41 protein-coding genes, 2 pseudogenes and 1 riboswitch are annotated in these 49017 nt (G+C 43.5%); of the genes and pseudogenes, 29 read left to right on the top strand and 14 right to left on the bottom strand.

The features are described from left to right. From H532_RS18375 to prpB, 6 genes are all read left to right on the top strand, one after another. Positions 1 to 228 (top strand): transposase (locus H532_RS18375; RefSeq protein ID WP_038111978.1); only part of this gene is annotated, 228 nt, incomplete at its 5' end. Between the two features lie 311 nt (positions 229 to 539). Continuing rightward, on the top strand, positions 540 to 1502 hold the full coding sequence (locus tag H532_RS0108955; protein ID WP_051263238.1) for a tripartite tricarboxylate transporter substrate binding protein: 963 nt from the start codon (positions 540 to 542) through the stop codon (positions 1500 to 1502). Positions 1503 to 1561: 59 nt separating this feature from the next. Beyond that, positions 1562 to 2023: a tripartite tricarboxylate transporter TctB family protein gene (locus H532_RS0108950; protein WP_027725203.1), complete on the top strand. Its 462-nt coding sequence runs from the start codon at positions 1562 to 1564 to the stop codon at positions 2021 to 2023. 70 nt (positions 2024 to 2093) lie between these two features. Next, complete coding sequence (locus tag H532_RS0108945) at positions 2094 to 3605, top strand: tripartite tricarboxylate transporter permease (protein ID WP_027725202.1); 1512 nt, start codon at positions 2094 to 2096, stop codon at positions 3603 to 3605. A 16-nt stretch (positions 3606 to 3621) separates the two neighbouring features. Continuing rightward, positions 3622 to 5058, top strand: coding sequence for a bifunctional 2-methylcitrate dehydratase/aconitate hydratase (locus H532_RS0108940; protein WP_027725201.1), 1437 nt, complete (start codon positions 3622 to 3624; stop codon positions 5056 to 5058). Positions 5059 to 5078: 20 nt separating this feature from the next. Then, positions 5079 to 5993 carry a methylisocitrate lyase gene (gene prpB / locus H532_RS0108935; protein WP_027725200.1) on the top strand — a complete coding sequence of 305 codons (915 nt, stop codon included), beginning with the start codon at positions 5079 to 5081 and terminating at the stop codon, positions 5991 to 5993. Positions 5994 to 6040: 47 nt separating this feature from the next. Here prpB and H532_RS0108930 read toward each other — a convergent pair whose 3' ends face one another. The 3 genes from H532_RS0108930 to H532_RS0108920 form a co-directional block, all read right to left on the bottom strand. Continuing rightward, the gene (locus H532_RS0108930; RefSeq protein ID WP_027725199.1) at positions 6041 to 6220 is read right to left on the bottom strand and encodes an SE1832 family protein; all 180 of its coding nucleotides are present in this window, start codon (positions 6218 to 6220) and stop codon (positions 6041 to 6043) included. A gap of 93 nt (positions 6221 to 6313) precedes the next feature. After that, complete coding sequence (locus H532_RS0108925; protein ID WP_027725198.1) at positions 6314 to 7324, bottom strand: LLM class flavin-dependent oxidoreductase; 1011 nt, start codon at positions 7322 to 7324, stop codon at positions 6314 to 6316. A 193-nt stretch (positions 7325 to 7517) separates the two neighbouring features. Then, on the bottom strand, positions 7518 to 7793 hold the full coding sequence (locus H532_RS0108920; protein WP_027725197.1) for a YqhV family protein: 276 nt from the start codon (positions 7791 to 7793) through the stop codon (positions 7518 to 7520). Positions 7794 to 7994: 201 nt separating this feature from the next. Between H532_RS0108920 and H532_RS0108915 the strand changes: the two genes are divergently transcribed. After that, entirely contained in the window at positions 7995 to 9251 is a 1257-nt protein-coding gene (locus tag H532_RS0108915) for an MFS transporter (protein WP_027725196.1), read from the top strand. 107 nt (positions 9252 to 9358) lie between these two features. On the opposite strand, the gene H532_RS0108910 is transcribed toward H532_RS0108915, so the two are convergent. The 4 genes from H532_RS0108910 to H532_RS0108895 form a co-directional block, all read right to left on the bottom strand. Next, entirely contained in the window at positions 9359 to 9955 is a 597-nt protein-coding gene (locus H532_RS0108910) for a YitT family protein (RefSeq protein WP_027725195.1), read from the bottom strand. A gap of 400 nt (positions 9956 to 10355) precedes the next feature. Continuing rightward, positions 10356 to 11117, bottom strand: a complete 762-nt coding sequence (locus H532_RS0108905) for an ABC transporter ATP-binding protein (RefSeq protein ID WP_211231961.1) — start codon at positions 11115 to 11117, stop codon at positions 10356 to 10358. Then, on the bottom strand, positions 11117 to 11917 hold the full coding sequence (gene ssuC / locus H532_RS0108900) for an aliphatic sulfonate ABC transporter permease SsuC (protein WP_281169037.1): 801 nt from the start codon (positions 11915 to 11917) through the stop codon (positions 11117 to 11119). Before ssuC ends, H532_RS0108905 begins: the two co-directional genes overlap by 1 nt. A 24-nt stretch (positions 11918 to 11941) precedes the next feature. After that, on the bottom strand, positions 11942 to 12925 hold the full coding sequence (locus H532_RS0108895) for a sulfonate ABC transporter substrate-binding protein (RefSeq protein WP_038111926.1): 984 nt from the start codon (positions 12923 to 12925) through the stop codon (positions 11942 to 11944). Between the two features lie 695 nt (positions 12926 to 13620). Between H532_RS0108895 and H532_RS0108890 the strand changes: the two genes are divergently transcribed. The 5 genes and pseudogenes from H532_RS0108890 to H532_RS0108870 all read left to right on the top strand — a co-directional run bounded on the left by H532_RS0108890 (position 13621) and on the right by H532_RS0108870 (position 19273). Next, positions 13621 to 14532: an alkaline phosphatase family protein gene (locus tag H532_RS0108890; RefSeq protein WP_155995021.1), complete on the top strand. Its 912-nt coding sequence runs from the start codon at positions 13621 to 13623 to the stop codon at positions 14530 to 14532. A gap of 365 nt (positions 14533 to 14897) precedes the next feature. Next, positions 14898 to 15147, top strand: a pseudogene (locus tag H532_RS20830) (AAA family ATPase); the annotation flags it as partial. Between the two features lie 231 nt (positions 15148 to 15378). Next, positions 15379 to 16185: an ABC-2 transporter permease gene (locus H532_RS0108880; protein WP_027725190.1), complete on the top strand. Its 807-nt coding sequence runs from the start codon at positions 15379 to 15381 to the stop codon at positions 16183 to 16185. 85 nt (positions 16186 to 16270) lie between these two features. Next, positions 16271 to 17920, top strand: coding sequence for a M20/M25/M40 family metallo-hydrolase (locus H532_RS0108875; protein ID WP_027725189.1), 1650 nt, complete (start codon positions 16271 to 16273; stop codon positions 17918 to 17920). 369 nt (positions 17921 to 18289) lie between these two features. Next, on the top strand, positions 18290 to 19273 hold the full coding sequence (locus tag H532_RS0108870; protein WP_027725188.1) for a helix-turn-helix transcriptional regulator: 984 nt from the start codon (positions 18290 to 18292) through the stop codon (positions 19271 to 19273). Positions 19274 to 20202: 929 nt separating this feature from the next. Here H532_RS0108870 and H532_RS0108855 read toward each other — a convergent pair. Further along, positions 20203 to 21087, bottom strand: a complete 885-nt coding sequence (locus H532_RS0108855) for a DMT family transporter (RefSeq protein ID WP_051263233.1) — start codon at positions 21085 to 21087, stop codon at positions 20203 to 20205. A 121-nt stretch (positions 21088 to 21208) separates the two neighbouring features. Between H532_RS0108855 and H532_RS18365 the strand changes: the two genes are divergently transcribed. The 9 genes from H532_RS18365 (at position 21209) to H532_RS0108810 (ending at position 31612) form a co-directional block, all read left to right on the top strand. Then, complete coding sequence (locus tag H532_RS18365) at positions 21209 to 21709, top strand: hypothetical protein (RefSeq protein WP_051263232.1); 501 nt, start codon at positions 21209 to 21211, stop codon at positions 21707 to 21709. Positions 21710 to 22181: 472 nt separating this feature from the next. Continuing rightward, complete coding sequence (locus H532_RS0108845; protein ID WP_027725186.1) at positions 22182 to 22856, top strand: GntR family transcriptional regulator; 675 nt, start codon at positions 22182 to 22184, stop codon at positions 22854 to 22856. Positions 22857 to 22895: 39 nt separating this feature from the next. After that, positions 22896 to 24101 (top strand): CaiB/BaiF CoA transferase family protein, encoded by a 1206-nt coding sequence (locus H532_RS0108840; RefSeq protein ID WP_027725185.1) that lies wholly within the window; start codon positions 22896 to 22898, stop codon positions 24099 to 24101. 1 nt (position 24102) lies between these two features. After that, positions 24103 to 25392: a CaiB/BaiF CoA transferase family protein gene (locus H532_RS18360; RefSeq protein WP_281169036.1), complete on the top strand. Its 1290-nt coding sequence runs from the start codon at positions 24103 to 24105 to the stop codon at positions 25390 to 25392. Between the two features lie 2 nt (positions 25393 to 25394). Then, positions 25395 to 26342, top strand: coding sequence for a hydroxymethylglutaryl-CoA lyase (locus H532_RS0108830; protein WP_027725184.1), 948 nt, complete (start codon positions 25395 to 25397; stop codon positions 26340 to 26342). 12 nt (positions 26343 to 26354) lie between these two features. Beyond that, on the top strand, positions 26355 to 27386 hold the full coding sequence (locus H532_RS18355) for a tripartite tricarboxylate transporter substrate binding protein (protein WP_051263231.1): 1032 nt from the start codon (positions 26355 to 26357) through the stop codon (positions 27384 to 27386). A 34-nt stretch (positions 27387 to 27420) separates the two neighbouring features. After that, entirely contained in the window at positions 27421 to 27909 is a 489-nt protein-coding gene (locus tag H532_RS0108820; RefSeq protein ID WP_027725183.1) for a tripartite tricarboxylate transporter TctB family protein, read from the top strand. Positions 27910 to 28021: 112 nt separating this feature from the next. Next, positions 28022 to 29548, top strand: a complete 1527-nt coding sequence (locus H532_RS0108815) for a tripartite tricarboxylate transporter permease (protein WP_027725182.1) — start codon at positions 28022 to 28024, stop codon at positions 29546 to 29548. A 678-nt stretch (positions 29549 to 30226) separates the two neighbouring features. Further along, positions 30227 to 31612: an FAD-binding oxidoreductase gene (locus H532_RS0108810; protein ID WP_038111959.1), complete on the top strand. Its 1386-nt coding sequence runs from the start codon at positions 30227 to 30229 to the stop codon at positions 31610 to 31612. Positions 31613 to 32146: 534 nt separating this feature from the next. Here the strand turns inward: H532_RS0108810 and H532_RS0108805 are convergent. Beyond that, the gene (locus H532_RS0108805) at positions 32147 to 32815 is read right to left on the bottom strand and encodes a hypothetical protein (protein WP_027725180.1); all 669 of its coding nucleotides are present in this window, start codon (positions 32813 to 32815) and stop codon (positions 32147 to 32149) included. A gap of 725 nt (positions 32816 to 33540) precedes the next feature. Between H532_RS0108805 and H532_RS18350 the strand changes: the two genes are divergently transcribed. The 8 genes from H532_RS18350 to H532_RS18335 all read left to right on the top strand — a co-directional run bounded on the left by H532_RS18350 (position 33541) and on the right by H532_RS18335 (position 44759). Next, positions 33541 to 34257: a C39 family peptidase gene (locus tag H532_RS18350; protein WP_081412399.1), complete on the top strand. Its 717-nt coding sequence runs from the start codon at positions 33541 to 33543 to the stop codon at positions 34255 to 34257. A 289-nt stretch (positions 34258 to 34546) separates the two neighbouring features. After that, the gene (locus H532_RS0108790) at positions 34547 to 35890 is read left to right on the top strand and encodes a hypothetical protein (protein WP_027725178.1); all 1344 of its coding nucleotides are present in this window, start codon (positions 34547 to 34549) and stop codon (positions 35888 to 35890) included. Beyond that, entirely contained in the window at positions 35868 to 37865 is a 1998-nt protein-coding gene (locus tag H532_RS19570) for an McrB family protein (protein ID WP_027725177.1), read from the top strand. Before H532_RS0108790 ends, H532_RS19570 begins: the two co-directional genes overlap by 23 nt. Then, on the top strand, positions 37849 to 39705 hold the full coding sequence (locus H532_RS0108780) for a nuclease domain-containing protein (protein WP_027725176.1): 1857 nt from the start codon (positions 37849 to 37851) through the stop codon (positions 39703 to 39705). Before H532_RS19570 ends, H532_RS0108780 begins: the two co-directional genes overlap by 17 nt. A 35-nt stretch (positions 39706 to 39740) precedes the next feature. Beyond that, a riboswitch (SAM riboswitch) is annotated at positions 39741 to 39848 on the top strand. Positions 39849 to 40117: 269 nt separating this feature from the next. Next, positions 40118 to 40462, top strand: a complete 345-nt coding sequence (locus H532_RS0108770; protein WP_155995020.1) for a hypothetical protein — start codon at positions 40118 to 40120, stop codon at positions 40460 to 40462. 338 nt (positions 40463 to 40800) lie between these two features. After that, positions 40801 to 42750, top strand: coding sequence for a lamin tail domain-containing protein (locus H532_RS18340; RefSeq protein WP_051263229.1), 1950 nt, complete (start codon positions 40801 to 40803; stop codon positions 42748 to 42750). A gap of 217 nt (positions 42751 to 42967) precedes the next feature. Next, the gene (locus H532_RS0108755) at positions 42968 to 43765 is read left to right on the top strand and encodes an HAD-IIA family hydrolase (protein WP_027725173.1); all 798 of its coding nucleotides are present in this window, start codon (positions 42968 to 42970) and stop codon (positions 43763 to 43765) included. 19 nt (positions 43766 to 43784) lie between these two features. Then, entirely contained in the window at positions 43785 to 44759 is a 975-nt protein-coding gene (locus H532_RS18335) for a sodium:solute symporter family protein (protein ID WP_051263228.1), read from the top strand. A gap of 260 nt (positions 44760 to 45019) precedes the next feature. Here the strand turns inward: H532_RS18335 and H532_RS20315 are convergent. From H532_RS20315 to H532_RS20825, 5 genes and pseudogenes are all read right to left on the bottom strand, one after another. Continuing rightward, positions 45020 to 45370: pseudogene (locus H532_RS20315) on the bottom strand (transposase); the annotation flags it as partial. A 355-nt stretch (positions 45371 to 45725) separates the two neighbouring features. After that, positions 45726 to 45965: a DUF5348 domain-containing protein gene (locus tag H532_RS0108740; protein ID WP_027725172.1), complete on the bottom strand. Its 240-nt coding sequence runs from the start codon at positions 45963 to 45965 to the stop codon at positions 45726 to 45728. Next, a complete protein-coding gene (locus H532_RS0108735) occupies positions 45962 to 46762 on the bottom strand; it encodes an ExeA family protein (protein WP_027725171.1) in 801 nt (266 codons plus the stop codon). The genes H532_RS0108740 and H532_RS0108735 overlap by 4 nt, the downstream gene beginning before the upstream one ends. Next, positions 46755 to 48107, bottom strand: a complete 1353-nt coding sequence (locus tag H532_RS0108730; RefSeq protein WP_027725170.1) for a DDE-type integrase/transposase/recombinase — start codon at positions 48105 to 48107, stop codon at positions 46755 to 46757. Before H532_RS0108730 ends, H532_RS0108735 begins: the two co-directional genes overlap by 8 nt. Positions 48108 to 48147: 40 nt before the next feature. Further along, entirely contained in the window at positions 48148 to 48639 is a 492-nt protein-coding gene (locus H532_RS20825; protein WP_281169038.1) for a DUF6431 domain-containing protein, read from the bottom strand. Between the last annotated feature and the right edge of the window lie 378 nt (positions 48640 to 49017).

Raw genomic sequence — 49017 nt, 5'->3', positions numbered from 1 at the left:
CAAAAATGGGAAGAACATAAAGAATTCATTAGGCAGAAGCTTTCGGAAAAAGAAACTGGTGAAATCTACGGCAAACGTAAAATTGATGTGGAACCAGTTTTTGGATTTCTGAAGGCTAATTTGCGTTTCACTCGTTTGTCAGTGAGAGGCAAAGAAAAGGTGATAAATGAATTGGGATTTGCATTCATGGCGGTGAACTTGAGAAAGATCACCGCCATGAAAAGTTAATCCACCTAAATATAAGGGAAAATAACACCTGAAAAAGGTTCCGACCATCAAAAAGCGATAATCGGAACCTTTTTTACGTTATTTTGGGCTAGTTATGTCCCGGCCCCTTTTGTTTATCCATATCATTCCAAATATGAACAAAATGCACTCAATTTTCGAAATAAAATTTAATGATCTTAATTTTGAAAACGGTTACATAAAGTGTAAGAATGTTTAAAATGGTAGTAACTCAGGTTCAGTAGTTTACTCATATGTTATAGGGGGAGATTTTATTGAAGAAATTAGTAGGTATATTATTGTTAGGTCTTATCATGATTTTTGCAACAGCTTGTTCCAACAGTTCTACAGGAAATAAGGAAAATGGAGGTAAATTTGAGCCTAAAAAAGCTATCGAAATTACTGCACCTGCTGGAGCTGGAGGTGGTTGGGATACAACGGCTAGAATGGCAGCAAAAATCTTTAATGATGAAAAAATTATCAACCAGAATATTGGTGTTGTTAACAAACCTGGTGGCGGTGGTGCCGTAGGATGGGCATATATACATTCCCAAAAGGATCCTTACCATTTATTCGTGGCTTCACCACCGCTTTTACTTGTACCTTTAAATGGACAATCGAAATATGATTATAAAGATTTTACTCCGATTGCAAACTTAATTGCCGATTATGGCGCTTTTGTTGTTCGTGCAGATGCTAAATGGAACAATTTAAACGATCTTTTTGAAGATATGAAAAAAGACCCATCAAGTATAACCGTTGTCGGTGCTTCTTCGCCGGGGAGTATGGATCACATCCAATTTGTAAAAGTTGCTAAAGCAGCAGGTGTAGACATTAAGAAAATAAAATATGTATCCGATCAAGATGGTGGAGCCTTAACAGATTTGTTAAATGGTAGTGCTGACGTTTATTCCACAGGTATTGCGGAATCTGTAGAACAAGTTAAGGCTGGAAAAGTGAAAGTATTGGGTATTACAGCGGATAAAAGGCTTGAAGGAGATGTTATTTCCGACTTCCCAACCGCTAAAGAACAAGGTATTGACGCTACATTTGTGAACTGGAGAGGCTTTTTTGGCCCACCAAATATGGATCCAGCTGCACTTAAGTATTATGAACAAAAGTTTAAAGAATTAAACGATTCAAAGGCCTGGGCTGATATTAGAATGAAAAATGGCTGGAACGAATATTTCATGGGTCATGATGAATATATAAAATTCTTGGATCAAGAAAACAAAAGCATGAAAGCATTACTTGATGAACTAGGTTTAGCAAAATAACGGGAAACGGGCCAGTGTTATCTCTGCATTGGCCCTAACTATTAAAAGAGGTGAGTGATGTGTTTAAATTTAAGAATCAGAAGATCGCTCTTGTTTTATTTTTATTTTCTCTCTTTTATTTGATTATGAGTTTCAATTTACCGCGATATCCTTATGTTCCTGTAGATTCTAACTTTGTTCCTATTGGTTTGGGTTTCATTCTAATGGGGTTATCAGTTGGACTATATTTTGTTAAAGATAAACCAATGAATGTTAAAGATAAGATGAATAACAAGATTCCTAAACAAGATCTTTTTGTTTTATTAACAGTCACTTTTATGGTGATTGTTTATATTTCATTGATAGAAGTGCTGGGATTCATTCTTTCAACAGCAATTTTTGTTTTTATATGCTCGTGGTTTCTAGGTTACAAGAAACATGTTCTCAATCTTCTAGTTTCCTTTATATTTCCGGTAGCGGTTTATTATCTATTTACGGTGGGACTCCAAGTCCAATTACCAAAAGGAATATTACCTTTTTAATGATTTCCACCAATTCTGATTTACAGTGGGTATAAAATTTCAAAAGTATGCATTTTATTGGGGGATAGTTATGGATGCCATACACGGATTACTGACGGGATTTCAGGTAGCATTAAGTATACAAGGTCTATTATTTGTGTTTATTGGTGTTGCCGTCGGAACAATAATCGGTATGATTCCGGGGCTAGGACCTATTACGGCTATTGCTGTTATGATTCCTATTACGTACGGCATGTCCCCGGCCATCGCTTTGCTTTTAATGGCTGGTGTTTACTATGGAGCGGCTTATGGTGGATCTGCATCCTCTATTTTACTAAATGCGCCGGGTGTATCAGAATCGGTTGCCACAACTTTTGACGGTTATCCACTTGCCAAACAAGGTAAAGCGGGTAAAGCGCTGGCGGTTGCTGCAATCGGCTCTTTCATCGGTGGTACCATAAGTATCATTTTATTAACCTTCTTGGCACCATTTCTTTCTAAAATCGCAATATCTTTCGGTCCACCGGAATATTTTGCACTCATGTTATTAGGGTTAACGGCTTTGGCAAGTTTAAGTGATGGATCAACAATTAAATCACTCATTTCTGCTACAATCGGATTTATGTTTGCCACCGTTGGTATTGATGCACAAACCGGGACGCCGCGTTTTACTTTTGGCAACATTCATCTTTTACAAGGCATTGATTTTCTCATCATAGCCCTTGGCCTTTTTGCCTTAGCTGAAGTGGCTTCTCTCATTCTAAACAGAAACGAAAAGGCTATTGATCAAAGCAAGATAGGTAGTCTTAAATTAACGAAGAAGGAATACAAAGAGGTAGCAGGAACAATAGGACGGCAATCGCTTTTAGGGTTTTTAATCGGTGTGTTACCGGGAGCCGGGGGTACCATCGCATCGTTTTTGGCTTATTTATCGGAAAAAAGATTATCAAAACACCCCGAGGAATTTGGAAAAGGGTCATTGCGCGGTGTTGCCGCTCCTGAGACGGCAAATAATGCGGCATCTAGCGGTGCGTTCGTGCCCCTCTTGAGTTTAGGTATTCCAGGTTCTGGATCTACAGCGGTCATGTTGGGGGCATTAATTGTGTTGGGTGTACAGCCAGGTCCACTTTTAGTCAATGAACATCCCGATATTTTTTGGGGCGTTATTGCCAGTATGTATATCGGAAATATTATCTTGTTGATTTTAAACTTACCGCTTATCCCCTATATTTCAAAGGTATTGAAGATTTCGAAACCGTTGTTAATTTCTTTGATTATCGTTTTCTGTATTATCGGGGTTTATGGAGTAAGTTTCAATGTTTTTGATCTTTATTTACTAATTGGCTTTGGAATTTTGGGCTTTGTTATGCGATTAATTGATTTTCCCGCCGCTCCCTTTATTTTGGCTTTTATTCTTGGTGGTATGATGGAACAGTCGTTGCGCCAATCGTTGACCATTTCCAACGGAAGCATAAGTATCTTCTTCACAAGCCCTGTTGCATTAGTGTTTATCATACTCTCATTCCTGTCGTTTTTAATCCCGGTTATCCAAATTATAAGAAGAAACAACAGAGCGAATTCAGCGATCAGTAAAGGTGCATAGAAAGGGGAGTGTTAGTATGGTGGAAACAACTTTAAACTATAAAACAGACGAAGTGATTGAAGCAATAGCCGACTATGTCATTAACAAAAAGATTACAAGTCAAGAGGCGTTGGATACGGCACGACTCGTTTTAATTGATGCGCTCGGCTGTGGTATTCTAGCTCAACGGTACCCGGAGTGTGCGAAACATTTGGGTCCGATTGTTCCGGGGACAGTTGTTCCGAACGGTGCAAGAGTACCAGGCACTCAATTTGAACTCGATCCTGTGCAAGCCGCATTTAATATTGGTTGCATGATTCGCTGGTTGGATTACAATGACACATGGCTGGCGGCTGAATGGGGGCATCCTTCAGATAATATTGGGGGAATATTGGCTTGTGCAGATTATTTGAGCCGGAAACGCATTTCTGAAGGACAGAAGCCCTTGTCAATGGATGTTGTGTTACAAGGTATTGTCAAAGCACACGAAATCCAAGGCGTTCTTGCTTTAGAAAACAGCCTTAATCGCGTTGGGCTCGATCATGTCTTATTTGTAAAAGTGGCATCAACCGCTGTTGTAACTGCTATACTTGGCGGCACTAAGGAAGAGGTCGTCAATGCGGTATCCAATGCTTGGATAGATAACTCAAGTTTAAGAACTTATCGTCATGCTCCGAACACTGGATCGCGTAAATCATGGGCGGCTGGTGATGCCACAAGTCGAGCGGTCCGCTTGGCGTTAATGGCATTAAAAGGGGAAATGGGTTATGCGACGGCTTTGACTGCTCCGGTTTGGGGGTTTCAAGATGTCCTTTTTAAAGGACAATCTATAAAACTTGCACGGCCACTGGACAGTTATGTAATCGAAAATGTTTTATTTAAAGTATCCTATCCTGCGGAGTTTCACGCTCAAACCGCTGCGGAGTGTGCTATAAAACTGCACCCTGAAGTTGCTGACCGCTTGGATGAAATCGATAAGATCATTATTACAACACAAGAATCTGCAAAACGTATCATAGACAAGATAGGGCCGCTCAATAATCCAGCTGATCGTGATCATTGCATTCAGTACATTACGGCTGTGGGCCTCATTTTTGGCAATATTACCGCCGATCATTATGAAGATGAAGCCGCAAAAGATCCGCGAATTGACCTTTTACGAGACAAGATGGAAGTAATAGAAGATGAGCGGTACAGCAAGGATTATTTGGACCCTGATAAACGTTCTATAGCTAACGCCGTGCAAGTCTTTTTTAAAGATGGCAATAAAACGGAAAAAGTGGAAGTGGAGTATCCGATCGGTCACAAACGCCGTCGAGAAGAAGCAGTTCCCCTTTTATATAAAAAGTTTTTAGAAAACTTAAAGACTCGTTTTACGTGCGGTCAGAGTGAAAATATTTTTAATCTTTGTTGCAACACAGCAGAATTAGCTGAAATACCAGTAACCACATTTATGGAGGCTTTTGTTATCTAGTTAAATGGGGGAAAATGAAAATGACATGGATCCTTGAGAAGGACGCAACTCAAGTTGAACTTGCGGAGCGTTTTCATTCACTGATTAAAAGATCAGAAATTCTAAAAATTCCCGGAGCCCATGACCCTATGGCGGGTCTTATTGCTAAACAGGTTGGTTTTGAAGCACTTTACCTTTCGGGTGCAGCGTATACGGCGAGTCGGGGACTTCCGGACCTAGGTATGATTCACTCGGAAGAAGTGGCTGAGAGGGCCCGAGATATTATTAGGGCGACAAATCTTCCTCTTTTGGTGGATATTGATACTGGATTCGGCGGTGTGCTTAATGTTGTTCGCACAGCGAAGGAAATGGTCGAAGCACGGGTGGCTGCTGTTCAGATTGAAGACCAGCAATTACCAAAAAAATGCGGTCACTTAAATGGAAAACAATTAATTTCTCCAGCTGAAATGGTCCAAAAAATTCAAGCGATCCGAGAAGTAGCACCGACATTGATCATCGTAGCCCGAACCGATGCCAGATCGGTCGAAGGGCTGGACCAAGCGATTGAAAGAATAACAAGTTATGTTAAAGCTGGGGCGGATGTCATTTTCCCGGAAGCCCTAATCAACGAAACGGAATTTAAAGCTGTAAAAAGAGCCGTCAACGTGCCACTGTTAGCGAACATGACAGAGTTTGGTAAAACTCCGTATTATTCGGCGGAAGAATTTCAAGCGATGGGGTATAAAATGGTCATTTACCCAGTCACGTCCTTAAGGGTTGCAGCAAAAGCTTATGAGCGCGTTTTTCAAGAAATTATGACTAAAGGCACACAAAAAGACTATTTGAATCACATGCAGTCCAGGGAAGAACTTTATCATACTATCGGATATTATTCTTATGAAGCGTTGGATAATAAAATTGCAAAAACAGTTTTACCGGTAATCGGTAAAGACTGATACAAAAGGTTAAGCCCTGTCCAGAATGAACAGGGCTTCTCCATATACTATTTTAACTCCGCCAACTGTTTGCGAAGGGTTCGGAGTTCCTCTTCAATCGCGGCGAGCTGCCTTTCGGTTGGGGCAACGTTCTTGCCGAGCGATTCAATTTTTTCTAAGTCTCCCTGGAGCCTGATGTAATCCGCTTTTAATTCCGCAATTCTTTCTTCAATTTGTTTCTTATCCATTATGGCACCTCTTTACCATTATCTTTTTATTTTTTATTCAATCCATATCTATCGTAGCGTCATGATCATGATCGCCAATCACGACCTTAATCCTTATTCGCTTTTCAAACCAAACGCCTCAGCAATCAAGCGATAAGAGGTTAATTTCGCCTCGAAATCATATGTAATCGTGACGATCATGCATTCATCCGCATCGTAGGCGCGGCACATCGTTTCAATTTGTTCTTTAACCTTCTGAGGGCTGCCGACAATCATCCGTTTGCGATTCTCATAGATACGAAAACGGTCGTAGTCCGTGTACGGATATTGTAAAGCCTGTTCAACAGACGGCGTGCCTTTTGCTGGGCTTCCTTTTTCAAGAAGCAAGAGAGAAAGGTCCAGACTCGACGCTAAACGTTCCGCTTCTTCATCGGTCTCCGCGCAAACGACAAACACAGCGACAATGATATGCGGTGCTGAACCAGCGATTGTTGACCGAAAGCGACTTTTATATAGGCGGGTAGCTTCTTCACCGCCGTTTCCATTAATAAAATGAGCAAAGGCATAACCTGCACCATGATAAGCAGCGAGCATGGCGCTAGCCCCGCTAGAACCGAGCAGCCATAATTCCGGGGCGGTCTCAATGATCGGAGTAGCCCGCAGGCCGGGAAAACGATGTTGATCATCGGCGAGGTCGTACAAATATGTTACAAGATCTTCAATCTGCGTGGGAAAAGGATCTCCTTCATGAAAATGTCCCTCTTGCAGTGCCCGAGTGGACAGCGGCATGCCGCCAGGCGCTCGGCCAATGCCTAAGTCAATCCGATTGGGATAAAGGGCTTCGAGAACGCGAAAATTTTCTGCCACTTTGTAGGCACTATAATGCGGTAGCATGACGCCGCCGCTGCCGATGCGAATCGTTGATGTTCTCGCTGCCAAATGACTGATTAATACTTCAGGGCTTGCCCCCGCCAAGTTTTCGGAAAAATGGTGTTCTGCTACCCAAAAACGGTGGTAGCCGAGTTTTTCCGTCTCCTCAGCAAGCCGACCGGTAAAAGCGAGGGCCTCCACCGCTGTTTTTCCTTCGGGAATAGGGGACTGGTCCAACACACTTAAGCGCAACATGGAATCACCTCTATTCCATTTTATCTCAAAATCAGTTTTTCTAAATGTTTATGCTCATAATGAGGCTCCACACCAACTTAAAGACATCAAAGCATTAAAACATGAAAAGAGAAGAGTTCCCCCATTTAATACGTACAATATAACCATTCATCAACGGCTAAGGAGAAATGGCTGTTTTAGGTAAAAAAGACCGTCATCTCCCTTTAACCCCCAAAATAATAAGGATCACACCGGTAAAAATCATGGCGATTCGCGTCATTGAAACTTTTTCGGCAATGCCAAACAAACCGATGGCAGTAGTGGCTATTAAGATCATCGGACCGACGAGTGCCAAAGAACTGTTGAGAATGAGCGCTTTTCCGACATCATTGAGTTTTAAAAAAAGAATCGCAACCGTCACTTCAATCATTCCCGATAAAAACCGCAATAAGGACATGCCAATAATTGCCTTGTCGAATAAGTGAAACAAAAAAATCGCCTCCGCGCTAAACATCTCTTTTGTCATTATATGCGGGAAAAAAATAAATAGGACGAGCCGCAGGGGAAAGGAGTGGAAGCATCCAGTCTTTTTAACCCCTAATATTCATGCATGCAGGAATAAATGCCGCGGTTTCGGTTATTCTACACAAGGAATGAAGATTTTTTATCCTTGGAAGGAGCATGAACGGTCATGGCCGGTAAACAAAATACAGCGATGACGGTGGCGGCGATTGGATCGATTCCGCTGATCATGACGTTAGGCAATTCGATGCTGATCCCGATTCTACCGACAATGAAGGCCAAACTGGATTTGACCCAATTCCAGGTAAGTTTAACCATTACCGTGTTCTCCATCGTGGCAGCCGTATTCATTCCCATTCTTGGTTATTTATCCGATCGGTTTTCAAGAAAACTCATTATTCTTCCGTCATTATTTTTATATGGTATTGGCGGCATCTTAGCTGGACTTGCCGCCGCTTGGTTTTCTGCGGCTTTTGTTTGGATTTTAATCGGGCGGACATTGCAAGGGATCGGCGCAGCCGGAACAGCATCTATCGCCATGGCATTGACCGGCGATCTTTTTGATAAAGCTCAAGAAAGTAAAGTATTAGGGATCGTGGAAGCTTCAAATGGGTTTGGAAAAGTGCTTTCTCCAATTATCGGGTCGCTTATGGCTTTAATTGTTTGGTATGCGGCTTTTTTCGTTTTCCCTGTCTTTTGCGCGATCTCGATTTTCCTGACATGGCTTTTTATCAAAGAAAAAGCCAAAAAGAAAGAACCGCCGTCACTCAGACAGTATGTCACAGGTATAGCGGGGGTATTTAAGAAGGAAGGGCGATGGCTTTTGACGGCCTATTTGGCGGGAGCCGTGTGCCTTTTTACACTATTTGGGATTTTATTTTATCTTTCCGACGTATTGGAAAAATATTATCACATTGATGGGGTAAAAAAAGGTCTGATTCTTGCTATTCCGCTATTAGTGATGTGCACAACATCCTACCTTACCGGAAGTAAAATAGGAAAAAATCAAGCACGCATGAAAAAGTGTATCGTCACAGGGCTCGTCTTTATGACAATCTCTTATGGCATATTGGCGTTTGTCAGCGGGCTTGTCTTATTTCTTTCCGTCCTCGTTCCGAGCAGTGTGGGCACGGGTCTCGTTCTACCATGTTTAAACAGTTTTATCACGAATGCGGTCGGAAAAGAACGGCGGGGGTTTGTCACATCGCTTTACAGTTCCGTTCGCTTCCTAGGTGTCGCCATCGGTCCGCCGGTTTTTGGCAAATTAATGGATTGGTCGGTAAAAGGGATGTTTTTATCGATCGCGGGTTTAACGCTTGTCTGTGGGATTTTGGCTTTCTTTCTTATTCGCATTAAACAAAGCGAACCGGAAAAAAGGACAGAAAGGAAAAACATACCCCCGCTTCGACCCATTGGCCAAGGCTGAACGCCTTTTCCATTTTCCGTTGACCATGCGCCTAGCGTGATTTTCAATGGTCCCTGTATACGCTTTTTCTGATGACGTGATGTTTTTCCACTGTCAGGTATTGACCGTTATTTTTTTCGCCACTGTGGTTTGAAGGTGGTTAGGTGTGGGCGCTCTAACTGAAAAAGGTAACCCACGATGCGCGTGGAAATCCATTGACTGCAAATGGCTAGGATAATGATTTTCCACTCGATGATATAGGCGGTCAGAACAAAAATGGAAGCGTTAATCCAAAATAACGGTTTTCCGGGGTCGATGTTTTTCTTTCGGGAAAGAATTAACGCGATGACGCCAATCCCACCGTTTGAAACACCGTTTCGGAGCAAAAGCGCAATCCCCGTTCCTAACAGGACCGATCCGCAGACGAGGTCGATCCATTCGTTGGTCGAAGGCATGGCCACATTCGTTTCAAAAAAATAAACGGTTGCCGACGTCACAGAAAATCCTGCCAAAGTTCCGAGCACATTCGATAATCCGAGATATCGGAGCCCGATAAGGAGCATGGATGTATTCAAAAGCCAAAGCGCAATGCCGGTCGGAATATGAAAAAGATAATGGAATAAAACAGTAAGCCCTCCGGCGCCACCGGAGGGAATATCATGAGGAAAAAGAAATTCCCCCATGCCGATGCCTTGTATGAAAGATCCAATCATGACCCAAGACATTTTTTTTAACCCGTAGGTAAAAGGCGGCATATCATCATCCCTTGGAACATGTCCAAATTGATATTGTATTTATATGCTGTAAAGTCAGGGAGCATGACCGGATGCGTCAGCCGGGTGTCTCTTACCGTTAATGAAATCATTTTTTAGGTTAGTTTCTCTGCCACCGTCCAAAGGGCTTGTCAGCTGAAGTACTCCTCGAGCTCTGCCAACATCCAAAAAGTTTGCAATGGCTTTTTATTGAGCCAAAAAAGGACAACTCAGGGTCTGCCTTCGTCCTAAAGGCTTGCAATGGCTTATTATCGGGCCAGTATAAGGACAACTCAGGCTCTGCCTTCACCCTAAAGGCTTGGCAGAGCCAAGTTTTCCTTAACAGAACCGGGTTTTCTAAAACTTTCCGGATTCATACATACCCTAATGATGCTGAAGTCTTCTCTGATTTTTTCTCTAAAATTTGTTGTAAGATATGTTCCACGATCGCGCCAAAGCCGATTTGGTTTTTATGTCGGGGCCTTTTTAGCGGGACGCGAACATCGGAGTCAATTTTTCCATCCTTAATAAGAACGACGCGGTCGGCAAGTAGTACCGCTTCCTCGACATCGTGCGTGACGAGAAGGGTCGTGAATTGGTGTTTAAGCCACAGGCGCTCCATTAATTTTTGCATTTCCATACGGGTTAAAGCGTCTAAAGCTCCCAGAGGTTCATCAAGGAGAAGGATTTTCGGTTTATGCATCAGCGCGCGGGCAAGAGCGACGCGCTGCTTCTGGCCTCCGGACAGTTTCCCGGGCCATTCCTCCGTGCGTTCGACTAACCCGACGTCTTCCAATACCTTCATTGCTTCATCTTTGGCGCTTTTTCCAAGTCCTAAAATGACATTATCCAACACCCGTTTCCAAGGCAAAAGTCTCCCATCTTGAAAAACAATGCGGGCCTCGCGATTGAGGGTAGTTAAAGGTTCACCCGCGACAAAAATCGTTCCCGAGCTTGGCTTGTCGAGGCCTGCAATTAAGCGCAACAACGTGCTTTTGCCGCAACCGCTTTTGCCGACGACCGCCACAAATTCGCCTTCATGAATCGTTAGGTCCAATCCTTTAAGGACTTTTATGCTGCCAAAGCGTTTTTCGATGCCAGACATTTGTAAATGGGCTGTATTTGTTTTCACCATCATTTCCCCCTATCACTGGTATTGCCGAATTGATAGCTCGGATGCCAAACAAGCCATTTTCGCTCCATAAAACGCGCAATCATATCGGATACCTTTCCGAGCAGGGCATACATGAGGATGGCTAGCACAATGACATTCATCTGATAAAATTCTCTCGCTGTCATCGCCATATAGCCGATGCCCGAAGTGGAAGAAATCGTTTCAGCGACAATGAGGGTGATCCACATGACGCCGAGCGAGTAACGGACGCCGACAAGGATGGATGAAAGGGCGCCCGGGAAAATGACTTGTGAAAACAACGACCAACCGCTGAGTCCATAGGTTTTTCCCATTTCCATTAACCCTTTATCCACATTTTTAATTCCATGGAACGTATTTAAATAAACGGGAAATAACACGGCGACAGCGACGAGAAAAATTTTCGCCTCTTCGCCAATGCCAAACCAGAGAATGACCAATGGTACAAGGGCGAGATGGGGGATATTTCTTAACATTTGGATCGATGTATCAAACGTCATTTCCGCCGGCCGGAAAAGCCCATTGAGTAATCCGAATATAAACCCGATGCTTCCGCCGATGGCAAACCCGGTCAGTGCCCGCCATAAGCTGACCCAAACGTGGTGGATCAACTCACCGGTTTTTAATAGATCGATAAAAGCTGCCAACACTTCCGTCGGCGCGGGAAGGACTCTAGCTGAAATCAACCCCCATTTTGTAAAGAGCTGCCAGCTCATTAACAACAAAACGGGGATGGCCCATGGCCTGAGGTTCATGGCCGTTTGTTTGATACGCTTTAACACTTCCCTTCATCCTTTCCCGTTGTTTTAATGATAGACATTTAAGACACGGTCTTTCACGTTGATCTTATTAGGTAAAATTTTCATGTCATAGAACATATCCGCAATATCTTGTTCTTCATTCATAATGTCCGATGTTAATGGATCAACACCGTAAACCCTTCTTTGTATCGCTTTTAGCATAGATGATTCGTCAATTTTTATAATGGAAGCGATCATTTTGGCGGCTTCTTCTTGATGGGTATTCGTCCAATCCGATGACTTTTGCACTTCATCCATCACGATCCTCAACAGTTTCTTATTCTTCTTCGCGTAATCCGGATTAACCACGAAGAAATCGCGATCGGTCGTAATGCCCTTCCCATTGACAAGAAGATGGCAACCAATGGAATTTTCGGCATCGGCCGTAAATGGATCCCAGACTACCCAAGCATCGATATCTCCTTTTTCAAACGCCACACGAGCATCACCGGGATTTAAAAAGGCCGGGGTGATATCGGAGTACTTTAAACCCGCCTTTTTCAATGCTTTAATGATTAAATAATGGGAGCTGGAACCTTTTGAAAATCCGACTTTTTTGCCTTTGAGGTCGGCCAGTGTTTTGATGGAAGAGTTGTCTTTAACGAGAATCCCTGAACCCTCATATTTTGATTTACCCGCAGCGATAAAAACCAGGTCTGACCCGGCGGATATAGCAAAAATGGGCGGAGAATTTCCCGTTCTGCCGACGTCAATGCTACCGGCATTTAAAGCCTCAAGCATGGCCGGGCCATCTTGAAACTCGTTCCACTCCACCTTCATGCCCATCGGTTTCAAACGTTTTTCCAATGTTCCTCTTTCTTTTAAAATCATGAACGGGTCATTTTTTTGGTAACCGATGCGAATGACCTTAGAGGAACTGTTCGACGAAGCTCCTTCGGATTTAGCGGCACAGCCGGTAAGGACTCCGCCCAAAAGCAAAAGGACACCTAATGCCAAAAAAGGTGCGATTCGTTTGACGGCACGATTCATCGTTTTCTCTTTCCTTTCCAAAACTTCTGGGTTAATGACTATTTCTCATTTAGAATATGTTTTCAAATGATTTAGGTACTTGTACTGGGGGGATTTAGGCTCATCCACTTTAAGAAAAGTCAACGGGAATACAAACGCTGGTCGCCAAAGAAGAACGGAGGAGAGGGATGATCAAAATATTTTTCTTAAAGCATGTCGAAAGCCAGAATGAAAGAAGCATCTCGCGCGACATTGGAGAGATTAGGTAAAAGATGGATGGGTTAAGTGTGTCGCTCCGTGAACGAAATCATCCTATATGTGTTTTTGAACGGATGCCATACTGTTACCCATGCTGTCTTCGTTTTTGTGATATATATCATAAAAATGCGTTGACAGTTTACAAAGTGAATGGTACTTTTGTTATAATTTTAGTTCAATAAAGCGAACAAAAACTATGGATAGATATGACAAAGAAATCCATGTTTTTCGATGGTTGAGATTGCCGAAATCCCGCAAGAAAGCCAAGCGCAATATGCAACTTGAAAAAAAGACACTTTTTTTACTGACGAAGAATTCGAAAATACAACGAATGCGGTTATGCTGATGCGCAACAGCCTCCGATAATAATATATAAACTACAATGCTTATAATAGATATGGAGCTTTTTTCGGGATTGGAGAGCATTTCGAATGACGAAGAAAAACGGGAGATTCAATATGAAAAAATCAAGATACATTTTGATGACAGCTTTCGCTCTGGTGCTGGTGGTCGCGCTCTGGTTTATCTTTCCTAAGCTGGACCACCGTCAACCGCCGCGATCAGAACCCCAGCTCAAAATAAAAACAGACAAACAAAATGCAAATGAGTTGAAAGGTGTCATCAGACCGGATCATATTGTCATTGTCGTTGAGGAAAATCACTCCCTTGAACAGATAATCGGAAACGAGAAAGCCCCTTACATAAATGAGCTCGCAAATAAAGGGGCATTGATGACGAACTCACATGGAGTGGTGCATCCGAGTCAGCCCAATTATCTTGTCTTATTTTCCGGCAGCACCCAAGGGGTGAAAAATGACAGCTGTCCGCATCAATTCACTAGCAATAATCTAGCGCTGCAGTTAAAAAAAGCGGGGAAGACATTTGCGGGATATTCCGAGGATCTTCCCAAAATCGGTTTTACCGGCTGCTCAAGCCGCGCCTATGTCCGGAAGCATAATCCATGGGTGAACTTTAAAAATGTGCCGCAGGAAGTCAATGTGCCGTTTCATCTCTTCCCAAAAGATGATTTTAGCAATTTGCCTACTGTTTCCTTTGTTATTCCGAATCTGGATCACGATATCCACGATGGCACCATTGCCGAAGCAGATCAATGGCTGAAAAAGAACATCGGTCCATATGTTCAATGGGCTCAGAATCATAACAGTCTTTTGATCCTAACCTGGGATGAGGATGATTTTCGCCGGGCAAATCACATACCGACGCTTTTTGTGGGGCCGATGGTGAAACCTGGTAAATACAGCGAGTATATTGATCACTATAATGTTTTGCGGACGATTCAAGCGCTTTATCGGTTGCCGCCGCTCGAAAAAAGCGAGTCAGCTCTGCCGATTACAAACATTTGGAAGTGAGTTAGAGCTTTCAGGCATCCGCGGTCGTCTATTCCATTGTTGAAACTTTTTTAATAGATGGAGGACATGTTGAATCACTTCGATTGATCACTTGACCAAAACATTTAAAGTGTATCCGCGCACGTATCTTGAGCGGATTGGCTGATGGCTTTTTAGCTCAGTACGGGTTTGAAATTTGCGCCGCACAGTTTATTGCGGCATAGTTTCCCTACCGATTCGTTGTCAATAGGTGAACCGCCGACCATCGGCGTTTTTTATTATGGTAAGAAAATCTATCATTTTTAGATTTACCGTCGGATTTTAGGACTTTACCGTCAGGATTCGCTTGATTACCGCCAACTTTTTAAGTTTTACCGCTCATTTTAAAGGTGGCCATGGTCATCGCTTTCATGGATGACCCCGATGTCCTCATCCTAGATGAGCCTACATCCGGCCTCGATCCATTGATGCAGCGGCTTTTTATCGATCTTATTCTTGAAGAAAAGCAAAAGGGCAAATCGATTCTCATGAGTTCTCATAGTTTTCACGAAATCGAACGCACGTGTGATCGTGTTGCGATCATCAAAAATGGGCGGATTGTTGCGGTTGAAAAGATGAAAGACTTACAAGCGAAACAGCGGAAAATTTTCCAAGTGACGCTTGGGTCTTTGGAAGATGTGACAAAGCTTAAAAATGCTGGTTTAGATATTATTGACCAAAAAGGCGTGCAACTGCGCATCGCGGTGACGGGTGGCGATCACGCTTTGATTCAAGCGCTTGCTGCATGCTATGTCAAAAACTTAACGATCGAAACACAAGACATCGAGGAACTCTTCATGCATTATTATGGAAACGAGGTGGCTAAGGGTGAACGGTAAACTTTATTTGACTATGCTCAAGACAAATGGCCGAACACTCAGTAGTTATGCCTTAGGAAGCGCGCTCTATATTTGGTTAATCATTTGGATTTACCCATCCATCGCCGGGGCTAAAGGTTTTAATGAAATCATTCAGAAAATGCCAGAAAGCTTGCTTAAAGCATTCGGTTATTCCCACGGTTTTCAAGATTTGAACGGCTTTATGGCTGGGGAATTTTACGGGTTGTTGTTCCTCATTATTCTCTCAATCTATTGCATCATGATGGCGACACAATTAATCGTGCGACTCGTAGACCGCGGAGCGATGGCGTTTTTGCTCGCTTCGCCAACGTCAAGAACCCAAGTCGCTTTCACACAAGCCATGGTGATTCTGACGGGACTCCTCCTCATTGTTTTGATGACTATTATCGGCGGTCTGACCGGAGTCGAATGGTTAGTCAACGACGTGTCGCTGAAAACCAAACCTTTTATTTGGCTCAATGTGATGGGGTTGTTACTGTTTTTCGTCGTCAGCGGCTATTCCTTTTTGTTTTCCTGCCTTTTTAATGATGAAAAACGGGCGCTCAGCATGTCGGCCTTGTTGACGTTACTGTTTTATATTTTGGATCTCATCGGTAAAATGAGTGACAAAATGGAAGCGTTGCGGCATTTTTCAATCTTTTCCCTTTTTGATGCTCAAGCGATTGCCCTTGGGACGGAATCGCTCCCATTAAAAGCAGTCGGCCTTTTGGTAAGCGGCATCTTGCTTTATATAATCGGCATTCTCGTTTTTCGAAAAAAAGATTTAATCATTTAAGTTCAGCGGCAACACTCAAGTAGTGGGAGCCTGTTGCGGTATGTTATGATGGGGGAAAAGACCGATATAAGGAGTGCGTGAGTCCATGATGCCTTGCCGGGAAGATGTGTTATTTTTTACGAAGCAGCTTGTGGAAATTCCGAGTGTCGTCAATACTGATGGTGAGCGGGAAATTAGCCAAGTCATTTATACTCTACTAGCCTCATTCCCATATTTTATGGATCATCCGGACTATATCATCAAGCAGCCGACCATCTTGGATGATATCGAGCGCTATAACGTCGTGGCCTTTGTCAAAGGAACAAAATGTCCGAGCGAACAAACGGTCATTTTAATGGGGCATGTGGATACCGTTGACATTGAGGATTTCGGCCAATTGCGCGCGAAAGCCTGCCAGCCTGAGGCGCTGATGGCTGCATTGCAAAAGGAACCACTTGCTGAAGACATAAAAGCCCAACTATCTTCCGGCGACTTTTTATTCGGCCGCGGGGCTTTAGATATGAAAAGCGGTCTGGCGGCGCATCTTTACCTATTAAAATATTATTCCGAGCACCCTGAGGAACTCGCGGGGAATCTCGTTTTTGTTGCCGAATGCGATGAAGAAGACAGCTCTCACGGTATCTTGTCGGCGGTCGAGCTATTAAATGAATTAAAAAAAGACCACGGGTTTGACTATGTTGCGGCCATCAATGCTGATTTTGTCGCTCCCCTTTATGAAGGCGACCCGCATCGCTATATTTATACGGGAAGCGTGGGGAAACTTCTGCCGACATTTTTTGTCACGGGAACGCAAACCCATGTCGGTGCGGCCTTTGAAGGCATCGACCCGAACTATTTGATCAGTTTCTTAACAAAACAAATCAATTATAATACGGACCTTTGTGATGAAGCCCACGGCGAGTGGACACTCCCCCCGGTGTCATTAAAGCAAACCGATCTGAAACCGTCCTATGATGTCCAAACGGCACATGCTGCTGTCGCGTATTTCAACTTTTTCACGCATTCCCTGTCACCTCAGGATGTATTAAACCGATTAAAAAAACAAGCGGAAATCGCCTTTCGCGAGGCATTGGCAGAATATAAAAGAAAACGCGAAGCCTTTTATGCAAAAACCGGATTAACCCCTCGGGGGCAACTTTGGGCACCGAGAGTTTTAACATTCGAGGAAATGGTTGCGGAAATTCACGCCGTTCATGGCCGCAAATTCGAACAACACATGGCGGCGTTCAAAAAGGAATTGCTGTCGGACCCAGCCCTTGATTTGCGCATGTTTAACATCCGAGTCGTCGAGGAAGCGTGGAAGTGGATCCCGGACAAAAGCCCTGCGATGATTCTGTTTTTTTCCTCCATCTATTCTCCACCGGTCGACGTTTCGGGAAAAGATGAAAAGGAAGCACGGCTTTTAGCAGCATTAGATGAGGCTGTGAACACGATACAGCCCCAGTATGAACATCCGATTAAAGTCAAACACTTTTTTCCATTTATCTCGGACATGAGTTTTGTCACATTAAATGATGATGAGGACGCGATCCAAACGGTTGTCAACAACCATCCGGCCTGGGGAACGAAACATATCGTTCATTACGACCAAATCCGTGCGCTGAACGTGCCCGTTATTAACATCGGCCCCTACGGCTTCGATGCTCACCGCCAATACGAACGAGTAGAGATTCGCTATTCGATGGAGATTGTCCCGAATTTGATTAATGAAGTGATCGGCCGAATATTACATTAGTTCGTACGCCTTCCCCGATGAGCCCCCTGGCTCCATTCGGGGTTTTCCTGTTGTTCTGAAAATCGGGAACAGAGAAGGGCTATTTGATTCTGTTTTGAAAACCTACCATTTCGCCCGGCATAAGGGTAACATCTTAACCAAACTTTGAGTTGGTAAAAAAGAATATTATTTTTCAATCCAGCATAATAGCCGTTACGGCTCCTCTTTCGCTTAATAACTTGCAAGGGCTTTTAAACCTGGCCTGCATGAGGGGGACTAAGTCTCCGCCTCGCTTAAAAGCCGAGCAGAGCCATGTTTTCATTATATTAGTAAAAAAGGAATCTGGGCTAAGCAAGGCGTATTGTTATAATGGAAGGAAAACGGAGGTGGATGGAATTGGATAATCGGCAAAGATTATTAACAGTGCTACAAATCTTGCAAAATGAAACGGATGAGGAAAATGAGCTTTCAATCTATGATATAAAAGAGCGGCTCAAGCAAGCTTACGGGGAAGATCTGAACATTAAAAATGCGATTTTAAAAGAGGATATTGACGCCCTCAATCGCGCCGGCATTGACATCGATGAGAATATCGGCGAGCGCGGCAAGAAGTATTACCGGCATGAAGGGCTCTTTGAATTGCATGAAGTCAAACTTCTTTTGGATGCCGTCAGTTCAGCGCGCTTTTTGACATTAGAAGAGACAAGCATTTTGGTCGAGAAAATTTTAAAGCTAAAAAGCCGGAACACCGCCAAAAAGTTGCGGAAAAATGTCTACCTGGACGGAATGATTAAAGCGAAAAATGCTTCCGTCCGCTACGGCATCGACCACATTCAAACAGCGATCGCTGAACGCAAAAAGATTGTTTTTCAGTACGGCCGATATAATATTGAGAAAAAATTTATTTTGAGCCATGATGGCGCGTGGTATACCGTTCATCCCTATGCGCTCATTTGGAACAGTGATTATTATTATCTCATCGGTTACTATGAACAAGCAGATGACATCAGGCATTACCGCGTGGACCGGATGCGCCATGTTCAGGTGAAGGATGAAAAATACAGACCGCAGGCCTTAAATATTCCGGAATATGTGAATCGGTCTTTTCATATGTTTACGGGCGACGAAGAGCTCATACGCCTACAAGTAAAAAATGAATTGATCAACGTCATGATCGACCGCTTCGGTTTAGATGCTGATATCCGTAAAGCCAGCGAGGATGCCTTTTTGTTAACGACAATGGCTTCCATAAGCGAAGGTTTGGTCAACTGGATTTTAACTTGGGGCAGCAAAGTGAAAGTCATTTCCCCGGACCACCTGAAAGACCGTTTAAAAGAAGAGAGTCGAAAAATGTGGGAACAGTACAATATTTAAGCCGACTAGGGTTCGCTTCGCTCGTGTCTTATATGCGGGGTTCTTTCCCCTCTCTCACTTATCGATGGAAAATGTAATCAAAAGAAAAAAGGGTAATCTTTAAGGGGGTTGAGGTGATTTTGCCAATATCTGTATTCAAAAGGCCATTTTGGAGTAGGAAGCGCTCCAAAATGGCCTTTAACGCGGTTCTATTGACAATTTTGGGCGGAAAATTTTTTTGAAATGGCATTTATCTTGAATTTATTGGAAAAACAGGGTCGAATCGAGGGTTATTTTTCCTATATCTGAATCCAAAAAGCCATTTTGAGAGGGCAGGGGACTCAGAATGGTCTTTAGAGAGGTTCTATCGGCCATTTTGGGCCGAGAAATTTTTTGAAATGGTATTTGGCTTGAATTTGCTGGAAAAACGAGGCTGATTTAGAGGTTGTTTTTCCAAAACCTGTATTCAAAAAGCCATTTTGGAGTAGGAAGCGAACCAAAATGGCGTTTAGCGCAATTGTATCGGCCATTTTGGGCCGAGAAATTTTTTGAAATGGTATTTGGCTTGAATTTGCTGGAAAAACGAGGCTGATTTAGAGGTTGTTTTTCCAAAACCTGTATTCAAAAAGCCATTTTGGAGTAGGAAGCGAACCAAAATGGCGTTTAGCGCAATTGTATCGGCCATTTTGGGCCGAGAATTTTTTTGAAATGGTTTTTAGTTTTAAATTATTGGAAAAACAAGACCTTATCAAAAGTTGATTTCCCAATATCTTCAATCTATTGACCACTTTGAAGTGAGAAATGGGTCTTAATGGCCTTTAAATTGGCACGACCAGCAATATATCACTAATCAATGACGACGTGCTTATGCCCGGTTTTTCTTAGCAAAGCGAAGTTTTCTTTAGTGGGGTCTGACCCCAGATTTTTGCGACTGCCTCTTTGCTGCTATATTAACCAGCTTTTCGCTCAGTGACGGCTGGTTTAACTTTTCCGTAGGCATTCACCATGATGACACCGATAATCGTCAAGAACCCGCCCATCCACACAAGGAGTGTAGGTGCTTCACCGATCCAGAACCAGGCAATAATGATCGCGATAAACGGTTCAATATACAATGTGCTCGTGATCAAGCTCGCTGGGGCATGGGATAAAGCGACAGACCAGGTGATGTAAGCGATCGCCGATGGTAAAACGCCGAGATATATTCCCGATAAAGTGATTGAAACAGGCGCCGTACTGACCGTTTCAAAAAACCCGGGGAGAAAGACGAGCATCGGGATCGTGCCGAACCATGTAAAATACGCCGTCAATTCAATCGCATTATATCGAGTAAAAAAAGGCTTTTGGTAGATAAAGAAAAAAGTCGTGGCGATGGCCGCGATGAGGATTAAGACGGCGTGGCCGGTAAAAGCCAACCCATTTTCGTTTCCCACACTGATGATGGCCACGCCGATGAAACCGATGAAAATCCCGCTCCAGCCAAAGGCATTTAACTTTTCCTTAAATAAAAAATAGGAAAGAAATGCCGTAAAAGCCGGCACGGCCGCAACAATAAGAGCGGAAGCGCCGGCAGGCACCACTTTTTCTCCAAACGTAAGTCCAATGTGATAGGTTGTAATGCCAAGCCAACCAAGCCCTGCCAGTTTCCAAACATCTTCCTTTTTCGGAAGGTGAATGCGTTTAAAACAAGCAAAAATCAGAAAAACAGCGGAAGCCGTCAAGAAACGGAGCAACACAAAATGTCCCGCCCCGTAAAAATCAATGCCCTGCCTTAAACCGGCAAATGATGAAGACCAAAACAACAATGTAACGGCAACCAGTAAATACGTTTTCATCTGCCCCATCCCATGCTATTGAAAATGTTACTCCAATTATACAACGTGTCTTTTGGTATTTGACAATGTTTTTTCATTTTCCGGGAATGATAAGAAAAAAGTAAAGGGGATTGTCCGGCCAATGATTCCGCGCACGATGGAAGAACTAGAAGAGATCAGGCAACAATGTATGGCAATGGTTAAAAGAAGGGCAGCGCTCTCGGCATTTGCGGGCGCTCTACCTCTACCAGGAGTGGATGTTGGCATGGATGTCGCCATGATGATGAAACTGCTTTCGGAAATCAACCGCCGATTCGGTTTGTCTGCTGAACAACTCGCAAAGTTAAATCCGGAATTGCGGGCCAAAATTGTCGTTCTGGCGACATCCGTCGGCAGCCGGATTGTGGGAAAAATCATCAGAAAGGAAACCGTCGCCTTTTTATTGAAAAAAGTCGGCAGACGGCTTGCAGCAAGACAAATGACCAAAATCATTCCGATCGTCGGATCTGCCGCTTCGGCTACCTTGAGTTTCATGGCTATGAGGTATATAGGGCGCGCACATGTCAATGATTGTTATCACATTTGCCGCCGCCTCATCGAGGAATCGAACACCCCCGTGGACGATGACTATGGAAAGATTTGATTTTCTCCCACTGTACCGCCCAAATGACGACGTTTCCCACTCTTATATATCAATAGCTTTCCAAGTTTCCAAAATTAAATTTCCACCATTCAGCCGCAGAAAGTTTAACACTAAGCGAACGTAAATCCACCCTGTCCAAGGTGTTTTTTTGTATCGAGAAAAAAGATTAAAATTTTTCAAGTCCGCTTAGATGCGACAAAAGCACCTCCACCATCTAAAAGGCTTGTATTGGTAAGTAAATATAACATTTATGAGGCATGCAAAAGGGCAACTACGGCACTGTCTTCACCATAAAGGCTTGCACTAGCTTTTTCAGCATAAGGACAACGAATGCTCTGCCTACTCCTTAAAGACATGACAGACCCAAGCTTTTATTCAGCAATATCTTTTTAGTTTTTGAATATTTAAAAAAGGGTTAATAAATTTTGTATACAATGCATAGGATTGAATACAAAACGGTTGGTGAGGTTTAGTGACCAATGATAAAAATGGCAGAAAAAAGAGCTTGCATGAAAAAGTTTATCGCTCGATTAAAGAAGCGATCATCACCGGGCAGTTACTGCCAAACGAGCGGCTGAAAGAAGAAATGTTGGCCAAGAGATTTAATACGAGCCGGACACCTGTAAGGGAAGCGTTAAGAAATTTGGAAAAAGAAGGCTTTGTCACTTTTATCCCATCCATTGGCGCGAAGGTTACCGATTTAAACCAAAAAACAATAAAAGATTTGTATGAATGCCGTGCCGAATTAGAAGGATTGGCAGCGGAAAAGGCGGCGTTGTTTTTAGAAAAAGAAGAATACAACATTTTGGAGGAATCCGTAATTTTAGCTAAGCAATATAAACAACTCGGTGACCTCGAAAAAGTCATAAAAAGAAATACGTTGTTTCACGAAACGATCATTCAAGCGAGTCATAACGAGACGTTAATAAAACTGATGGAGCCGATCCGCATGCAAATATTACGATATCGGACGATTACCGGATATGTCGGCGGGTTTAAACCTATGTTTTTCGATGCCCATGAAATGATTTTGGAAGCCCTTAAGGAACGCAATGCGGAAAAAAGCAAACAGCTTATGAGAAATCATATTTTGGAAGATCTGCAGAACATTTTAACACAACTCAAAACCTATCACGCGCAAAATTGAAAACGCTTTAAAAATTTAAATATAAGGGGTTGGGGGAACATGTCTCAAAACAACAAGAAATTACCTCTCTCTGGGATCAGGGTTGTGGAACTCGGAAACCTGATTGCGGGCCCTTTTTGTACGAAGATTCTCGCGGAATTCGGAGCGGAGGTCATCAAAATCGAATTACCAAAGGTTGGTGATCCGCTGCGCAATTGGCGAATTCTGCACAACGGAACGTCTCTATGGTGGTATGTGCAATCGCGCAATAAAAAATGCCTCACGTTGGATGTGCGGACGCCTGAAGGATTGGAAGTCATCAAAAAGCTATTAAAAGAAAGCGATGTGTTAGTGGAAAACTTCCGCCCGGGGACCATTGCGAAATGGGGGCTAACACCGGAAGTTTTAGAAGCGTTAAATCCCAATTTAATCGTAAGTCATATCTCAGGATACGGCCAAAACGGCCCTTACAGCGATCGTCCTGGTTTTGGTTCAATCGGTGAGGCGATGGGGGGATTGCGTTATATTACCGGTTACCCGGATCGGCCGCCTGTCCGAGTCGGAATCAGCATTGGGGATTCCGTCGCCGCGCTGTATTCTGTGATCGGTATTTTACTAGCGCTTTATTATCGTGATGTCAAAGACGGAGGCGGTCAAGAAATCGATGTCGCTTTATATGAAGCGGTTTTCAGCCTTATGGAGGGAATGATTCCGGAATATGACAAAAAAGGCGTCATTCGAGAGCGCACGGGGTCTAGTTTTCCGGGTATTGTCCCAACGAATACCTATCAAACAAAAGATGGGAAATATCTTGTTCTTGCGGCAAATAGCGACAACATCTTCCAAAGACTGTTAAAAGTGATGGGCCGGGAAGATTTAGTCGGCGATGAAAGATTTTTAACAAACGAAAACCGCGTGAAAAACCAAGATTTCATCGAGTCCATGATCGAAGCATGGGTTCAGGAACGAACGCTTGATGAATGCCTGAAAGTGTTGAATGACCATGCGATACCTGCCGGTCGAATCTACAATGCCGAAGACATCATCCACGATCCCCATTACCGAGCAAGAGACATGATCGTCGAAATGGAAAATGAAGCCCTAGGGACTGTGAAAGTTCCCGGCATCGTGCCAAAGTTAAGCCGCACCCCAGGGGAACTCAAATGGCTCGGGCCGAAAATCGGAGAACACAATCTTGAAGTATTAAAAGCCATCGGTTTGAGCGAAGAGCAAATCAACCAGATGAAAGAAAGAGGGGTGATTTAGGTTGGAGGGAGGAACCAACAGTAAACATCCAAATGAGATATCGCAAACACAAAAGGCGCAACCTTCTGAGAAAACGGCTGGAACTGAAAAACCAAATGCTGCTAACGGACCGCTTACCGGATTAAAAGTTTTAGATATCGCGACGGTTTATGCGGCCCCCTTTGCGACAGCATTACTGGGGGATTATGGGGCAGATGTCATCAAAATTGAACTTCCTGGTAAGGGAGATCCGGTCCGCGGTTTTCATCCATTTAAAGATAACGAATCTTTAGCCTGGGCCGCTATATCAAGGAATAAACGCGCGATCACGCTTAATTTAAAAAAAGAGAAAGGCCAACAACTTTTTTATCAATTATTAAAAAATCAAGATCTTCTCTTTGAAAATTTTCGCCCGGGAACGCTTGATCAATGGGGGGTTACCGTCCAAAAAATGAGGGAAGTAAATCCCCGACTTATTATCATCCGGGTCAGCGGTTATGGGCAAACCGGCCCGTATCGGACAAAGGCGGGGTTCGGGACACCGGCTACCGCTTTTAGTGGATATACCTATATATCCGGATATCCCGACAAGCCACCTTTATCACCGCCCATCTCGCTAGTTGACTATGTAACAGGATTATTTGCCGTGATCGGCGCGCTTTCCGCTCTTTATCACCGCGATGCCAAAGGAGGAGCCGGTCAAGAAATTGATGTCTCCCTTTTTGAATCCATGTTTCGTCTATTGGAGGTGGCCGTGGCCACTTATGACCAGACCAACCACATAACGGAACGGTTAGGCAATGACAACACGTCCGCCGTTCCCGTCGGCACTTTCCAGACGAGGGACGGGAAGTGGATGGTGTTGACAACAAGCACCGACCGAACGTTTTACCGGTTGGCGGATGTCATGGGACGTTCCGATATGAAAACCGACCCGAGATACGCCACAAATATTGAGCGCGTCAAAAGGCGCACGGAGGTCCATGCAATTGTCCAGGAATGGTTTAAAGCCCATGATGCGGGAGAAATCCAGGAAATTTTCGACAAAAACGGCATTCCCGTTTCTCCCATTTACAATATGGCAGATATCTTTCAGGACCCACAGTACAAAGCGAGAGGAGCACTCGTCGAAGTCGATCATCCCGTTCTCGGAAAAATCAAATTGCCGAATGTTATTCCTAAGTTTTCACAAACACCCGGTACCGTCCGAAAAACGGGCGCCTCGATCGGTGAACATAATTTTGAAATTTTTACCGAGTTGGGATTATCTCTGGAAGACATCAACGAATTGAAGGAGGAGGGGGTGATTTGAACATGTCGTGGTACTTGCCTGAGAAGGTTGAGATAAAAGAAGTGGGTCCGAGAGACGGGTTTCAGATGGAGAAGGCGTTTATACCGACAAAGGAAAAAATCCGCATCATCAATGCCTTGTCAGAAACAGGCGTGAGCGCCATACAGGTAACATCCGTCGTCCACCCCAAAGCGGTTCCACAATTGATCGATGCGGAGGAGGTGATGGCCAATATTGAGCGAAAGGAAGGCGTTTCATACAGCGTCTTAGTGCCAAATATCTGCGGGGCAGAACGAGCGATTCCGATGAAGGCCGATGAGTGGGAATTGATGTTATCCGTCAGTGAATCCCATAGTCTTGCTAATGCAAATCGAAGTGTCGATGACAGCCTAAAAATCATGGAAGAAGTCGTTCATCTGGCAAACGCGCATAATGTTTCCGTCCGTGGGGGCATGGCAACGGCATTAGGGTGTCCATTTGAAGGGAGAATTCCTTTTGAAAGAATACATTATGTCGCCGAGGCGTATTATCAAATGGGTGTCCGTGCGTTCAGCGTTGCCGACACGGTGGGAGTTGCCGATCCGAAGTTGGTCTATGAAACGATTAGTCAATTAAAGGCGCTGTTCCCGGATGCGGACATAAACCTTCATCTTCATAACACAAGAGGGATGGCTCTAGCAAACGTCATAGCAGGTTTGCAAGCTGGTGTCACGTCCTTTGATGCATCAGTGGGCGGTTTGGGCGGATGTCCTTATGCTCCAAATGCGACTGGCAATGTGGCTACCGAAGATATCGTCCATATGTTGGAACGCATGGGGGTGCAAACCGGGATTAACCTTCGAAAACTGTTAGCCGTTTCTCGAGATGTTGAAAAACTTGTCGACCATCCGTTGGAAAGTGCAGTCAGCCGGGCCGGTACGGCAGATGAGCTTCATCAAGCACCGACCCGTCAAATGAAAATCGGTGAGTAAAGGAGAAGGATGATGTACATGAACTGGTTGGGGAAAAAGGGGCGTTGGCTCTCTTTTTTGGCACTGGCCGTGATTTTATTGCTAAGTGCTTGTAATAGCGGGACCTCCGGGTCTACGAAGGAAAAGAAGTCCAATGCCGACAATTTTTATTCTAAAGGAAAGCCTGTGACCTTAGTTGCTCCCGCAGCGCCGGGAAGCGGCTGGGATGTGACGGCACGGGCGCTTGCCGCTACTTTTGAAAAAGAAAAACTCATTCATTTCCCGATTCAAGTGGTAAATGAGGCCGGTGCAACCGGAGCCGTTTCACTTTCACAGTTGGTTACCCAGCATAAAGGTGATGCTTATAAAATCAGTGTGACGTCTACGCCAATCATGTCCAACTATTTGAGAGGTGATTCCGACTACAGTTACAAGGATGTCACCATGATCGCGCGTTTGATGACGGAGTATTACATGGTGGTCGTACCAGCTGATTCGCCGTACAAAACATTAAGCGACTTGCTTAGCGCTATCAAGAAAAACCCCGGCTCTGTTGCCGTTGGCGCTTCAGGGGATGACCGTCTGCCGTTTGCGTTAATGGTAAACGCGTTCGGTGGGGATCCAAGAGCTATCAATTTTGTTGCATATGAAGGCGGCGGGGAAATTTCCAATGCTTTATTAAACGGTGATCTTGATGCGGCGATTTCCGGTGTGAGCGAATTCCGCGGCCAAATCGAAGCGGGGACATTTCGTGGGCTTGCGATCACAAGTGACAAACGGTTGGGCGGTGTGGTCAAAGATGTTCCGACAGCTAAGGAAGCCGGTGTCGATGTTGTCTACGGTAACTGGCGCGGCCTTATGGGACCGCCTGATATGCCGAAAGAAGCCGTCACTTTCTGGCAAAGCACCATAGAAAAAGCGCTCAAAACCCCGACATGGAAAGATTTTGCCAAGAAAAATCAATGGGAGATCACTTATATGAAAGGTCAAGAATTTGATCAGTATCTGAAAGAGGCCAATGACGCCATAAAAACCGGATTGGAGAAAACCGGCGAAATTAAGTGATGGACAAAGGGTGCTTGTAAAATGGGGTGAACGGATGAATAAAAATATTATAGCTGGCGGGAGTTCCTTCATTATTTCGCTCATTTATACCCTGTTGGCTTTTCAGATTCCAATGTCTTCTTATAAATCGGCTGATATCCAACCTGGTACCTTTCCGATCATCATAGGTTGTCTTTGGATGCTGGTGTCCCTTGTCCTTCTCATTCAAGGGATACTGGCCAGCCGCCGTAGAAAGGAAGATACGGGAAAGCCATTGGAATCCACCATTATTTCCGATATGGAAGAATCCGAGCAAGATGGTAAAAAATTATTGATCATTTTACTGTTTATCCTTGCTTATATCGTTTTGTTTGTGTCATTAGGTTACCTTCTTTCAACGGCCTTGTTTATCTTCGGGGTAACCACTTATCTCGAAAGAAAAAAGTGGGTTCGCAATTTGATTTATGCCATATTATTTCCCGTCATCGTCTATTTGGTCTTTAATGATTTGCTTGAAGTTTACTTACCGAGCGGCCCCTTTTAAAAACCTCTTAAAGGGTTAAGAGGAAACGTGGTTCTGCATTTCAATGGTGTTGAAGGCTAACGATGGCATGGGGAAATCCCTTTAAGACTGCCTTTATGTTGGGGGTGATGATTTGGGCGATGTGTTCTCGAATTTATTAGCTGGTTTCGAGCAAGCGTTAACATGGAAGAATCTAGGATTTGGCTTTATAGGTGTATTCATTGGGACACTTGTCGGTGTATTGCCTGGGATTGGTCCCATCACTGCTATAGCGTTATTGATTCCGCTGTCTTTTGGCTTGCCGCCGGCGACCGGACTGATCATGCTGACCGGCGTCTATTATGGGTCGATGTACGGCGGATCCACAACTTCAATTTTAGTCAGAACACCGGGAGAAGTGGCGTCCATCGTTTCAACGATCGATGGGTATGAGATGGCGCGGCAAGGTAGAGCCGGCCCCGCATTATCGACCGCAGCCATCGGTTCATTTATTGCTGGAACGCTTTCTATTGTTGGGCTCATGTTTTTGGCACCGGTCATCGCCAAGGCTTCATTTTATTTCGGTTCGGCCGAGTATTTTCTATTAATCATTTTATCCTTATCCATGATTTCAAGCTTAACGACAGGGTCAGTACTAAAAGCGTATCTTTCTACTTTTATCGGGTTGGCAGTCGCAACTATTGGAACGGATCTCCAGTCAGGTGTTCATCGTTTTACATTTGGCAGTGCTAAGCTGCTTGATGGCATTGATTTTGTCTTGTTTGCCATAGCGCTTTTTGCCATTCCCGAAGCGCTGAGCAATATGGCGAAAAAGGGTGCGGACTTTAAATTAAAAGTTCAAGAGATTAAAGGTTCGTTATGGATGACACGAGAGGATTGGAAAAGATCCATCGGTCCCTATGGCCGCGGGTCGGTTCTTGGTTTTCTGATTGGTGCTCTTCCAGGCATCGGACCGTCGCTTGCCTCCTTTCTTTCCTACGCGATGGAAAGGAAATTGTCCAAGAAACATCGCCATGAATTCGGCAAAGGGGCAATTGAGGGGGTTTCCGGTCCGGAGGCGGCGAACAATGCGGCAGTAGGTGGGGCCATGGTCCCTCTGTTTACGCTTGGGATCCCCGGTTCTGCAACGACAGCTCTGCTCTTATTCATTTTCATGATGTACGGTTTGCAACCGGGTCCGGGTATGTTCCAAACCCATTCAGATCTCATTTGGGCCATCATTGCCAGCATGTATGTCGGCAACGTCATACTGTTGATATTAAACTTGCCGCTCGTCGGCGTTTTCGCTTCGATTTTGAAATTGCCGACCATCCCGCTTTTTGTGGGCGTTATCGCATTTTCCGTATTGGGCACTTATGGCCTCGATTTTAGTCAGTTCGATTTGTTCATGTTATTTATTTTCGGCGTGGTCGGTTATGGCATGCAGCAATTGGACATACCACTTGCACCAGCTGTCATGGCGCTTGTTCTCGAACCACTCATGGAGCAAAATTTCCGTCGTGCGATCACCATCGCAAACAGCCATTATCTCGTCTTCTTTGAACGACCGATTTCTTTGATTATCATTATATTTATTGTACTAATCACTGTTTTGCCAAAATTGATCGCTTTTGTGAAAAACCGAGCCAAAAGAAAACGCCTTCAACCCGAAATGCGATAGACCAAAACCAGTCCAGTTTCTTTGGGCTGGTTATTTTAATTGGTGAGAAAGTTTATCATTTTTAGGCTGAATTAAGGCCAATAGGAGACAGCCAAAAGGGTTGTTCTGGGCAGGAATGAGGCCGACAATAAGAGTGAAGATAGCGTTACCATTGCCAAAATACGTGTACTGGCATATGATTGACGAAAGCCCTGTCCGTCCCTAAAAAGGGCTTTGCCAACTCACTGTTTCGTGTGCGGAAATAATACGATTGTGTATTAAAACTCCGGTGAACAAGGATCAAAATGATAAGCTTTTGGAGAAAAGGGCTAAAAATGTCACCTAAAATTTCCAAATCTATGGATTGCGTATTATTTCAAGGCGGTTCGTTTGGTGAACTAATATGCTTTTTCCAATTGCATATCAAAACGTCGGGTTAAATGGGCCGAAATAATATGCTTTTGGCAAAAACGGTCCAAATCACCGCCCGAATATTTCCAATTGACTGGATTGCCTATCATTTTAGGGGCGTTCGTGTACAGAAATAATATGCTTTTTCTGATTGCGCATCAAAACTGGAACGGGCCAAGTGCCATGGGATACCGCCGTTTATACATTATGAGGGCTTTTACATGCATTTGTAAAAAAAACATTGGTATGATAATTATGAAAATAAATCATCTGCTGGGAGATGAGAAAATGGGGCTGATTGAAGAACTGCAGCAAATTTTGGCGCCTGAACGTGTCAGTCAAAACCTGACGGTTCTTGAACAACACAGCAAGGACGAATCCTACCATACCCCGTATTTGCCGGAAGCCGTCGTTTTTCCAGAGACCGCCCAAGAAGTGAGTGACATTATAAAACTCGCAAACAAACATCGTGTGCCGGTCATTCCATTTGGCATGGGTTCAAGCCTGGAAGGGCATGTGATTCCGCGCGGACGAGCCATTACCATCGATTTTACTCGAATGAATAAGATCGTTGAAATCCGCGAAAAAGATTTTCTCGTCCGCGTTCAACCTGGGGTCACTCGTAAGCAGCTTGAAAAAGAACTTAAAAAATATGGCTTGTTCTTCCCAGTTGACCCAGGGGCTGATGCCTCAATTGGCGGCATGGCAGCAACCAATGCCAGCGGAACAACGACCGTCAAGTACGGGGCCATGCGTGATAATGTCCGCGATTTGCAAGTGGTCTTAGCAGATGGTCAGATCATCCATACAGGTAACCTCGCGGCGAAATCGTCTTCGGGTTATCATTTGACAGGGCTTTTTGTCGGCTCGGAAGGCACCTTGGGTTGTTTTACGGAAATCACCTTGAAAGTGTACGGCATACCGGAACAAATCATGGCGGCAAGAGCTGTTTTCCCAAATGTTGATGAAGCCGTGGAAGCGGTAGTGGACATTCAGCAAGCCGGTATCCCCATTGCTCGAGTGGAACTTGTGGATGAACCGTCCATTAGACAAGTTAATAAGTACAGCCAAACCAATTATAAAGAAGCACCGACCTTGTTTTTGGAGTTTCACGGGAATAAGGACGGCCTGAAACAGGATGTCGCTTTAACCAAAGCCATTGCCGAAGATCATTACTGTCAGGAAATTGTGTTTGAAACGGATCAAGCATTGCGTCATCAACTCTGGGATGCCCGCCATAACTTAGCGTATGCCTTCCTTCATGCCCATCCGGGAAAAAGACAAATGGTCACCGATGTTTGTTTGCCCATTACCGAACTTGCCGGCGCCATTCATTTTGCGAGAGAAATTGTCACCAATTCCGGGCTTCCGGCGGGGATTGCCGGGCATGTCGGCGATGGCAACTTTCATATTATCATGATCGTCGACCCAAACAGTGCGGATGATCTGGCACGAGCCGAAAAAGTTAACGAACAAATCGTGCAATATGCGCTGGAACGAAAGGGAACGTGTACAGGCGAACACGGTGTTGGCATCGGTAAATTAAAATACCAAGCGAAAGAACACGGCGGTGCCTATCAAATCATGCAAACCATCAAGCAAGCGCTCGACCCGATGGGCATCATGAATCCATATAAAAAAGTGGAAAACGAAACGGTGACGCACGGGTCATAGAAACTATTTTTCATACGAAATCCGGATCATTTGACCAAAAAACTTTTGTGGTTCGTGGGAGTGAATAGGGGAACGTGATGAAAAGCGGGTGATACTTCCCAGTGCAAAACCCTAGGCATTGAAGAACTAGAGGCGCGCACCATTTGAGGATGAAATGGCTGGCGGATTGGGACACGACACGGCGAGAACCTTCAAGAAGATCAAAAAAATAAAAAACTAGGCTCTGCTATAGAAAACTTGGCTCTGCCAAGCCTTTTAGGCGAAGGCAGAGCCTTAGTTGCTCTTATGCTGGCCTGATTAAAAAGCCAGTGCAAGCCTTTAAGGCGATGGCAGAGCCTAGTTGCCGTTATGCGCGCTTGATAAATGAAAAGCGTTCTAACCAGTGCAAGACTCTTAAATGAAGGCAGTGTCATAGGGGCCTTTATGCTTGCCGAAAACCTTTATCCTTTCATTCCAGAACAAAAAAGCCGATCGGAACGATCAGCCTGCATCCAATAAATTTTCATGGCACCTTGATCGATGGCGTGTTAGGTTTCACTCACCCTTTGAGGCGACTTGGAGTTCGACAATTTTATGCAACATTTTTTCATGGAGTTTTTGGTATTCGAGTTGAATGTCGTAGTTTTCCGAGCTTTGTTCCGCGAGATTTGAGAGTAAAGCCTTGAGTTGTGCCAATTCATCCTGTAGTTTTTGTTCAATGGCTTCCTGCCGTTTGGAGATGTCCTCCAAAACGACACGCTGCAGGTCACTGGATTCCAAAAAGGTCGAAACCGTTTCCGTTTCCTTTTGTTGTAAGGCTTCTATATATTCATTAATCGTCTCTAACAGGTTTTTCAGACGCGCTTGGTGTTTCTCATGTTGTTGGTTAATCAGGGCGTGAATGCGGTCCAATTCGGTCTTTAATTCCTGTAATTGTTGATCGGTTTTATTTTGTTCTTCTTTTGCTTGTTTTTGGTTGAGTCCTAATTTGCTGAGCCGCTTCATGACCTTTCTTTTAAATTCTTTTAACTGAACGACGATTTGTTCGGTTAAACCTTTTAACTCATTCAACTCATTTTTCGTTTCCTCTTGTGATGTTTCGAGCTTTTTTAAAGCCTCCCCAAGTTGATCCGTATAACAATACATCTGCGATTTGGTTCGCGGCGGTTTTAACTTTCTTATGGACGGTGACACGTTAGGATTGAAATAAATCTTGTTACTCATGTTCATCCCCCTGTAAACCGGACATTTTAATCTTTTTATGAAAAAGGAAAAAAGGGTAATGAAAGCTGGTGCTGCCGGACTTGAATGTCTTTGTTTGACCGATATTGTTACGGCTTAAAATAGCCCGCCATCACAATGGCTTAAAATCCCAGGGCCAGGGCAATTGCGTTGTCGGCGGCAATGCATTTAGCGTGAGTGGCATAATTGGTCCTTTGTTTTATACACATTGTATGTGGGTCTTCATCCCTGTGCCATAAAATGGGTCAATGCCCATATCCATCAGGAAAAAATAGATTCAGAGTTAATTCAGAGTTAATAGTAAAACAAAAAGTTGGTTTCTAAAAATCGGACAAGGATACCTTTTGAGGCCATCACTGTTTTTCGGATGACACATCCTTCATTGGGAAAACCAGTTTGTCCATTTTTCGTGATGAAACTATAACGAAAAGGCAGGAAAAATTAGAATTTTTTACCTTAACAAAATATGGACAATATGATATTTTTATAGAAAAATAGTTCTTTAGGAGTGGGACTTTTGAGGGGAACTATATGTTTCTTACTTTTATTTATGTTCATTTTGGGATGTGGCCATCAGCAACAAATTAAAACCATTTCAAAGAGCCAATCACCGAAAGTGAGTTCATACATAAATGGTGATCAACAAGTTCAAACGATTTTAACATTAAAAATGGGCAAAAAAGCGTCACGCACTAGCCAATCGGTCAATCTCAAAACACTCATTAAACACCTCAGATTTACCTGCACGCATTGATAAGTCCACAAAAGACGACCATCCCGCCAAGAAAGATTCCATCACAACCCTTCAACATGAAACCACCCATATAATTAATGCACCGCTCATCAAGCAATTGCCTGAATTGGCAAGAGGTTGTGAGGTCACGAGTTTGGCAATGCTCCTACAGGATGCTGGCATTTCAGTCGACAAAATGACTTTAGCCAAACAAATCAAAAAAGATCCGACACCCTATCAAGTTGTTGATGGAAAGGTTCATTTCGGCAATCCCAATATTGGTTTTGTTGGTGATATCTATTCTTTTAAGAAACCTGGATACGGTGTTTATCACGGGCCGGTTTATGATCTTGCCAAGAAATATTTGTCGGATCGCGTGATCGACCTTACTGGTAAAGGGTTCGCAGCAGTCAAAAACCAAATTGATCATGGCTTACCCGTCTGGGTCATTACAACGAGCTGGTTTCGGTATGTCCCCGACAACGAGTGGGAGACGTGGTACACCGAAAGCGGCCCGATACGGATTACAATGCATGAACACGCAGTGCTGATCACGGGTTACGATAAGGAGTTTATCTACTTTAATGATCCGCTAAGCGGTATCAAAAATCGTAAAGTTGCGAAAAACGACTTTTTGGCAGGATGGAAACAATTTGGGGAACAGGCGATTTCATTTCAGTTAAAAAGTTGATGGATTGCCAGCGGTTCAAACTGGAATTGATTGACTATGTTTTGTGCTGGGAAAAATACAATTATTTGTGCATCGGGAGTTCCGCTTTCGCCTAAAAGGCTTGGCGGAACTTTTCATACACCCCTACAGCATGCCAAAAAATGTAAGGCTAATGTCCCGCTTTTTAGTTCATTTTTTTCAAACAAAGGGACTGATAAAACGGTATAATAGAATCATAAAAACAATAGGAGGTCGGAAAGACGAATGACCTAAAAGACGATATAAAGACAAAAATTTGAGGGGGATACATATGGGGAATGCGACTCAAGAGGAGCATCCATCCATTCTTGACCAAGATACATTCCATGACTTTATGGAACTATGTAAAAAAGAGGATCTCATCAAAATAGCTCTTAGTGCAAACCTTAAAATTCCGGGCTTTACGCCGAAAAAATATAAACAAATACCGATTGCTATATTTAAACACCATTTGCTTCGAAACTTACAAAATAAAATCAAGGTGGAAAAGTTTTTACAGGATTTCGTCAAGGGGACGGAGGAAGCCTACCAGGGCTTATCGGCGCAGGAATTTTTCTATCAAATACAATTTGACGAAAAACGATCACAAGCTCAAGCGTTTGCGTTCTTTGTCCTCCACTACGGCGAGCAATATCAAAAACATAAAGCCCTCATCAAGCGCAATATCCAAGAAAGACGGCCTTTCTATACGGATTTAATGGATGTGACGTTCACAGATAAAATCCAAGCCTATTACCAAAATACCATGGCGCATTTTGCGGACAATCTGGAAAAACTCCTTGATCACCATCCTATGAAAGAAGCTTGGGATGACTTTTTCGAGGGCAGAGAAAAACTCAAAGACCGTTTAGAAACCTCTCTCCCACGCGTTTCCGAAGGGTATTACTTAAAGATGTTCAGTCAATACCGAAAAGAAATATCAAGATGGAAAACGAAAGAAAAAGAAGCATTAATCGGTCTCGCCCTTCTCGATGCCATCCACCTCGCTGACACATATCGAGATAGAGAAGCTATAGCCATTCATCAACATGAAAAAGCAATGCGGAAGATCCAGTCAGACCATGATAAACTTCATAAGAAATTAGAAGAGACGAAAAAAGATCTTGAGCGCGTTAAATCGGCATTTTCTTTAGCACTGGAAGAAAAAAAGCAACTAAATAAATCTTATCAGCAAGCCTTGAGCGAACTGAATAATAAAACAAACACCATCGAAAAGATATCTGCCGAATTGGCGCAGTTGCATAAAGCAAAATCCGATTGGGAGTCGGAAAAGGCTAATGCTAAGTTATGGAAACTATTTAAAGAGGAACTGGTTTTTCTAAGTTTGGTCGATGACCCTCTCTTTGAATGGGTGTTTAATGAAACACAACGGGTTATCGTTGACCGGCCCGAACAAATAATAGACTATGTGAAGACTTTGCCCGAGCCGTTTCATGGCGCTATTTTCATTAACACAGATGGCATCAACAGCAAATCGTTATTCCAATTGGAAGCCTGTGTTCAACAACGGGCCCTGATCTATAAGCTTGTCGGTGGCGGAGCAACACGAATTGTACGGAGAATTAGTTTTTACTTAGAAGGGGCGATGCATAGTGAAGTTGAAACGGCGCCTTAATCCCGAAATCCAGAGAAAGCTCGATGACGCCTTTTTTGTCGGAAGGCTGGTTACCGAAGACGAGTTGGCATTGACACCCAACTTCTACGAACCTGTCGAATACCAAGGTGAGTTACAAGATTACATTCAATTTCATATAAAGTGCCTATCACCGATTCCGCACGAACTATCCAAGCAATTCTATTATTCTAACGACATTTTTACGGGAAGTACGGCTAGTGATAATAATTATGATAAATTTAGGGAATGGATTCGCATCGATTACCTTCCCCATGTCGAAGTAAAAGAGAAAATTTTTGAATGCCTTCAAGATAAATTAATAGTCTTTCAGTTGAGTTGTTACAATGACTATATCAATGTTGAACTCGTCCAGGTTGAAAATATACAGCCGGCCGCTGGGGGATATACGCCGATTCCGGGACCGCAATTGCGCTTGGATGAGACAAAAAGCGATTTTGAAAATAAACTTTCCGGAGACCGTCGTCCAATTGTTTTAAAATATTATCCGAGTTTATTCGAATTACCGGAATTTATCTATTACCAAGGCACCCTTTACCACGTTGCTTTAAAGACGAACCTTAATGCGACGACGTATTCCCAAGAGGAAGGTGTAGACGTCCTTTTTCTCGAGCACATGGAAGGTGTCTTCAGCAACATGGTGGATGCCCGGGTGGATGATCTCCTTTACTTTGTGCAAACGGACGCGCTAAAAACGCTTAAAGCCCGGTTCGAGCAAGAAGCGAATAGTTTGAGCCGGAAGTTGACTGTTGGTGAAACAGCGACTCAACCCGGAACCGCAGACGTCGTTCAGGGCGATTATTCTGATGCCGCATTAACGAGCAGGTACGTTTTTAACGAAAGCGAATGGAACTTTTTAAATCTTTTAAAGATGAATGCTAGGAAAAAAGCGTTGTTTTTCCAAGATGAGGATTTGATCGCTTTTCATATCAGCGTGAAAACAAACATGTTGAGCATCATCGGCGGCATGTCAGGTACGGGAAAGTCGCAGTTGGCTCAGCTTTACGGCGAAACGATGGGGCTGACTTATGGAAAAGAACTGCTGTTAATCCCGGTATCTCCGTCATATCATGAGCCGAATGACGTCCTCGGATATTACAATCCGACGACCGGCGTCTACCATGAGAGCGAGACGGGATTGGTACGGCTGCTTCTTGAAGCCGAAGCCCACCCGGAGCGCATGTACATGGTCGTCTTCGATGAAATGAACTTGTCACAAGTTGAGCATTGGTTCAGCCCGTTTATTTCCTTACTTGAGGTTGACCCAGACAAGCGGTACTTAACATTGTTTCACGCGGATAGCCGTTTTCATGATGAAATGTATAAACCGAAAGTGAAAATCGGCGACAATATCATCTTTGTCGGCACTGTGAATTTTGATGACACCACAAAGGAATTTTCCGATCGCTTGCTCGACCGCACGAATGTCATCCGGCCGTCAAAGCTTTCTTTTAGGGAGGCATACAATATCGTCTCGACTTTTGACGACACAACAAATGTCCAAACCATGGAGGTGTCGGCGAAGTTGTTCCGGGAAGAGTGGGTGTCGGGCGCACCATCCCTGAACAGTTTGACGGAGGCGGAGCTCACCTTTTTAGATGAACTTCATACGCTTTTAAACAACGATGATTCGCAAAAAGGCGTATCCTTCCGCGTCGTTCTCGGCATTGCCGGCTATCTGTCGAACATTCCGGTAAATCCAGATGGCCTGTTGATGATCTCCCGGGGACAAGCTTTCGATCGCCAAGTGGAACAGCGCATCCTCACAAAGATCAAGGGCTTTGAATCATTTGTCACACCGCTTGTGGGGAGTTACTCGGGAGATGAATACATCGAAGGTGACATCATGAAACTGATCCGCTCGGAACTCGGTCAGAAGGTGTCGACCTTCGAACGTTCGGCGAATGCGTTGAAGCGAAAAGCAAAAGAGTTGATGTTATATGGCTTTGCGCACTAGTGTTTCAAAAGGCATTCAAGTCGTCGAATCAGGCCGTCACTTGCCGTTGACATTGCACCTCCATGTTGGCCATACGATCATTCCCATTGAGCGCCTTGCCGAATCGCCGGAAAACGTCCGAAGTTGTCTCTATGATGTGATGGAGTATAAGGACGTTAAACTCACCTTTAAATGTGAAACGGCGGAAGCGGCAAGATTTTATTGGATTCATACGCGCGATGCGGATGAAGAAGCGGACAACGAAGGTTATGTTTTGTCAGGCGTCACAGGGGAACATGTTTTGTACCAATACCGGGATGGCGCAACGTACCCATGGCGGTGTGGGCTTTATCATTTTGAATTACATTATCAAGGAAAAACGTATTTCGGCGCTGTGGCCATTAAGCCGAAAAACGTTAGTGACCGGCAGATGGCGCAAATTCACCAAGTGATCAACCAGGAACTGCGCGGGCTTGTGCTCGATTATTATCACTTTAAAAGAACAATTGGTCACTTCAACCATGATAGGACGGAACCTCACCGGCGCTTTATCCGCTGGTATCGGGAGAATGAAGCGAAACTGCTCCGGGCCATACGCGATATCGAAACGCGATGCATGCTGCAAATTGAAAAAGCGTACAAGCTGGAGGACATTCCCCGGCATATGGATAACCGCTGTCTCCGCCTCCAGCATTCTTACAGGGGAGTCATTTACCAAGGCACAAAATTTTATAACCGCCATTGGCAAACGAATTGGGACAATGATGAAAACCGCTTGGCCAAGTACGTCATTTCCCAAATCGCCCACGAACTCATGAAATCCTTGCGTTCATTGAAAGTGCTTGAACATGAGGCGGGAGAGATTAATGACTCATACAGTAACGTCCCACAGTTTCCGGAAAAAATAGAGAGACACACCATTCGCATCCAGACGTCGGAGGGGGAGAATCAAGGGTGGGATGATCCCGCTCTAGACAGCAGTGGATACCGAAGATGGCAGACGTTGGCGTTTGCTACTTTCCCAAGTGACCAAGCGGAAGCTACGAAGCACCTCTTGAAATTGTCGGCACGGCTCAATACGCCTTTTTGGAATAGAGTGGAAAACCGAAGACCAAAAACTTTTCGCCTCGGCACCGGAACGCCAAGCTATCGGCTGCTTTACGAGCTATGGAAAGAGGCCGCAAGCCAAACGCGCGAAACCGACGACACCCTTTCAGATATGCCGGCGTACAAACCGACTTCGGTTTTGTATGAGTATTATGTGTTATTTGGTGTACTGCGAGCGCTTCGGGAACTCGATTTTTTACCAGACCGCGAAGCCATCACGATCCAACTGCAAAAATCGTTTTTTCGCGATGGGTTGAAGGAAGGGACGAAGGTGTCCTTCGTCAAAGGGGATTGCAAAATCGACGTGACGTACGATGAAACGCTGGCTCCGAACAGTCAGGTAGCCTTGCAGAATCGGACGCATTTTTACGGCCATCTCCGCCGAAAACCGGACATTCGCATTGACTTATATAAAAATAGCACCTATGTATCAACGTTTATTATCGAAGTGAAATATCGGCCGTTTTACAACATCCATAGTGAATTCGGATGGACGAATACGATGGAACAAATGAACGAGTACCGTTTGATTTCCTATGTGAAAAGAAACTCCGATGGCCAAAAAGAATATAATCTGCGTGCGGTTTACCAAGTCGTCTGCGCCTATCCCGGCGACGACGACCAACCGATCGTCACGCCGGCCGATTGCGGCACGTTCCTGCAATATTACCCGAATGAAAACACCGATGATCCGAATGACATCGTCGGATTTCCCCAATTGCGAGAAATGATGAAAAAATGGATTGATTTGTAAACATTGTTATAATATAATAGAATTAACTGAATCATGGCTTATCAAGAGATGGGCGAGAGATCTGGCTCCATGACCCCACGGCAACCTACCCATTGCGGCAAGGTGCCAAAACCAGCAAAGCACTTTGCTTTGGATGATAAGGAACGGAAAGCGAAACTCCTTTTGCATCGAAGCAAAGGGAGTTTTTCTTTTACTGGGAGAAAATTTTAACGTCATTTTCAAAGAAGTCTCCTGCCTCTCAGTAGAAGGTTTGGCAGAGCTATGAACTCTTTATTAGTGGGACCATTCCTCGTATCGTCTAACCAAGGCCATCAGCAATATCTTTCAAGACAGACATTCAGTTAGAAATATTACCTCAGTCCGGCGGATTCACGCCAAACCGTATAAAAAAAACAAAACAGGGGTGTTAGATATGAATATATCAGGGTGGATTAGAGGTATGATGGCTAAGAGTTATCGAGTGGATCGATTTTTCGAGCTTGTCATTGACTGCATCGTTAAGGAACTTGAGGAATGGGAACATGACACGATGATCCCCTATGACTGGGATGCGCAAAACCCAAATGTCAACATCACCTTCATCATTGACCTTTCTCTGTACACGATGCAAATGAGCAAAACCGACATTGAACAAAGGAAAAATCAAGGCCCGTTCAGCCTTGACCGAACACTTTGGCGTTTCTTAGAAAGAAAAGGCATCAAACTGCGTGATGACCAATATATCCGATACGTTTATGGGATCTTTAATGTGGATTGATGGATCATCACTTTATTCCCTAATCACGGAACGTTTGCCAACAGAAAAAAGAAAAGTCATAAGCCCGGTGGTGTCCTTTAAAGGGCGTAAGTCGGTCTTTAGACTCATTTTTTACGGAACCATCATAAAAACATTGCCACACTTATTGGTCTCTTGTATTATTGTAAATAATCAGATAATTACTTGAGGGTTGAGACAGGAGAACCCCATGATCCTTTATTTGTACTGCTTAACACGCCGTGCAAATGAGGTCATGGGGTTTTTATTTAGGTCCCGCATTGTGGAAAAGGTTAACGTTCTGAAAGTGTGAGTAAATATTATTTTAAGGAGGAGAAGGAATGCGTATCAAGTATCGAATTTGTTTTATCTATGTGGTTGCTCTGCTGCTCGTCATGGGAAATATTTTTGTGTTTCATACCTCTCAATCAAAAGCAGTGGATGACATGCAAGCGCCTCAGTTGCTCATCACGGAACTGATGCCGAATACAGATAACTACGATGGTTATGACGCCTTTGAGTATCTGGAAATCTATAATAACAGTAATAAAGAAGTTGATCTTAAAGGCTACCATGTTCAATCAGGAAGTTGGAATGTGGAAATTGAAAATTCGTTGAAGATTGCTCCGTGGAGTACGAAACTTTTTTGGACTAGAACGCAATCCGTTCAGTCCATGACTTTGGAAGGCTTTAACCATTACTATTTTGCGTCCTATAAAAGTAAATATGTCAATGAGGACCAGCTTCTAAGATTGGAAAATATCGGTGGGTTGGTTAACAGCGGTAGCCAAACGGTGAAAATCATTGACCCAAATGGCAATGAAATCGTTAGAGCCAATTACACAGGAACTGATGTATTTGCCAATAAGTCCGTGACATTCCGCTTTCCTCTAGACGGAGGTCAAACGATGACGAAGATATCGGGAAATCAAACTCCAACACCAGGATGGGTTATTGCCGATCAAGTGCCGCCACGACCGAAACTGGATGATGTTGCACCGCTAACGCCGACAAATGTGATAGCTGAAGCGGGTAACGGTGAAATAACATTAACATGGAATGCGAATCCGGAACCAGATATATTCAGATACAATATTTACAGAAATGGAGTTTACGAGTTTTCGGTACCCTCTACGAAACAAGAATTTACACTTTATTCACTTATGGGTAATCAAGATTATGTCCTGCAAGTGGCAGCGGAAGACATTTCGGGAAACGAATCGGCAAAATCATCGCCGATCTCAGCAAGGCCAGGGCATCAGATCATCACGCAAGAAGAAAGATCACCTAACAATAAAGATCCGAAATACAATGATTTGTGGGACATCAGCGAGGACGGTCCAGTCATCCCCGGGCTAGCACAAGACCTTACGCCTCAGGGGTTAGGTTATTACAAACCGAAGGATTGGCTTTTGACCATTAATTATTTAGATGATGGAAGACCAGGAACGTTGTGCATTATTGATGCCACTACGGAAAAACTCGTGAAATCGATTCTATTGTACAATGTGGACGGCACACCCTACACTGGTCATGCAGGGGGAATTACCGTCAGCCGTAATCATGTGTGGATCGCCTCCGAACAATACTTGTTCACTTTAAATCTCAGCGATGTGCTAACAGCGCAAAATAACGATGAGCTCCGATTTACAAATCGGATTCCCGTGCCTGTGGAGGCTGCCTATGATGTGTACGATGATGATTACAGCATCCTTTGGGTCGGGGAATTTTATGAGCCAAACAGTTATCCGACAGATCCTTCTCACCATCTCCTCAACCGACTGGGTGAAATGCAATATGCGTGGATGGTCGGTTACAAGCTAAAGGCGAATACGGATATGCTGACACCGGAGCAATGGAATAGAGAATCCGGAGAGCCGGCAATACCGGATTACGTCTTATCAACGATTGGAAAAGTTCAAGGAGCCGTTGTTCAAAAGAAAGGCATTTCCTTAGTCACTTCCTACGGACGGGCTAATGATGCCGTTTTGTACCGATACAATGATCCGTTAAAAGAAGAACCTCATCAATATGTGAACATCGGCGGGAAAGAAGTGCCGCTTTGGTTCCTTGACGGGAAAACAGCGAAACCAAGAGAAAGTATTGTATCTATTCCAATGCCGGAAGGAGCCGTGTTAGTTAAAAAACAGCTCTACGTATCGTTTGAATCCGGTGCAAACAAATATCGTTACACGACGACTTACCCGAGAAACCGGATGCTGAAAATAGATATGAAGATCCTTATGAAAGATGATCGGGATATTATAAAAGGCGAAAGAAAAACAAATTAATCCTGATGAAATCTAAATTGTACATTGACGGCTCGAAGGTGTTTATATACACTAAAAATTATAAAAACATGATAAAAGGTTCGAGAAACGAGAAACCATAGCGGCAGTCATTTTTATAAATGACTTGCATGTCTATGGTTTTTTGTTTTGTAAAAATCAAAAAGATCCCAGAACGTATATACATATTTTAATCGTTATTTTTTTAGGAGGCAGGATTATGTGGGGAAAAACACCATCAGCTTTTATCTTCGATTTGGACGGGACACTGTATATCGGAAATCAAGCGATTGAGGGTGCGGCTGACACCATTAAATGGGTGAGGGATTCTGGAGCAAAAATAAAATTCGTCACGAATAACCCTAGACACAGCAGAAAATTTTACAGTGACAAACTAGTCAGTATGGGCATTCAGGCGACAGTCGAAGAAATTGTCACATCTGCACAGTTGACAGCGTTATACTTAAAAGACCACCCAGAATATGGCAAGCTTTATGTCATTGGAGAAGAGCAGCTTTTTCAGGAACTATGGGCAGAAGGATTACCCATTACGGATGATGATCATGCGGATACCGTTATTGTCAGCTTTGATACGACCTTAACCTACGCCAAACTCTTAACGGGTTACAAGGCATTATTAAAAGGTGCTCATTTTATCGCGACAAATCCGGACACAGTCTGTCCGACACCCGATGGCGGATTGGTGGACGCAGGGGCAATTATCGCGGCATTGGAGGTGGCAACAGGACGAAAAGTCGAAACCGTCATCGGCAAGCCATCGAAGCTGTTGGGTGAATTGCTCCTTGCTGATTTTAAAGTCCCACCCGACCAGTGTATGATTGTCGGCGATCGGTTGAATACCGACATCCGTCTAGGTAAACAAGCGGGGATGATGACCGGTTGGATCAATCCTTTAAAGCCAACTGATATTCCTGATGAACTGAAACCCGATTTTATTTTCCACTCCATCGCGGAGCTTCCGTCAGTGTTTATAAAAAACAGTAAGCAAAAGGCTTAAGGCGGAGGAGGACAAACTAATGGATACACAAGGCGTTACATTTTTAATGGTGATTGGTTGGGCAATTACCTTTATGCCATTGAATACGATTTCTCAAACACAAATCCAAAGGGTTTATGCTGCAAAAAATGAGAGAAGTATCCAAAGAATTAGTTCCGTCATGGCTTTATTTATTGTTTTATTTGCATTTGGCTTAGCTCTTGTCGGATTACTTGGCAAGCTATCCCTTCCAGGTCTTGAAGATCCGGAAACGGTTTTTCCTGTTATGGCATTAAAAATTGTCAACCCAGTTGTCGGGATGATTGTTGTTACAGGCATTTTAAGCGCGTGTATGTCAACAGTCAGTGGTAACTTGCTAGGTGCGGGGATCAATGTTTCCAGAGATTTATATGAACGTTATAAAAAAGGAAACAATCAAGCCATTGAAGAAAAATCTGCTTTGAAGGTGACGCGAATCACATTAGTGGTTATCGGAGTGTTAAGTACCATTGCAGCTATTTTCACTCCTTCTATTATGGATTTATTACTCGTTACCATGCACATTTTTGCAGGAGCCACATTTATTCCCATACTATGTGGATTGTATTGGAAACGCGCAAATTCAATAGGTGCTATGTCCGGTATGGTTATGGGAGGAGTTTCTACCATTATATCGGAAATTATACACACCTCTACTGATCCCGTTATTATCGGCATCCTATTTTCCATTATTGGAATAGTCTTAGGTAGCATTTTATCAAAACCACAAGCCCAAAAAACAACAGCTTTTCAATTCCATTCCGAAAAAGATATCCCATACTTTATCACATTTGCTTTATTATTTATCCTAATTATAGCGGGGATTACCAAATTAGAAATCTGGGGCATATTAATAATACTGACTGTATTGGCTTTAATTTTTAGCTTAGTCATTTTATTAGTTTTCATATTCCCAAGAAGTAGGAACAAAAAGATTGATGAATCTATTGATCAAAAAGTGAAAAACTTAAATTAGGTTAACCTGTAAAAGAACCTGAGCCCTTATAAACATAGGAGACATGACTCAGGTTCTTTCCTTTTTATTTATTGCTCTATAATATTTGTTGGGATATGATGGGGAATTCGGACAAAATCATACACGCAACCTCCTATATCCTTTAAACTTGAATTGTCCATAAACAAGTTAAAGATAGGGGTTGCGTGTACATGAATGTTAACATGATTTTACCTGGATTAAAAGAGGCAGTAATTACTGAGGCTAAAGAAGTTAATGTGATTACCATTTACATATTCAGTTACCAAAAAAACCTCAGCTTGTGTACTCATGCCACTTAGATACATCTTAATGATGATTTTCTCCATCCAGAAGCTGTGGCGTTGGTAAGGGGCGAACAGTTGTGTTTGAAATTCTCCGTTTCGGTCTCTTGAGATCGAAAGCTCTTCTATACGACCATATTGTGTATCTATGTTTCGATGTTAATAGACATTTTCTCTATTGGCTGTTCAGTTTCGAGGAAACTCTTAATTTCTTCTTGCATGATAAACTCTAATTTTTCCTTTTTTACAAACTGCCGAATCGCATCTCCAGTTTTTTGTCCATTCTAGGTTCGGTATACTTTTAGACATAGGTTTGATTCTCCTTTCTTTAAGGTTTTTGGTCCAATCAGTGAATACCCTACCTTTTTTCTTTTGTTCTAGTAAATTGTTTTACATAAAATTTTATACATTATCACCATATTTTATATAATAGATTTTGTATATCTCCTCTCCTAAATAAATACAGAGACAGGTTTTATTTAATCATGCGAGAGTCTACGATGTTAACTACACAGTTGTCCTAGGTGTGTAGACAGCATCGGGTGTTACTGACACCTTATTTTGACCCAAAATTGACGGAGTCTTTTGTCCATAATCTGACGATATTATTGACCGATAGAAAGGGGAAGCCTGCACTATTCTCAGCTTCCCCGTATAACGCATACTAAATTTTAACTTGATAGGTTTCGTTTGGATTTAAATAGAATCTTGTATCATTTATACCAACAATAATATACCAGTCAAACCCTAGTTCCATTCTACATAATATCTCATTTCCATCTCCAAGGTGAATTTTGAACGTTTCGCCACATCGTATTCTATAATCTCTATTACCACCATCCAAAACAACCATCCAACAATCAAGGAACTTATCATATACCATGTCTCGCCATTGTTTGGTCATGATAGTTCACCCTCAATGACATGCTTAATCATATGATCATCAATGATCCTTCGTCCATTTTGGGCTCCGTAAAGCAGGCTATGCGTACAGACCTTATTAATCAGTCTTGGCGTGCCTCCTGAAAACTGATGGATTTCTTCTAAGGCTGCATCGGAAAAGATGTGTTGTTCAACTCCGGCATACTCAAGATGCCGTAAAACATAATCATTGACTTGTGAACGATCATAACGGCTTAATTTGAACTGAATATCAATTCTTTGGCGTATGGCTGCGTAGGATTGTAAACGAAGACGGTCCCATAATTCGCTTTGACCCACGAGTATTAAAGCCATTGGACTTTGCGCATCCATCTTGAAATTGAGGAGGAACCTCACTTCTTCCAGCATCTCTCGATCGAGTAGATGTGATTCATCAACCACGACCACCGGCTCAATCCCATGAATCCCTTTCATTAACTCAATTTCTCGATGAAGTTGCCGTTTGGCATCACCTCTATAAAATTTAGCTTCCGATCCTAACTGTTCTAACAATCCCTTATAAAAATGTCGGGGTGTTAACTTTGAATCGGATAGATAAAGCACCCGAAATTTCCGATGATCCAGACCGTCGGCAAACTTCCGAATCGTGGTGGTTTTACCGGTACCGCAATCTCCAGTTAGAACGGCAAATAATTGTCTTTCTGCCGTATACTTTAATCGTCCCAAAACTTCCTGCATCGTGAATGAATCATACAGCTGATCAGTAGGGACATCCCTGGTAAAAGGCGTATGTTTCATTCCGTAAAAGGTTTCAAACATTCCCCCCATCCTCCTTCCAAACAGCACGGAAAGAGACAGCCGGAGCTTGTTCAACTTTTCGTTCTTCATATTTTTGTGTGGCAGCTTTCAGGAGTCTTGAAGAATGGGCCTGATGCGCTTGAAGGTGTGTGGGCAATGCGGGGCGTCTCCCGGCCCTTTCCCCGATTACAAGCTTCTTTGCCTTCCAAGGTGGGTGACCCTCATACTCAATGGTTAATTCCTCAAGATCCGAAGGATCATATACAACGTCCACTTTGCGGCCGATAAAGGGAAGTCCCACTTCATATTTTTGATCCATAAAGCTAATACATCCTGATTTATCCACTTTTCTTGTTTCACAATGTAAGAAAGCGTGAGCGAGTTTTTCCGCGTCTATAAATCGAAGGGCCTTTGTATCACTTCGGAATGCCGCTTCAGGGCTAACATTATCCAAACCTGAGTGTGGTTTATTTTGATAACACTCTGATAACCATACTTGAAAAAGCTCATTTAACTGATCGAGTGAATGAGGCTTTTCGAGGGCTATTTCTCCCAAAAAAGAATCTACGATTCTATTAAAGCGTTCAACCTTTCCTTTAGACTCAGCGGCATAAGGTTTGGCGTAAAGGAGTCTTGTCCCAAATTTGGAACAAGTACGAGACATCCACTTCGTCCGATACTGTTTTCCATTATCAAAGTAAACGGCTTCAGGCACGCCATATTTTTGAATGGCATGTCGAAAAGCATCCTCGATGATTCTGGAATCAAGGGTCGGATAGAAGGCCCCATGAAGAATATAACGCGTCGCATCATCGATTATAACGACTAAATAAACCTGTTTTTTCATTCCATTTGGTCCAATGGGCAAATAAGGTCCAAATTTAATGTCAGATTGCCATAGCTGATTACGGTGACGTTTTTGAAATCGTCGAGCAGCCACTCCTGTTTGAGTGTAAAGCCTCATTTGGCGAGAACTGTATCCTCTTTCGGTTAACTTTTCTTGGAGAGTCGATCGTTTAAGCTGTCCTGGTTGGGCTAAACCCTCCCATTCAAGAATTTGGATGATTTGCGATACACTTCTTGTCGGTGCTTCTTTCCGAAGGAGAATGGCCTGTTCCAATAAATGCGGAGGTATAGCTTCCTTTTTAACCTTTCCCGAATGGCCTTTTGGTTTTAATCCTTCAAAACCTTCCTTACGGTACTGTGTAACGTAACGTCGAATGGTCCTTTCGGAAAGGCCGCTCATCTTACATATTTGCGTTTTTAATTCTTTTGCCTTTCCGGCATCCAAGCCTTCCTCCAAAAGAGGGGCAATAAGCTGGAACCGTTGAACCGCAATTTCTTCCGCCTTTTTTTGATCCCTCATGATAACACTCCTCTACATAAGTGATTATCATGAGTTTAAATCAGCTGTCTTCGGACAAGAATGCAGAACGGGTATGTAGCCATAAATTAAAATTTACAATGGGGCGGACAATTCTCCCCAGCCATTTGGGGGCATTCCCCACCAGTCGTCCTATTCTAAGAAGTGCAGTCTCTGAATTTGCGGACGTCAAATTCAAAGGGACCTTTTCCAATGTTGTGCGAAGCATAATGGATTTGAGACAATGAATCCAATAATCGACAAAATGATTGAACCATACAAACCAACGATAGAGGGTAGATTCATCGGCCGGAACAGCATGTGTCGAGGGGTTCGTAAGAACCGACTCAATGCATTCTGCCTCATACCTTTTATATGGAATTAAGAAATCTGGTAATTCATGATGAATCCGGCAACAATGATCACAGCGCAATCGCCGTATATTATATACTTTTGTCTCTCCAGAACTTTCTTTAGATTTTCTATTTCTAGTCCCTATAACGCTCATGCTTTTCCCGCAACACGGAGAAGGAATCCTTCCTGCACCCCTAACAAAAAACGTTAGAGTAAAATTTTTATGGGCGAAATGAAAGGTATTAATGGGACTCTTTGGTATAAAGAGGAGTCACAGCGAAGCTGCTTGCCTTTGACCGCAGATCGCCCGATTCTTGGCGTCCGGCGGAAGGGGTCGGGGCCCCGCCGACGGATGCTTAGAATCGATTGCCCGTGTTACACTGGCCACTCGTTGAGCCGCTTAGGCTAAATTTTTCGGTGAGACTGTGGCGTTAAGCGTAACACGGGCACAGACAAGGTCAAAGGTGACGGAAAAATGGGATAGAGATTTCGTAAAGGTGGTCACGTAAGGAGGGTAAAATACAAGAAAAGAGGGCCTCTATTTTGTACAATAAGTTTG

Origin of the sequence: Tuberibacillus calidus DSM 17572 (genome assembly GCF_000430685.1) — a bacterium.
Classification (GTDB): Bacteria; Bacillota; Bacilli; order Bacillales; family Sporolactobacillaceae; genus Tuberibacillus; species Tuberibacillus calidus.
This window is presented reverse-complemented; position numbering and strand designations above follow the sequence as displayed.

Excerpts from the sequence above, each read along its gene's own strand:
- prpB (WP_027725200.1), top strand. The coding sequence starts at position 5,079 with ATGACATGGATCCTTGAGAAGGACGCAACTCAAGTTGAACTTGCGGAG.
- H532_RS0108940 (WP_027725201.1), top strand. The coding sequence starts at position 3,622 with ATGGTGGAAACAACTTTAAACTATAAAACAGACGAAGTGATTGAAGCA.
- H532_RS0108780 (WP_027725176.1), top strand. The coding sequence starts at position 37,849 with ATGGCTTTGCGCACTAGTGTTTCAAAAGGCATTCAAGTCGTCGAATCA.
- H532_RS0108770 (WP_155995020.1), top strand. The coding sequence starts at position 40,118 with ATGAATATATCAGGGTGGATTAGAGGTATGATGGCTAAGAGTTATCGA.
- H532_RS0108820 (WP_027725183.1), top strand. The coding sequence starts at position 27,421 with ATGAATAAAAATATTATAGCTGGCGGGAGTTCCTTCATTATTTCGCTC.
- H532_RS18335 (WP_051263228.1), top strand. The coding sequence starts at position 43,785 with ATGGATACACAAGGCGTTACATTTTTAATGGTGATTGGTTGGGCAATT.
- H532_RS0108735 (WP_027725171.1), bottom strand. The coding sequence starts at position 46,762 with ATGTTTGAAACCTTTTACGGAATGAAACATACGCCTTTTACCAGGGAT.
- H532_RS18355 (WP_051263231.1), top strand. The coding sequence starts at position 26,355 with ATGTACATGAACTGGTTGGGGAAAAAGGGGCGTTGGCTCTCTTTTTTG.
- H532_RS0108810 (WP_038111959.1), top strand. The coding sequence starts at position 30,227 with ATGGGGCTGATTGAAGAACTGCAGCAAATTTTGGCGCCTGAACGTGTC.
- H532_RS0108905 (WP_211231961.1), bottom strand. The coding sequence starts at position 11,117 with ATGGTGAAAACAAATACAGCCCATTTACAAATGTCTGGCATCGAAAAA.
- H532_RS0108925 (WP_027725198.1), bottom strand. The coding sequence starts at position 7,324 with ATGTTGCGCTTAAGTGTGTTGGACCAGTCCCCTATTCCCGAAGGAAAA.
- H532_RS0108875 (WP_027725189.1), top strand. The coding sequence starts at position 16,271 with ATGATGCCTTGCCGGGAAGATGTGTTATTTTTTACGAAGCAGCTTGTG.
- H532_RS0108870 (WP_027725188.1), top strand. The coding sequence starts at position 18,290 with ATGGAATTGGATAATCGGCAAAGATTATTAACAGTGCTACAAATCTTG.
- H532_RS0108915 (WP_027725196.1), top strand. The coding sequence starts at position 7,995 with ATGGCCGGTAAACAAAATACAGCGATGACGGTGGCGGCGATTGGATCG.
- H532_RS0108740 (WP_027725172.1), bottom strand. The coding sequence starts at position 45,965 with ATGACCAAACAATGGCGAGACATGGTATATGATAAGTTCCTTGATTGT.
- H532_RS0108805 (WP_027725180.1), bottom strand. The coding sequence starts at position 32,815 with ATGAGTAACAAGATTTATTTCAATCCTAACGTGTCACCGTCCATAAGA.
- H532_RS0108830 (WP_027725184.1), top strand. The coding sequence starts at position 25,395 with ATGTCGTGGTACTTGCCTGAGAAGGTTGAGATAAAAGAAGTGGGTCCG.
- H532_RS0108955 (WP_051263238.1), top strand. The coding sequence starts at position 540 with ATGATTTTTGCAACAGCTTGTTCCAACAGTTCTACAGGAAATAAGGAA.
- H532_RS18340 (WP_051263229.1), top strand. The coding sequence starts at position 40,801 with ATGCGTATCAAGTATCGAATTTGTTTTATCTATGTGGTTGCTCTGCTG.
- H532_RS0108890 (WP_155995021.1), top strand. The coding sequence starts at position 13,621 with ATGAAAAAATCAAGATACATTTTGATGACAGCTTTCGCTCTGGTGCTG.
- H532_RS0108930 (WP_027725199.1), bottom strand. The coding sequence starts at position 6,220 with ATGGATAAGAAACAAATTGAAGAAAGAATTGCGGAATTAAAAGCGGAT.
- H532_RS0108730 (WP_027725170.1), bottom strand. The coding sequence starts at position 48,107 with ATGAGGGATCAAAAAAAGGCGGAAGAAATTGCGGTTCAACGGTTCCAG.
- H532_RS0108790 (WP_027725178.1), top strand. The coding sequence starts at position 34,547 with ATGGGGAATGCGACTCAAGAGGAGCATCCATCCATTCTTGACCAAGAT.
- H532_RS18365 (WP_051263232.1), top strand. The coding sequence starts at position 21,209 with ATGATTCCGCGCACGATGGAAGAACTAGAAGAGATCAGGCAACAATGT.
- H532_RS0108910 (WP_027725195.1), bottom strand. The coding sequence starts at position 9,955 with ATGTCTTGGGTCATGATTGGATCTTTCATACAAGGCATCGGCATGGGG.
- H532_RS0108840 (WP_027725185.1), top strand. The coding sequence starts at position 22,896 with ATGTCTCAAAACAACAAGAAATTACCTCTCTCTGGGATCAGGGTTGTG.
- H532_RS0108895 (WP_038111926.1), bottom strand. The coding sequence starts at position 12,925 with ATGAATCGTGCCGTCAAACGAATCGCACCTTTTTTGGCATTAGGTGTC.
- H532_RS0108945 (WP_027725202.1), top strand. The coding sequence starts at position 2,094 with ATGGATGCCATACACGGATTACTGACGGGATTTCAGGTAGCATTAAGT.
- H532_RS0108855 (WP_051263233.1), bottom strand. The coding sequence starts at position 21,087 with ATGAAAACGTATTTACTGGTTGCCGTTACATTGTTGTTTTGGTCTTCA.
- H532_RS0108755 (WP_027725173.1), top strand. The coding sequence starts at position 42,968 with ATGTGGGGAAAAACACCATCAGCTTTTATCTTCGATTTGGACGGGACA.